The organism is Microbacterium sp. Z11_20 (assembly GCF_057197605.1).
This window is the reverse complement of record NZ_JBXVOQ010000001.1, coordinates 960,215-1,009,468: the sequence shown is the minus strand read 5'-3', so window position 1 is coordinate 1,009,468 and position 49,254 is coordinate 960,215. Positions and strand designations below refer to the sequence as shown.

Below are 49,254 nucleotides of genomic sequence, written 5' to 3'. Positions count from 1 at the left end.
GGGCCTCGACACCGGCGCCCTGCTGGGCGGGATCAACACTTCCTGGATGCAGGGCCTCGACACCGGCGCCCTGCTGGGCGGGATCAACACTTCCTGGATGCAGGGCCTCGACACCGGCGCCCTGCTGGACGGGATCAACACTTCCTGGATGCAGGGCCTCGACACCGGCGCCCTGCTGGACGGGATCAACACCTCCTGGATGCAGGGCCTTGCGGACCTCATCGGTAGACGGTTTCCTGGCCTCCCGTCGAACTGGTCGGGCGTCTCCGCGAGAGCCCATTTCGACGAGGATGAGTTGCGGTCGATCATCCTAATGGAAGGTATCCCTTTGGCATGGGTGCCCAGTTCGGCGCTCATCGACCGACTGCTGACAGCCGAGCACGCGAGGGCGCGGCGCGAGTTGATTCGGAATGGGTGGCGTGGGATTCTGCGCGACTGCGTGAGCGCCGCGGGCGAGCTGCCTAGCCAACAGGCTAGATCTCACGCGCGGTTCGTCAACTTGTCGGCGTCCGCGATTCGGGATGGCCACTACGAAGCAGCGCAGGCCCTCGCAGCCAACCTTGTGGACACGCTCGGTCGATCGTTCATTAAGGCTCAAGCAGTGGGGTACAACTGGTCGCTTGTCACTGCGAAGAATCAACGCCCGGAACTGTCGAAGCTCTCTTTGCGCGCTCTAATGGTGTTTGGGCCGCTGGCTGTTGGACATGCCGCCTACCACCCGGGCGATGCGATCCCGAGGGCCTTCTCTCGGCACGCCACCGCTCACGGTGTTTCGCCGCGACAGTACACGAGGGTCAATAGTCTGATCGCGTTGATGAACGCCACAGCGCTGCTGTGTTGGCTTGAACGGGACTCCGAGGTTTTCAGCGCGAAGTAGGTTTGCCATCTCGGGTCAGGCGGCCCGGGGAAATAGCGTTCGCGTCCGCGCAGCGCCGACACCAAATCTTGTTCGACCCTATACGGGTCCGTCAGCGCGCGAACGAAACGGAGAAGTCTGAGCAGTCGTTCGATGGCGGTTTCAGTACCCGACGTCAGACAGACCGAAGTCGATCTGATCGGGTGTGAATCCCTCGTGTTCCAATTGCTCGAACAAGCCTCGTCGAGAGAATGAAGATGTCCTCAGGTAGGCCGCTGCTGACCGGGCCGCCTGGCGGTTCCAATCAGCGTTGACAGCGTCGACGGCGGCGGTCGCTTCGTGGTCGGAGAACCCATCATGGCTAAGCTGCTCAATCAGGCTCCGCCTAGAGAACGAAGCGGAAGAAATGTAGCTCTTCGCCGAATTGATCGCTTGGCCTGACCAGTCTGGATCTGCTGCCTCTACCGCGATGCGTGCTTCGTCAGCGGAGAAGCCCTCGTGCTTCAGCTGGTCGATGAGGGCGGTACGCGAGAATCCGCTCATGCGCAGGTACTCCTTAGCCGACTTCACGGCGTTCTCCTGCCCCAGCGTCATCGCTGGCCTCGGCGTAGCTGACCTCTGGGGTGTCGGTGCCATACCCCGCGCCGGGGGTGCGGTCGTGGCCGCGGCAGGCTCATCCGCGGGCGCGCCGAGCTGTTGCGAAGTGCGCGCGTTGTCGGTTGGCCCGTCTTTTCTTGTACTGCTGCCTGCTCCGGCGGGCTCGGCAGCAGCGAGGGCACTCTGCGAAGTGCCGCTTGCAGGTGCGACGGGCTTGCGGGCAAGAGTGAGAACGGCGCCTGCAACGAAGAGGGCAACCGCGACAGCGCCGACGACCACGATGGGCCAGGTTGGTAGCAAGGTCACGAAGATGTTGGCGCGAGCCGCACCGGGGTCCGCTGAGTGATCGAACGTTGTAACGAGGGCACTGTACAACGCTCCCGCTCCAGCGGCGCCGAACCAAAGCGCCGATGCAATCTCCCTTCGACGCGACTTACTCATGGCGCCAGCGTATCGACGCACGATCAGCATCAAGCCTCAAAGCCGACGCAAGTCGATCAACCGGTGGCTATCGACGTCCTTCTTGATCCGGGATCGACTCCCCACTTAGCCTGGGACGCTGGTGAAACGAGGTGCGCCGACCTAGGTTCAGATGCGTGGGGAACTCGGGATTCAGTGATCTTGACGGCATGTTCGACGACATCCAAAGGCAGGCAGTCGCCGATGCGCATGAGCATTTCGCGCAAGACGTCGCCGCGACAGCTCGTGCAAATGGTATGAGGACGGCTGATCAGATCGAGATTGAAGTCGAGTCGGATCAGGCTGAGGCAGGCTGGGCGATTGACGCCGAACGCATCCGCCGACGTGCGAACGAGATCCTGGTTTCGGGCTAATCGCCGCAGGCGTCCCACATCCGATCGCAGCGATCGCAGGCGCCGTGCAGCGCTACATGCTGACGAGGTGCCCAAGTCGCTCAGTGCGCGGATGCCGGTCCTCGGGCGCGCGGCCCCTGTGACGGGCAAATCGGTATCGACGCCGCACCGCCAGCGCACGGATGACCCGCCCGCACGAATGCCCGATGATCGAGCGCTAACTACGACACCCGACGTCAGTCCAGGCCCAGGCAGTCACGATCCAGACCCAACGCGGCCAGCCGAGCAAGACGAACAGCGATGCACGCGCGCATCGGGGGATGAGGGCATCGGAACGCCTGCGAGGAACGGCAGGTTTCGGGATGTATCCATCGATGAGCGGCCTGTCGGGGTGAATCCCGATCCACGCATCATCTTGACGACTCGCTTGATCTTCTCCACGGGAGCAGCGACCGCGTCAGATACCCTGACGCAGTGCTCACGCCAGTAGCCACACAGGAAATCGCCCAGACGACGGTTGAGTTAATCGCGAGCGGGTCGGACCGGGCGCGTGAGGAACAAGCTCGACGCACCATTTTCTACGACCTGGCGCGCGCCGAGGCGCGCGGATCTGACGGTCGGCTCTTCGTCACCGTCCCTTACCGAGACACGAGTCCTGCCATCGTTGCCGCCGATGGCACATACGTCGCGCTGTACACCAACCCGGGCGATGTCACTACGGCTGTCTTCTACGGTGATGTGGCCGCGCTGACGGGTGACGAGTACGCGCGATACCTCAGCGGAGAGTTGCCCGGAGGGCTTGACGAAGACGAGCACGTCGGATGAGCGCGGACACCCCCGGCGTTGAGGCTGGCTCAGGGCCCTCACGGCGCGGCTTCATCATCGGAAGCGCCGTCGTATCCGCCGCGGCCCTCGGCGGGAGCTGGCTTTTCCCTGACCGCGCTCAGGCCGATGTCGTATGGGGCTTTCCGCTCGCCCGGTACATCACCCCGAGCTACGGGTTTGGGATGCGGAGCGGCCGCCTTCACGCGGGAATCGACTACCCGGATTCGTCGGGACCACCCGTGTACGCCGTGGCCGATGGTGTCATCAACAATGTTTCGACCCACGTCAACTACGGCCATTTCGTCGAGATCGAACACGACAACGGATGGTCTAGTTTTTACGCCCATCTCCGGGCTCAGTCGGTGTCGCGTGGCGTCCGCATCACCCGCGGAACGCAAGTCGGCCTCATGGGCAACACCGGAGCTTCGGAAGGCACTCACCTTCATCTCGAGATGCGCACGAGGCCCGGCGGGACCGCGTTTGACCCTGCTCCCTACGTCAATAACAACAGTCCGCTACCAGGCTCCAACCCCGCGCCGTCCCCTAGCCCAATGGAGGAAGTCGAAATGCAGACAGTGGTCTCTGCCCCTAACGGAACGGTTGTCCACATCAGCCCCGGTGCCAAGGTCAACTTCACCAACGTCGCTCAATACAACTCGTTCCGTGACCAGGTGAACTTCCTCCGGGCCCGTGGCGGTACGAACATGATGCCCATGCCGCCGCTAGAACAAGTCGCCACCGTCTCCTGGGAGACGTTCATCTTCCTCTGCAACATGCACGGAGTGAACCCGAACTGACGCCCACGTCACTGCGGAGCGTCGCGCGGAGGCGAGCGGACTGCTCCGGTCCAGCATTCGACAGGTGATGCACAAGGCGCTCGGGCCTGCGCTGGTGCAGCGGCGCTCGACGGGATAATGGATGAATGTCCTCCTCTGTCGAACGCCGCTCCAACCCGTCTGCCTGGGCCGCGTTCTGGGTCGCGCTGGCCGGCCTCGTGCTCATGCCCATTCCGCTGTTCATCGGGTTGATTCTCGGCGGCGGCCTCTCGATCATCGCCGCAATCCTCGCCGTGATCGCCCTTCTCAAGGGGCTCGCGCGCAGCGGCAAGGGCATCGCGCCCGTCGTGTTCGCCGGGATCTTCATCGCGCTCACCTGGGGCGGTATCTCGATCGGCGGCGGCACCGTCTGGTAGGCCGGCGAGCGGTGGCTACCGCGGGGCGGCCGATCGGCTCGAGGGCGGCGAGCTCGCCGGCGGTGTGCTCGCTCTGCGCCAACGCGGCCAGCAGTCGGCGACGCGTCGCGTCGTCGAGGGGCGTGGTCAGCGGGAGAGGAAGTTCTCGCGCGCGAGCGGCGCTACCTCCAGGTGCTCGGCATCGGCCGCCGACACCCACCGGAGCTCGGCGATCTCGGCTCCCACCTCCGGATGCTGCGACCCGATGTCGGCGCCGAACACCTCGGCGACCACGAGGAACCCCGGTTCGTTGGCCGCCGCGGCGGTGTAGGTGCCGAGTGCTCGCAGGTCATCCGGGCCCACCTGCACGCCGATCTCCTCCGCGAGTTCCCGGCGGAGGGTCTCGCTCGCCGACTCGCCCGGTTCGGGCTTCCCACCCGGCTGCATGAATGCGGAGGTGCCTTCCTTGCGCACGAGCAGCAGTCGGTCCTCGGTATCCACGATCACGGCCGCCGACACGTGGATGCGGCGGGGCTCCGGAGGAACGGGGGAGGAGTGCACCGTCGCACGGTAACAGCATCCACGCATCCCGTCGAAGTACCATCGGGTGTGCTTCCCGATACCTCTGCCCCTGCTCTGACCCCGAGCGGAATCGACCCGGCAGACCTGGAGACCACCCTCCGCGTCCTCGAGGGCATGGCGGGGCTGGACGCGACCCATCCCGACTTCATCGCCGTGCGGCAGGCGACCGCCCGGATGTTCAAGGCCGTGAAGAAGGAACGACGCCGCGAGATCCGCGAGGCCATCGCCCAGGCCGACCGCGAGGTCGTCGCCGCCACGGCGACGGGTGCCGCCGACCGGATCGACGACGAGACGCGTGGAATCCCGATCACCACCGCGACCACCGCGCCCACCGCCGGCACCCTGCTCAAGGCGCGCGGGTGCTACATCTGCAAGCAGCCGTACACGGTCGTCGACGCGTTCTACCACCAGCTGTGCCCCGCCTGCGCGGCGATGAGCCACCAGAAGCGCGAGGCGCGCACCGACCTCACCGGCAAGCGCGCGCTGCTCACCGGCGGCCGCGCGAAGATCGGCATGTACATCGCGCTGCGGCTTCTCCGCGACGGCGCGCACACCACCATCACGACGCGCTTCCCTCGCGACGCGGTGCGTCGCTTCAGCAGCCTCCCGGATGCGTCGGACTGGCTGCACCGCCTCAAGGTCGTCGGGATCGACCTGCGTGATCCGGCCCAGGTGATCGGGCTCGCCGACGACGTGGCGGCGGCCGGGACCCTCGACATCCTCATCAACAACGCAACCCAGACGGTTCGGCGCTCACCCGGCGCGTACCAGCCGCTCGTGGATGCGGAACTCGCTCCGCTCCCCGACGGGCCGCTCCCCGAACTCCTCACCTTCGGTCACACCAACGACCAGCACCCTCAGGCTCTCGAGCGCTCCGTCGCCGGGCATCCGATCCTCGCCGCCGCCGCAGCGCGCGCCGATGAGTTGACCGAGCAGGCGATGGCGGCCGGCTCCAGCTCGCTCGAGCGCCTCGCGGCGGGAACCGCGATCGATGCCGGCGGGCTGATCCCCGACCTCCACGATGCGAACTCGTGGACCCAGCGCGTCGAGGAAGTCGACCCCCTGGAGATGCTCGAGGTGCAGCTGGCGAACACGACGGCGCCGTTCCTCCTGGTGTCCAAGCTCCGCCCGTCGCTCGCGGCGAGCCCCGCCCGGCGCACCTACATCGTGAACGTCAGTGCGATGGAGGGTGTTTTCGGCCGCGGGTACAAGGGTCCGGGGCATCCGCACACCAACATGGCCAAGGCCGCCGTGAACATGCTGACGCGCACCAGCGCGCGCGAGATGTTCGAGACCGACGGCATCCTCATGACCAGCGTCGATACCGGCTGGATCACCGACGAGCGCCCGCACCCGACCAAGGTGCGCCTGGCCGAAGAGGGCTTCCACGCCCCGCTCGACCTCGTCGACGGTGCCGCGCGCGTGTACGACCCGATCGTGCGGGGAGAAGCCGGCGAAGACGTGTTCGGGGTGTTCCTCAAGGACTACGCACCCGGCGCCTGGTGAACCTCCCCGCGCCGGGTCGCCGCGTCGTCGTGCGCTATCTGCTGCCGTCGGGACAGGCGACGGATGCGCTGGGCGAACTGCTGAGCGCCGACGCGTCGGTGGTCGTGGTCGACGGAAAGCGCGGCATCGAGCGCATCGCCGTGTCGGACATCATCGCCGCGAAGGAAGTGCCGCCGCCACCGGAGCCGCGCTTGCGCCGCGCGCCGCAGTAGACGCCGCGCGCCTCGGCCCGCTCTCCTGGCCTTCCGGAGGGCCGCTCCCCGCGTCGGCGTCTGCGACCGCGCGGCGAGCCAGGTACTGCGCGTGATAGATCTCCAGCGGCGGGATCACGGGAGAACCACCCCTTTACCGCCGACCATTCCTGCTTCCATGTCCCGGTGCGCCTGCACGATATCGTCCAGGGCGTAGACGCGGCCGATCGGGATCGTCGCGCGGCCCTCGGCAACGGCATCCAGGAAGTCTTGGAGGGTCTTCGCCCGACAGATCGGCGGCCTCCCCGGAGTACGCGGTGAGGCGCACGCCGTTGGGCAGCCACTCCATCGGATAGAACTCGCCGATGGTCCACTGGTCCGAGAGCATGCCGGTGAAACAGACCGTGCCTCCGCTGCGAACCGAGCGGAGGGTGTCTTTCAGGACATCGACCCCCACGAGCTCCACGGCGCCGTCCACGCCGTCCGGCGCGATCCGGCGTACCTGCGCGGCGACGTCGCCGTCATCGAGGAGGACGTGGTCGACGCCCACGCTCTCGAGCTGTGCTCGAGCGGCCTCGCGCCGCGTCGTCGCGAACACCGTCGTTCCATGGAGCTTGGCGAGCACGGCCAGCGCCAGGCCGACCGACGACGTGCCGCCCCGGATGAGGATGCTGTCGCCCGGCCGCGCGTCGAGGCCCACAGTCAGCGAGCCGCTTGCCGTCTGCACCATCTCGGGCACGGCGCCCAGTGCATCCCACGGCAGGTCGCTCTGGAACGGGATGACCTGGGCGGCGGGGACGACGACGAATTCCGCGTAGCCGCCGTCGAACTCGCGGCCCATCCCACCCATCATCGTCATCACCCGGGTTCCGGGCTCGAACTCGCCGCCGGGCGCGTCGGCCACGACGCCGGTCGCTTCGATCCCCGGGATCCGTGGAAAGGAGCCGGTGTAGGCGATCCCCTGGCGGAAGTGCAGCTCGGAGCGGTTCAGGCCGAACGCGCGCACGCTGACCAGGACTTCGCCGGTGCGTGCCACGGGGCGCGGCACGGTGCGGACGTGCAGCACGTCGGGCGCTCCGGGCGCGTCTACGACCACGGCCCGCATCGTCGCGGTCATGCGTTCACCTCGTCCCGCGCGCGCTCGAGCCGGGCCTGCAGGATGAGGAGTGCTTCCCTGGCCGTCTCGGCGGCCTCTGGGTCGAGAAGCTCGCGGAGCGTGTGCTCGCGCACCCGAGTCGCGTTCTCGTACGCGGCATCGCCGGCGTCGGTGAGCACCACGAGCGATGACCGACGGTCGACGGGATTGGGGCGCCGGACGATCAGCCCGCCACGCTCGAGCCGGTCGACGAGTTTGCTCGCGGCGCCCACGGTGATGCCGATGCTCTCGCTCACGTCCGCCACGCGCGCAGCGCCCGCGTGGCGATGGATCACGGTGAGCGCCTGCATCTGGGCCGCGCTGATCTGTCCCTCGCGGCGGAGCGCGGCCTCCACCGCGTCCCAGAGGGTCACCTCGTAGCGCAGAAGGGTGTCGAAGAAGTCCATGGAGGGGGCAACTGGATGCAGCGGAACTATATTCCTGGGAAGTTAAATCCGGTTCGTCCGTCGTGCGGGAGCATGGGGAGAGCAACTCTCCGCCCGGCCCACCAGGAAGGTCGACCATGCCCGACCCGCGCAGGCGCACGATCAGCGTCGGTACTCTCTCCCTCCGGCCCGCGGAGGTTCCCGAGCGGTGGGAGGTCGGTGCGGGCGGAACTGTCGTCGAGGCGTCGTGGGGAGACTGGGTGCGCCTGGCCAGGCGCGTGCTCGATGCCGATGCCCTGTCGCGGGATCTCGAGGCCCGGGGCGACGCGTGGGACCAGGGCCACGCGGCCGGCGTCATGGACGCCGGCGACGGCAGCACGCAGAATCCCTTCCGCTGACTCCGCGCGTGTCGCGGCGTCCCGGTGGGGTCAGTTCTTCCGTGCCCGCGCGGGCTTGTCCTCGCCGGACTTCGGCGGCATCGCGCCCACGTCGAGCCGCTCCTGACCCCCGCGGGTGGCCCATTCGTGCGTCAGACCGGATGCGGCGTGGTGGGACGCCCGGACCGCGCGGTTGTCGGCCCAGGAGTTGAGCACATGCCCGGCGTGACCGCGCACGTGCTCGAGCGTGACCGGCGGGAGCCCCGCGGCCTGGCGGGCATCTCGCGCGGTGATCAGCAGCTCCAGGATCTCGCGGTTCTTCGTGGGCGCTCCGGTCGACGTCTTCCAGCCCCGGCGCCGGTGGCCGTCCATCCACGACGAGTAGGTGTCGATCGCGTACTTCGAGTCGGCCTGCACCCGCAGGTTCGGTACATCGGCGTGGTACTGCAACGCGCGGAGGAGCGCCAGCAGCTCGCCGATGTTGTTCGTGCCCTCGGGCACCGACCCGGCTGCCCACTCGCCATCCATGCCGACCCACGCCCACCCGGCCGGTCCAGGGTTGCCCTTGCAGGCTCCGTCGGTGGCGACGATGTACTCCGGATCTGGGGGTGTGGAACTCTGCGGCACGTCCAAAATCCTTTCACGCCCAGGATCATTCACGTCCCGGTGTGCGATTCGGCATCCGCCGCATCGACCGCGGGAGACGGATCGGGGTCGGCCTCGCCCTCCGCCGAGGGCAGGGAGGGTGGGGCCGACGCGTATGCCGCAGACAGTCGGCGGTACGGCCGGGAGACGAAGGCCAGGAGCACCACGACCAGCAGAACGGAGCTCGCGGCGACGAATGCCAGCGCGATGCCGCGCGCCTCGCCCGGTCCGAGAAGCCAGCCGAGCGAGTCGCGCCCGGGCTGCGTGTTCATGAACGGGATGAGCCAGAACTGCGCGAGCGGACCGATGATGAACGACGAGATCGGCGCGGCGGCCGACTCCATGCTCGCGGCGAACCCGAACACGCGCCCTTGCTTGTCGAAAGGGACCACGCGCTGGATGATCGTCTGCTCTGATGCCTCGGCGATCGGCATGAGACACATGAAGACGAGGATCCCGAGCGCGTAGACCCACCACCATTCCCGGATGGCGAACGTCATGCCCAGGACGGCGATCCCGACATTGACGAGGAGGAGGGTGCGCACCGGGTTCTTCCCGAGCCCGAATCGCGCCACGAGCCCGCCGCCCAGGATGAAGCCGACGCTCGAGATGCCGAGCACGATGCCCCACACCTCCACCGAGAACAGGGTGAGGCCGTAGGGGTCCATGAGCGCCATGAACACGCCGCCCACGAGGTTGTTGAAGGTCGAGAAGAGGATGAGCGCCAGGAGACCGGGCACCACCATCACGGCGGGGATGACCTCGCGGAAGCCGAAACCCTGGGGGGCCTCGCCCTCCACGTGCACGACGCCCCGCTCGGGGATGGGGACGAACAGGAGGTGGATGAGGGCGACTGCGGTGGCGACGACGGCGATGACGACGGTCCACCCCATGCCGAGGAGCCCGACCGAGAGTCCGGAGAAGACGCTCGTCACCATGAAGGCGATGCCCTGAACGGCGCCCACCAGCCCGTTCGCCCTGTCACGGCGGTCTGCCGGCACCAGGAGCGTCACGGTGGTCGACAGTGCGATGTTGCGGAGGTTCTCCACCACACCGCCGATGAGGATGACGCCGGCGAACACCCAGAACCAGGGCCCGCCCCAGTTCACCAGGACGCTCTCGGGGAACGACAGGTACAGCGCGCCGGCCAAGAGATAGGTCGACAGCGTCACGACGCTGGAGAGCACCATGACGGCCTTCTTCTTCAGGTGGTCGACGATGACTCCGAAGACCACGCCGAGCACGGCCACCAGAAGCATGTACGAGCCGCCGATGATGGCGGTCGCGAGCACCGAACGCGTCTCCAGGTACGCCCAGAAGGTCAGCGCCCACCACAGGTAGCTCGACGTGACGTTCGCGACGGCGGTGTTGGCGAGCACCTGGTAGAACGCGCGCACCGTGCGCGGTCCCGGATGGATCTGCGCAGGCTCGTCGACCTTCCTCGAGGGGGAGACCTCTTCGGCCATGCGGGCTTCCTTCCGCGCGGCGGCTTCGGGACGGGAGGGGTACGCTCCATGTGGACGCCGTGCACATCGACGATGTTCACACCGTACACACCGAGGTTGGGCGATGCAATGACGAGTTCCGACACGCGCACCTATCATCACGGCGACCTCCGACGCGCGCTGATCGAGGAAGGATTCCGGCGAGCGCGCACGGGCGGACCGGATGCGGTCACGCTCCGGGAGGTCACCCGCGCCGTCGGAGTCTCGCCCAACGCGGCGTATCGTCACTTCGCCGACCGGGGCGACCTGGTGCGAGCCGCTGCGGCGGAGGCGCAGTTCGCCCTGGCGGCGGCCATCACGGCACGGGTGGATGAGACGCCCCGCGGGATCGCGCCTGCCGAGTCGTCCATCGAACGACTCCGACGCATCGGATTGGCCTACATCGACTTCGCACGGTCCGAGCCGGGCTGGTTCGAACTCGCCTTCGCCGTGCACGACGAGAAGCCCAGCGACGCCATCGTGACCCTCGGCGGCGAGGTGGTGGAGCCCTTCCGGCTGCTGCTGGACGCACTCGATGCGATGGTGCAGGCCGGGACGCTCGCGGTGGAACGCCGCCCGCACGCCGAGTGGGCCTGCTGGTCAGCGGTCCACGGCTTCGCCGACATCGCCGTCCATGGGCCGTTGCAGTGGCAGCCGCCGGCGGTGATCGACGCGCTCGCCGCGGCCGTCGTCGAGGCCGCCATCACGGGCGTGCGCGGCGAAGCGTCACCGATACCGGGGGAGTCCGACCCTGCGGAGCGCTCGAGCGCGGCCGTGGCGCCGCTGTCGCCGGCTGGCTGAGCGGCCGTCAGCCGATCGGCCACTCCACGAGCACGAGAGTCTGCTTCGTGTCGGCGAGGGTCACCCAGCCGTCTCCGAAGAAGTAGGTGAGGCCGTAGCCGTTCTTATCGGGGGCGATGGCCGTTTCAGCGCTCTCGGTGACGTAGAAGCCCCCCTCGCCCTCTTCCCGGCGCCATCCCGACTGCACCAGCTCGCTCTGCGCCGCATCGGCTTCCGCGGGCTCGATCGGCGCCCATCCGTAGATCTGCACATGATCGGTGGCCACGGAGAAGTCGCCCCACCTGCACTCGATGCCGCCCGGCACCTCTTCGCCCCCGATGCGGAACACCTCGGCCTGGGCGGTCCATCCGGCCTCTTCGAAGTCGGCGACCGTCGCCGCCGGGATGATCGTCTCGCACGTCGGCTCGTTCGGGTCGGCCGCCTCGCCCGATGACGTCGGGGCGGGGGAGGGGGGCGCCGTCGAGACGGGTGGCGGAGTGGTGGGTGTCACCTCGGGCGTCTGGGGAGCCGAGCACGCGGCGAGGACCACGAGTGAGATGACGAGGGCGACGGAGGCCACCGGGCGCAGGATGTTCATTCGGCACTTTCAGCGGAGCGGGCGTCGGCGGCGTGCAGCACAGCGAGGAAGTCGGAGTGCAGAACGCCGTTGGTCGCCAAGGAGGAGCCCGCGGCGATGGAGTCGCTCCCATCGTACGAGCCGAACCGGCCTCCGGCCTCGATGACGATCGGGGCGAGCGCGGCGACGTCGTACTCCTTCACGTCGAACTCGGCCACCATCTCCAGCCGGCCCTCCGCCAGCCACATGTAGGGCAGCGCGTCGCCGTACCCCCGGTCGCGCCACACGGTTCGCGAGAGATCGAGCAGCGCGGGGAGGTGGCCCGCGTCATCCCACTGCTGGATGCTCTGGAAACTGATGCTCGCCCGGTCCAACGTCGCTACATCGGAGACGCGGATGCGGCGCTCACCGTCGGGGGAGTCGGTCCATGCTCCTGCGGCCTCGGCTGCCCACCACCGGCGACCCAGCGCCGGCTGGCTGACCACGCCCACGACCGGTTTCCCCTCGACCGCGAGAGCGATGAGGGTCGCCCACATGGGGATGCCGCGCAGGTAGTTGTGCGTGCCGTCGATCGGATCGATGATCCATCGCCGCGCGCCGGACCCCGCGGACCCGAACTCCTCACCGAAGACGCCGTCATCGGGGCGTTCGGCCGCCAGGATGGCGCGGATCTCCCGCTCCGTGGCGAGGTCTGCTTCCGTGACGAACGAGGCGTCCGGTTTGACCGAGACATCGAGGCCGGCCGCGTCGAAGCGCGCCATCGACACGGCATCGGCGGCATCCGCCAGCCGGAGTGCGAGGGCTAGGTCGTCGGCGTAGGGACCGGTCAGCGAAGACCGTGCAGCGTCGGCAGGGGACACGTCGTCCAGGGTACAGGCGCCCGGGCGGGCGATTGGCGGCGTGACGGATCGGGATGGTAATGTGATCCCTCGGCCCGCCCGGTTCATCACGCCCCGGCGCCGCGCGCACCTCTAGCTCAATCGGCAGAGCAACTGACTCTTAATCAGTGGGTTCAGGGTTCAAGTCCCTGGGGGTGCACGGATCAGCCCCGGTAACTCTCGCCAGTTACCGGGGCTGTTTCACTTTCCGCCTGTCGTCCCGCGCAGCCCCGCGATCAGGCGTGGTCGAGGTCCGGGGGATCGACGATCTGCTGCTCTTCGTAGACGTCGTCGTCGTGCCGGTCTCCGGTCGTGTCGGCCGGGTCGGACGCATTCGGCTCCGGCGCCTCGCTCTCGGCGCCCCTGTCCGCTGATCCGCTCATCGCTGTCGTCCTCTCGTCGGTGATCCGCCACGATACTGCGCCGTCCCCGTGCGAGCGGGAGCCTTGACGAGCGAGGTGGGTCACTGCCCGGGTGCGGCCTCGATCGCGGCGAGCCACGCCAGCATGACAGCCTTCGAGTTGCCGTCGTCCACGCCGTCGGCGGGCAGGGTCCCGAGGGCCTCCGTGGCGGCGGCGTGCGGGGCGGGACCGCCCAACGCCGAATACATCAGCACGTACTCGCCCAGCGGGCCGCTGAACGCCTGGGGGCCGGCGTCGGACACGTTCGCGGCGACGCGGTCGGGGTCCTGCCCCAGATAATCCAGCGTGACGGGGGTCAGCGGCAGTACCTGGATGCCGAGGATCGCCGACGGTTCGGGACTGAACCACGTGGCGTAGTCGCGCTTGCCGCCCCACGTCAGCGACACGATGGGATGGGAGAACCCGTCGGCGAGGGTGACGGGGTCGGGCTCGAGCCACAGGGCGCGCGCGGCGGCCACTTCCGCCGACAGCAGCCACGCGGCAGTCTGTGCCAGCTCATCGTCCCCGCGGGTCTCGGCCCACAGCGCCAGGCCGTTCCATGCCGCGACCGCTTCGGAGCTGGACTCCTGGTTGTTCCCGTCGGCGAAGGGAGACAGCCCCGACGCCCACGAGTGCCCGCGGTACGGGTCGAACACGCGGAGGGGCGGCAGTGCGTCCGCCGCCGCGCCGGCGGCGATGTCGGCGGCGAGAGCGTCCATCACCGGTGCCAGTGCGTCGGCCTTGTCCGGCTGGGCGGAGACCAGGGCGGCGGAGGCCGACAGGAAGTACCCGTAGTGGAAGTGGTGATCGTTGCCCTCCTCCGAGCCGAAGGAGGGTGTCATCCCGATGACGCTCCGCAACGCGTCGTCGTAGACGAAGCAGCGATTGTCACGTTCGCGGCACCCATCGGCCTCCGCCCACGGGGCGAGCTCTGTCCACAACCGTTCTGCGACGCGTTCGGTCAGTGCGGTGTCACCGAGGTCGCGCGCGAGGGTGAGGAGCGCGCCGAGCCGGGCGAGGGCCTTGCCGCCGTAGTAGGTGTCGGCGGGGAGCGCGGGGGTGGCATCCAGATCCGTGCTGACTTGCGCCACGATGGCGGCGCGGGTGTCGCCGTCGATCCCGTCGAGATCGAACGACGCGCGCGGCGAGATCTCGGGCACCGTCCACGCCAGCTCCGTGCCGCGACACGCCTCCGCCTCGCCATAGGCGGTAGAGAAAGTGCCCAGCTCGCAGTCCGAACCCGCGTCGGCATGAGTGGGGAACGGCACGAGCACGGTGCTTTCCGTCCCGGTGTAGGTCACGCGTGTCGACGAATCCGTGCCGGTCGTGCCGGACTCCACGTCCACCGCCTCGATGGGCGCGTCCAGGGCGTCGGCCCACTCGGTCACCTCAGCACCTTCCGGTAGGGCGAACCACTGCGCATGACCCCCCTCGGGGACGATCAGCTTCTCACCGTCCCAGCGCGCACCGGCCGCCACGACCCCGAAGCTCGTTCCGTCTGTGGCGGCCGTCCACACGCCATCGCCGGCCGAGCGCAGCGGCTCGGCGGGAACCAGCGCGCTCTCGCGTGCGGCGGTGAAGCCCACGACGGGCGACCCCTCGGCGATGGTGACGTCGCCGACCGGAGCGTCGCCATCCGACCAGCGCAGGGTGACCGACACCGGATCTGCCCGCACCGCCGCGAAGCGGTCGGCGTCCAGCCCGACACGCAGGCCGGCGCCGAAGGAGGCGCCGATGGTCTTCTCCGTCGCATTCACCGTGGGCAGGTCGATGGTGAACGCGTCGTCGTCGGCGGCGAAGGCGATGGGGAACGGGTAGACCGGTTGCGGTTCCGCGCCGAAGATCAGGCCGGAGTACCAGCGGTTGGTCGGCGGGATGAGATCCTCGGCCAGGCGAGCCTCGCCCATGTCGGCCATGTTCTCCACCGGCAGCGCGGCGATCGACGCCGACGGCTGGGCGGCGACCGGGCCCGCTGCGGCCCCCTCCTCGGGGGGTGTCGCGGCGGTGCATCCGGTGAAGACGAGCGCCGCGCCGAGCGCCAGCGCCGTCAGCAGCCGGCGGGCGGTCACAGCCCGACCTTCCGCAGGAGATCGCGCACAGCATCCCCGACCCCGGCCAGAGGCCCGTCCTCGCGCAGCTGCAGCGTCGCCTGCACGGGGGTCCCGGCCTGGAACATGCCGGTGGCTCGCTTGTCAGCCAGCTCCGCGCTCTCGATCCGCACGGCAGACAGCGCCTGCCCGTCGACGGTCGTCACCTCGATACCGACGACCTCGCCCGCCAGCTCCGCCTGATTGGGCAGCAGCAGCTCGACGTCGCTTCCCTCGGCGATGCGCGCGTAATCCCGCGCCGAAAGCTCGAACTCCGCTTCCACGAACAGCGAAGAGTTCTCATCGACGGTCGCCAGCATGCCCCCGGCCTGGGCGAAGCCGCCTTGCGGGACGGCGATCTCCCGCACCGTGCCGTCCACTGTCGCCGCGATGGTCGAGGTGCCGTCGGCTGAGACGCCTGCCGCCAACGCCGGGTCGGCGACCTGGCCGGTGGCGATGTCGCGCTGCAGGTGCAGGCTCCGCACGTCGAAGAGCGGCTGGCCCACCGACACCTCGTCGCCCACCTCGACGTACTGCCGGGTCACGATGCCGCCGTAATCGGTGCCCACGGGGTAGCTCTCCGCGACGATCGTGGCGCTCGTGGAGAGAACGCGCTGCTGCCGCTGGTTGAAGACGACCGTGAAGGCGGCCACGAGGACGACCACGATCAGGATGCCGCCGGCCATCTTGAGCCGGTTCGCCCACGTCATCGCGCACCTCCCGCGGACACGAGGGTGGGTTCTTCGGTGGTGGGCTCCGTGCCGAGGGCAGCGAGGGGGAGCGGTCGCGCGACGATCGTCAGCGGCGCCGTCACAACCGGCGCCGCGGCGGAGGCCGTGCGTTGCTGCGGACGAGCCAGCGCGTGCGCTTCGCGGAGCGCCGTCACCAGGAAGGCCCCGAGGATCACGGTGTTGGTGGCATTCCAGGCCGTGGCGAGAGTGAGGGCGCCGTTGTCGATGTCGCGCCAGGCGGCCACGAGTGTCGTCAGCGCGAGGAAGACGAAGAACAGGGTCTGCGGGATCACGAAGTTGAAGGGCGAGCGGCGCGAGGAAGACCCGGTGACGTGCCATCCCACGTCGCGCCCCAGCAGAACGTTCCACAGCGCCTTGGCGTAGATCGGGAACGAGACCGTCGCCAGGGTCAGCGTCTCCCACCGGAACGAGCCCACGGCGAACCAGGCCAGCAGAATCTGCATGGCGTAGAACCCGCCGTAGTACAGCGCCCAGGTGAAAACGGTGGTCTCGAGGGTCATCGGCCGAAGGTCGAAGTAGATCTCGAGCGGGGGCACGAGCAGGAGCAGGAGCGGACAGATACCGGTGAGGTAGAAGGTCGCCGTCACCAGGTACTGGATGCGCTGATCCATCGTCAGCCGGCGTCGCAGGCTCAGCGGGTTGTGGCGCATGAGGATCTCGAAGCCCCCGGTCGCCCAGCGCAGTTGCTGCTTGCTGTACGCCTCGATGGTCTCGGGCGCCTCCCCGACCGCCAGGGCGTCGGGGAGGAAGACCGAACGCCACCCCTTCTCGTGCAGGAGGAGGGACGTCCACACGTCTTCGGATTTCGAATCGGTGTACATGCCGCCGACCTCATCGATCGCAGACCGGCGGAAGACGACGTTCGTCCCCACGCAGATCGCCGCGTTGAACCGGTTGCGCCCGGGCTGGACGAATCGGTAGAAGACGGTCTGCATGTACGCGGCTCCGCGCGCCACGACGGTGTGCAGATTTCCGTACACCTGCGGGGTCTGGACGAACGCGACGTCGTCGTGGACGAACAGCGGCATGGTCTGCAGCAGGAACGTCGGCACCGGGACGAAGTCGGCGTCGAAGATGGCGAAGAAATCGCCTTTGGCCAGCGTCAGGGCGTGGTTGATGTTCCCGGCCTTGGCCCCGTGAGAGCTGAGCCTGCGTACGTAACGGGCGCCGGCGGCCTCGGCCAGGGCCCGCACGTCATCGGAGCGGCCGTCGTCGAGGACCCACGTGCGGTGCGCTCCCTGCAGCCCCACGGCGGCCGTGACCGTGCGCCGGACGGTGTCGAGGTCTTCGCCATACACCGTCACGAGCACGTCGATCAGGACGGGACGTCCACCCAGGTGGATCCGGTCGTCGTCGCGGGCCAGACGTGGCAGGAGGTGCGCGGCGGCGTCGTGTGCGGCGTAGTCCCGGGGGTTGCGGCCGCTGGAGAGGATCGTCCACATGGACAGCAGCGCCTGCACGACGAGGACGGACTCGGCGACGATGATCATGACATACGGGAGCAGATCGCCGCGGCTGCCCGGGGCGAGCAGGAACCCCGAGTACGCCAGTACCCCGATGGTCGCGATCACGACGAGCAGGATCATGACCGGTGTCGGCTCCCCACCCTTCTCCGGATGCTCCGGCGAGTGGCCGTGGCCGTGGCGGCGTTGGTGCGTGGATGAAATGCGTGCCATTGGGTTCCCTTCCCCATGGACGGCGGTGCCCCCACCCGCAGCGCCGTCGGCACGCATGGATCCCTACCCGGGTTTCGAGCCCCCAGAGCTCGAAACGGTTAGTCAATGCTGCGCGCCTCCTGCGTCGATTGGGTTCCCCACGTGTGAACGCTGCATGACGATCACCTGAATCCGGCGTCCGCGGGCAGGGAGGCGCGTCGGTGGACGCAGCATGCTCGGCGCCCCCGCGCATGGGTCGTTGCTGAGCCCCGGTAAGGGATGAAACAAGCCCCGCAAACTCTCGCGAGTTTGCGGGGCTTGTTTCGTCCCGTCGGGCGGGTGCGTTGCGTCAGCTCCGATCGAGGACCACGTGCTCGTTCGGCACGACGTGGGTCATCGTGAGACCGGAAACATCGCGAGGGCCGTTGTGGCCGAGGTTCTGCAGGCGCTGCAGCTCCTCCTCGTTCAGCGTCTGCGACTGCAGCGGCGGAAGGCCCTTCACGTCGTCCACGGTGATGCCGAGCCCTTCGCCGACGCGGAGGCCCAGCTCGTCGTCGACCAGGAGGAAGTGCCACACCATCCGCTGCTGGACCTGTGGGGTCGCCTCGCTGATCAGCGTGACGAAGTTGCCCACGAGGTCGTCCTTCTCCCACTGCTCCATGAGCTGGTAGCGCTGACCCGCCTGCATGTAGTCGTTCGTGCGGGGGATGCGCGCACGGGTCAGGCGTCCGCTGATGACCGGACCCTGTTCGTCCTTGGTGGGGTACTGCGCCTCGCGCAGCCCGCCCATCGTCGACGGCTCGTAGTTGACGTGCGGGTTCTGGCCTTCGCCGAGGTCGACGCCGTACGACATCTGCCCGCCGCGCTGGTTGGTGGCCACCCGCGCATTCTTCGGGCTGTTCACCGGGACCTGCAGGTAGTTCGGACCGACACGGTACCGCTGGGTGTCGGAGTACGAGAACGTCCGCCCGACGAGCATCTTGTCGTCGGAGAAGTCCAGGCCGTCCACCAGGACGCCGGTGCCGAAGGCGATCTGCTCGTTCTGGTTGTGGTGGTCGGAGACGTTGCTGGTGAGGGTCATGGTTCCCACCAGCTTCGGCTCGAACTGGTTCTCCGGCCACACCTTGGTGTCATCGAGGGGGTCGAAGTCGAGCTCGGGGTGCTCGTCGTCACTCATGAGCTGGACATACAGGTCCCACTGCGGGTAGTCGCCGGACTCGATGGCTTCGTACAGGTCCTTCGACGCGTGGCCGAGGTCGGTCGCCTGGATGTTGGCGGCGTCGGCCTCGGTGAGGCTCTTCACTCCGGCACGCGGCATCCAGTGGTACTTCACCAGCTGCGTTTCGCCGGCGGCGTTGACCCACTTGTACGTATTGACGCCGAAGCCCTGCATCGTGCGGTAGTTGGCCGGGATGCCGCGCGGGCTGAACAGGTTCACCAGCATGTGCATCGACTCCGGAGTCTGCGACATGAAGTCGAAGATCCGCGCCGGCTCCTGGCGGAAGGTGACCGGGTCGGGCTTGAGCGAATGGATGACGTCGGGGAACTTGATGGCGTCGCGGATGAAGAACACCGCGAGGTTGTTGCCCACGAGGTCCCAGTTGCCGTCCTCTGTGTACATCTTCACGGCGAACCCACGCGGGTCGCGCGCGGCCTCGGAGGAGTCCCGACCGCCGATGACGGTCGAGAGGCGGATCGCGAGGTCGGTCTTCTTCCCGGGGGTGTTGAAGACCTTCGCGCGCGTGTACTTCTCGATCGGCTCGTCGCCCCATTTGCCGGTGGCCTCGAAGTGGCCGAACGCGACGGCGCCCCGGGCGTGCACGACGCGCTCGGGGATGCGCTCCCGGTCGAAGTGACTGATCTTCTCCAGGAACTGGTAGTTCTCCAGCGTGGCCGGGCCGCGGTCCCCGACGGTGCGGGAGTTCTGGTTGTCGTAGACGGGGTGACCCTGTCGGTTGGTCAGGATCGGGCGGTCCTCTTCGCTGGGCGCAGGAGGTTCGTTCGCGACATCGCTCATTGGGGCGGTCCTCTCGTTGGTTCCCTACCAGCCTCCGCCGCGACGGACGCGAAATCAAGCTGGGCCGAACGCGACCACCCGTACGCTACCGCGTGGTGCGGGACGGGGGAGCGGTGCACGGCCAAGGCCGCTTGCGCCCCGTCAGCACGCCTTCCTCCGCGGGGTCGGCCCCCCGCCGATCGGGGCGCGCAACGACCGCCGATGTCGGCGGCTGCGGCCCTCCGGCACGTGATCGTATGGACGGCGGGCAAGGGAGCATGGCGTACGCCGTCGTTGCCTGGTTGCATCCAGAGGCGCACACAACCAGTGCGCCGTTTCCTGGAGGAACTCAGTGGCTTACACCGAAACCGACCCGACCGCCAACGTCATGAGATTGCTGACGGGACTGGCCGACCCCCTGCTCCGCCCCGTGGAGGGCCTGCCGAAGGGTGCTCACGTGGTGCAGCTGGCCTCCGGCACCGGCGGCCTGAGCCTGACGTTGGCCCGTCGACGCCCGGATCTGCGGATCACGGCTATCGACATCGATCCGGCCGTACTGACCGCCGGACGTGCCGAGGCGGACCGGGACGGCCTCGGCGTCGACTTCCGCCTCATGTCCATGGCGGCGCTGGAGTTCGAGGACGCTAGCGTCGACGCGGTCATCTCCCGGATGGGTCTGTTCCTGCCGGGAACGGCCCCGTTCGCTGTGGCGGCGCAGGAGGCCGCGCGGATTCTGCGCTCTGGCGGGTCGTTGAGCATCGCCACGTGGAGCACCCTGGACGGCAGCCCCTACACCCGGATCGGTATCTCCGTGCTGCGCCGGATCCTCCCGGAAGGATCGGTTCCCGACATGGACGCGCCGTTCCGCGAGGTGGGCGAACCCGGCGTCTTCGAGGGGTTCCTCTCCGCAGCGGGCTTCCAGGATATCGAGGCCTCCTGGTCGCACTGGGACACGACGTATCCGGACTTCCGGTCGTGGTGGGAGTTCGATACCGGGTTCGGGCCACTCGCCGGGTTCTTCGGTGCCCTCGACGAGGACCAGCGCACCGCGGCGCGCCACCTCATGCTCAGTGAGATGGAGGAGCACCGGACCGCCTCGGGCGGCTACGCCCTGCCGTCGACGGCACGCTTCATCAGCGCTCGACGATGACGACCGCTCAGCTGCCGATAGTCCGGAAGCGGCCGGGCGGGATGCCGTACTCGCGCCGGAACGCGTGGCTGAGAGCGAATTCGGTGGAATAGCCGGTCCGGTGCGCGATCACGGCCAGCGGAGCGTCGGTTTCGCGGAGCAGACGGGCGGCGTAGGACAGTCGCCACGCGGTGAGATATCGCCTCGGCGGCTCACCGACGGCGGTCGTGAAGCGTTCGAGGAAGGTCGTCTTCGACAGGCGGGCGATGGCGCTGAGCTCCGGAACCGTCCAGGCGTGATCGGGGGCCGCATGAATGCGTTCGAGCACGTCCACTATCGCCGGGTCGGAGACACCCGCGACCTCGGCGCTGCGGTTGTCCGCCAGCCATTGGCGCAACAGGTGCGTCAAGACCAGGTCGAGCAGTGCCGGGCGGGTGACCCGCGCCCCGGGACCGGTATCGGCAAGGGTCGCCCGCACCAGCGTCAACAGCGGGCTCAGCTCCGGATAACGGTCATGGTCGGGGGAGATCGCGATCACCTCGGGGAGAGAACGCAAGAAGTGCGGCACCGGGCCATGCTGAAGCCGGTACGCGCCGCACAGGAAGGCGACGTCGGCCTCGGCCGGACCCGGAAAATCCTGCTTGGCCGCCGAGGGCGTCAATTCGCGCAGCGCGCGTGGCGCGTGGCTCAGGCCGTGTTCGGCTCCCGAGGGGGTGAAGACGACGTCACCGGGAGAGAGTCGCCGCGGCGCTGCGTCGGAGACGGCCAACCACGCATCGCCCTCCAGGACGAGGTGGAAACCGCTGCCAGGAAAGGCGGGGTAGCGCCACCCCCACGCACCCGACTCCCGCACGGAGCATGCCTCCGCACGCCCGATCCGAACGCCGCGGAGCGCCTCGCTAACCATGTCCACGCGCCAACGCTAACCCCGGTGGCGCGAGCCACGGGCGGCCGCGGGGGACGGGCGCCGGCTTGCGGCTAGGAGCGGAGGCGCTTCTTCAGGAGCTTCTGCTCCTTGCCCGAAACGGGGGAGTCGGAGGGGACGATGCCGCCTCGCCGTGCCCGGCGGGTGTCGACGACGGACCCGATGGCCAGGGCGAGCGAGATACCCCAGCTCACGAGGGCCAGCGCGGTGCGCCACGTGAAGACCTCGTTGCTGCGGAGGCTCCGCAGCAACGTCAGACCACCCGTGATCGCGGTCATGAGTCCGGTGCCGAAGAGGTACTTGCGCATAAGCCAACGCTAGCGGTGCGCGCGGGGCGCCACGGGCGGGCTTGACACGCGGGGCGCCACGGGCGGGCTTGACACGCGGGGCACCCGGGCGGCGAGCATCCCGCTGTTAGCCTGGGGTGACCCCCCACCGAGGAGCCCGCGTGACCCAGGCAGAGTTCGTCGTCGTCGCCAACCGACTTCCCGTGGACCGCATCGCGGACGCGGATGCCGCCGACGAAGACGCCTGGCGTCGGTCGCCCGGAGGCCTGGTCACCGCGCTCGAGCCGGTCATGCGCAAGGCCGAGGGGGCATGGGTGGGCTGGGCCGGCCAACCGGACCTGGACCTGGAGCCGTTCGAATTCGAGGGCACGCACCTCGTGCCCGTCACCCTGTCGGCCGACGACGTCGAGAACTACTACGAGGGGTTCTCCAACGAGACCATCTGGCCGCTCTATCACGACGTCATCGCCGCCCCGCGGTTCAAGCGGCAGTGGTGGGAGGCGTACGTCGCGGTGAACCAGCGGTTCGCGGATGCCGCAGCCGCCGTCGCCGCGGAGAACGCCATCGTGTGGGTGCAGGACTATCAACTCCAGCTGGTCCCGCGGATGCTGCGCGAGTCGCGGCCCGATCTGACCATCGGGTACTTCCACCACATCCCGTTCCCCGCCTACGGCCTCTATTCGCAGCTGCCGTGGCGGCGCCAGGTCCTGGAAGGACTTCTCGGCGCCGACGTGATCGGATTCCAGCGGGTGGCCGATGCGGGGAACTTCGCCCGCGCGGTCCGCCGACAGCTGCGGTACGAGACGAAGGCGTCGGGCATCTCGGTACCCGACAAAGCCGGCGGCACCCGCACCGCCCTGGCGAAGGCCTTCCCGATCTCCATCGACGCCGACTCCTATATCGAGCTCGCTCATCGTCCCGACATCCGTGCTCGGGCGGCGGAGATCCGGGAGAGCCTGGGGAACCCGAAGAAGATCCTCCTCGGCGTCGATCGGCTCGACTACACCAAGGGCATCCGGCACCGTCTCAAAGCGTTCGGGGAGCTGCTCGAGGACGGGCAGGTGAGCGTGGACGATGTCACCCTCGTCCAGGTCGCGAGCCCGAGTCGTGAGCGCGTCGAGGCGTACATCCAGCTGCGCGATGAGATCGAGCTGACCGTCGGGCGCATCAACGGCGACTACGACACGATGGGCCACACCGCGATCCGGTACCTCCACCAGGCGTACCCGCGCGAGGAGATGGTGGCCCTGTTCCTGGCCGCCGACGTGATGCTCGTCACGGCGCTCCGCGACGGGATGAACCTCGTGGCCAAGGAGTACGTCGCCAGCCGGGTGGACAACCGCGGCGTTCTTCTGCTCAGCGAGTTCGCGGGGGCTGCGGATGAGCTCGGCAGCGCCATCCTCATCAACCCGCATGACATCGACGGCTTGAAAGACGCGATCATGCGCGCGATCGCGATGCCGGGAGCCGAGCAGGGACGCAGGATGCGGGCACTGCGCCGGCGCGTGCGCGAGCACGACGTCGAGGACTGGTCGCAGGACTTCCTCGAGGCCCTCGCGGCGTTCCACCACGGCCCCTCTCCGGTGACGTCATGACCACCGTCGCCGAGGACACCCTGGCCCCCCTCGCCGCCACGCCACGCCTGCTGGTGGCCCTGGATTTCGACGGCACCCTCTCCCCGCTGGCCGACGAGCCGATGGACGCCCGGATGCTGCCGGCAGCGCGCCGCGCCGTCGAGAGGCTGGCCGCACTGCCCGACACGGTGGTGGCGCTGGTTTCCGGCCGCAGTCTCCGTGATCTGCGCATCATCGCGGAGCATGACGACACGTCGCGGTTGTGGCTCGCCGGCTCCCACGGCGCGGAGTACTGGCAGCCCGGCGTCGGCACGATCGAGTCGGCGGAGGACGCCGACGAGGTGGCGCGGCGTGATCGGCTGCGCGCCCTGGCCGAAGAGGCGACGCAGGGCCTCACCGGCGTCTGGATCGAACCGAAGACGTTCGGTGTCGGCGTCCACACGCGCCGGGCCGACGCGGCCACGGCGGCAGAGGCGAACAGGCTCGTCGACGAGATCGTCCGCGCCGAGGCGCCCGCCTGGCGCCGGCGCTCCGGCCACAACATCGTCGAGTACGCGTTCCGGCACGAGGGCAAGGACACCGCCGTGCGGACGCTGCGCGAGCGCACGGACTCCACCGCCGTGCTCTTCGCCGGCGACGACGTGACCGACGAGGACGCGCTGCGCTCGCTCGGACACGGTGACCTCGGCGTCCGCGTGGGCGCGGGGGAGACGGCGGCGACGGTGACCGTCGCGGACATCCCCGCCTTCGCCGATCTGCTCGACGTGCTCGCGGAGGCGAGAGCGGCGCGGCGGCAATAGACTTCGAGAATGCCCGACAGCACCATCGACATCAAGCCGCGCAGCCGCGTCGTGACCCATGGCATCGAAGCCACGACCTCCCGCGGAATGCTCCGCGGCGTGGGTATGGGCGACGAGGACTGGGACAAGCCCCAGATCGGCATCGCGTCCAGCTGGAACGAGATCACCCCCTGCAACCTGAGCCTCGACCGGCTCGCGCAGGGTGCCAAAGAGGGCGTCCACTCCGGCGGGGGATACCCGCTGCAGTTCGGGACGATCTCGGTCTCCGACGGCATCTCCATGGGCCACGAGGGCATGCATTTCTCTCTCGTGTCGCGCGAGGTGATCGCCGACTCGGTTGAGACCGTGATGATGGCCGAGCGCCTCGACGGCTCGGTGCTCCTCGCCGGCTGCGACAAGTCCATTCCCGGGATGCTGATGGCCAGCGCCCGCCTCGACCTGTCGAGCGTGTTCCTGTACGCGGGCTCGATCGCCCCGGGCTGGGTCAAGCTCTCGGACGGCACCGAGAAGGAGATCACGATCATCGACTCCTTCGAAGGAGTCGGTGCGTGCCTTGCGGGCCGGATGAGCGAGGCGGACCTCAAGCGCATCGAGTGCTCCTTCGCCCCCGGCGAGGGAGCGTGCGGCGGCATGTACACGGCCAACACGATGGCCTCCGTCGCCGAGGCGCTCGGGCTGAGCCTCCCCGGTTCCGCCGCGCCGCCGTCGGCCGACCGCCGACGCGACTACTTCGCGCACCGCTCCGGCGAAGCCGTCGTCAACCTCCTGCGCCTGGGCATCACGACGCGCGACATCCTCACGAAGGAGGCGTTCGAGAACGCCATCGCGCTGGCGATGGCCCTCGGCGGGTCGACCAACGTCGTCCTCCACCTCCTCGCCATCGCGCGGGAGGCCGAGGTGGAGCTGAACCTCCACGACTTCAACCGCATCGGTGACAAGGTGCCGCACGTGGCCGACATGAAGCCGTTCGGACAGTACGTCATGAACGATGTCGACCGGCACGGCGGCATCCCCGTCGTCATGAAGGCGATGCTCGACGAGGGGCTCCTGCACGGCGACGCGCTCACTGTCACCGGCAAGACGCTCGCCGAGAACCTCCGCGACCTCGACCCCGACCCGATCGACGGCACGGTCATCCACACCTTCGACAACCCCATCCACGCCACCGGCGGCATCACGATCCTCCACGGGTCGTTCGCCCCCGAGGGCGCCGTCGTCAAGACCGCCGGGTTCGACGCCGCCGTGTTCGAGGGCCCCGCGCGTGTCTTCGAGCGCGAACGGGCCGCGATGGACGCGCTCGAGGCCGGACAGATCGCCGCCGGCGATGTCGTCGTCATCCGCTACGAGGGGCCCAAGGGCGGTCCCGGCATGCGCGAGATGCTCGCCATCACCGCCGCCATCAAGGGCGCAGGCCTCGGAAAAGATGTACTACTGTTGACGGACGGTCGATTCTCCGGCGGCACAACCGGCCTCTGCATCGGCCACATAGCACCCGAAGCGGTGGACGCAGGTCCCATCGCCTTCGTGCGCGATGGTGATCTGATACGGGTCGATATCGCGGCTCGCACTCTCGACCTACTCGTCGACGAGGCCGAGCTGAGCTCCCGCCGTTCTGGCTGGGAGCCGCTTCCCCCGCGCTATACCCGTGGCGTCCTGGCCAAGTACTCCAAGCTCGTGCACTCCGCTGCGGAGGGCGCGGTCACGGGGTAACCGGCGTTCCCGTCATCCATCCCCGTCCCGAGGAATCACCATGCCCGCCGAATCCGCTCCGGCCGTTCCCCGACCACCCGCTCGCACCGCCGCAGCGCCCGTGCTCACGGGCGCGCAGGCGGTCGTCCGCTCCCTCGAGATGCTGGGGGTCACCGACGTGTTCGGCCTGCCCGGCGGCGCGATCATCGAGGTCTACGACCCGCTCATGGACACCTCCGAGGTGCGCCACATCCTGGTGCGCCACGAGCAGGGCGCCGGCCACGCGGCCGAAGGGTACGCCGCCGCCTCCGGGCGCGTGGGTGTGGCGATCGCCACGTCGGGACCGGGCGCGACCAACCTCGTGACCGCGATCGCCGACGCCTACATGGACTCCGTGCCGATCGTGTGCATCACCGGTCAGGTCTTCTCCACGCTGATGGGAACGGATGCGTTCCAGGAGGCCGACATCGTGGGCATCACGATGCCGATCACCAAGCATTCGATCCTCGTCAAGCGGGCCGAGGAGATCCCCTCGGCCATCGCGGCCGCCTTCGAGATCGCCGGCACGGGCCGTCCCGGCCCCGTCCTCGTGGACATCACCAAGGACGCCCAGCAGGCCAAGGCGCCCTTCATCTGGCCGCCCAAGATCGACCTGCCCGGCTACCGGCCGGTGACGAAGGCTCATGGCAAGCAGATCCAGGCCGCAGCTCAGCTTCTCGCCGGCGCGAAGAAGCCGGTGCTGTACGTCGGTGGCGGCGTCATCCGCTCGAAGGCGTCGCAGGAGTTGCTCACCTTCGCTGAGACCACCGGTACACCGGTCGTGACCACGCTGATGGCTCGGGGCGCGTTCCCCGATTCGCATCAGCAGCACCTCGGGATGCCCGGCATGCACGGCACCGTCCCGGCGGTGCTCGCCCTCCAGGAGTCCGACCTGCTGGTGTCGCTCGGGGCGCGGTTCGATGACCGGGTGACGGGCAAGGCGGCGCTTTTCGCCCCGAACGCCAAGGTTGTGCACGTCGACATCGACCCGGCCGAGATCTCCAAGATCCGCTCCGCCGACGTTCCGATCGTGGGGGATCTTCGCGATGTGCTCGTCGACCTGGATGCGGCGTACCGGGAGGCGCTGGGCACAGCGACTCCCGACACCGAGGAGTGGTGGGCCTACCTCGACGGGCTGCGGGCGGAGTTCCCGCTGGGGTACACCCAGCCGACCGACGGGCACATGTCGCCGCAGTACGTGATCCAGCGCATCGGAGAGCTCACCGGACCCGAGGCCGTCTACGCGGCCGGGGTCGGCCAGCACCAGATGTGGGCTGCCCAGTTCATCAAGTACGAGCGGCCGAACTCGTGGCTGAACTCCGGGGGAGCGGGGACCATGGGCTACGCCGTGCCCGCCGCGATGGGCGCCAAGGTCGCCGAACCCGACCGGGTGGTGTGGGCGATCGACGGCGACGGGTGCTTCCAGATGACCAACCAGGAGCTCGCCACCTGCGTCATCAACAACATTCCGATCAAGGTCGCCATCATCAACAACTCCTCCCTCGGCATGGTGCGTCAGTGGCAGACGCTGCTCTACAACGGCCGGCACTCCCACACCGACCTCAACACCGGCCACGGCACCGTCCGCATCCCCGACTTCGTCAAGCTCGCCGAGGCCTACGGCTGCCTCGCGCTGCGCGTGGAGAAGGAGGAGGACGTCGACGCGGCCATCCGGACGGCGCTGGAGACGAACGACCGCCCCGTCGTCATCGACTTCGTCGTGAGCGCCGACGCCATGGTGTGGCCCATGGTCCAGCAGGGGAAGAGCAACAGCCTCATCCAGTACGCCCGCGATCACGCGCCGACCTTCGACCAGGAGGGCTGAGAACATGCCGCACCATGTGCTGAGCCTCCTCGTGGAGGACAAACCCGGTCTGCTCACCCGCGTGGCGGGCTTGTTCGCCCGCCGCGGCTTCAATATCACCTCGCTCGCCGTGGGCGTCACCGAGATCCCCGGGCTGTCCCGGATCACGGTCGCCGTCGACGTCGAGGATCTTCCGCTGGAGCAGGTGACCAAGCAGCTGAACAAACTGATCAACGTCATCAAGATCGTCGAGCTCGACCCGGTGTCATCCGTGCAGCGCGAGCATATGCTGGTGAAAGTGCGCGCCGACAATGCCTCCCGATCACACGTGCTCGAGGTCGTGAACCTCTTCCGCGCGTCGGTGGTCGACTATGCGCCTGACGCCCTCGTGGTTGAGATCACCGGTGACCACGGCAAGGTGGAGGCCTTCCTCCGGGCGGTCGAACCGTTCGGGATCAAGGAGCTCGCACAGTCCGGCCTCGTGGCGATCGGCCGCGGGGGTAAGAGCATCACCGAGCGCGTACTGCGTAACTAGCCCCCCGTTCGACCCCCCATCAAGGAGAACAACCCCATGGCAGAGATCTTCTACGACGACGACGCCGACCTCTCGATCATCCAGGGCAAGAAAGTCGCGATCGTCGGCTACGGCTCGCAGGGTCACGCGCACGCGCAGAACCTTCGCGATTCCGGCGTCGAGGTCGCCATCGCGCTGAAGGACGGCTCGAAGTCGGCGGCGAAGGCGCAGGAGGACGGGTTCGAGGTTCGCTCGGTCGCCGACGCCACCGCGTGGGCCGACCTCATCATGATCCTCGCGCCCGACCAGCATCAGCGGCACATCTACACCGAGAGCATCCGCGACAACCTGGCCCCCGGGAAGACCCTCGCCTTCGCGCACGGGTTCAACATCCGCTTCGGCTACATCGACGCGCCCGAGGGTGTCGACGTCATCCTCGTCGCTCCCAAGGCCCCCGGTCACACCGTGCGCCGCGAGTTCGTCGCCGGCCGCGGCATCCCCGACATCATCGCCGTCGAGCGCGACGCGTCGGGTACCGCGTGGGACACCGCGCTGTCGTACGCCAAGGCCATCGGCGGCACGCGCGCCGGTGTCATCCGTACGACCTTCACCGAGGAGACCGAGACCGACCTGTTCGGTGAGCAGGCCGTCCTCTGCGGCGGTGTCAGCCACCTGGTGCAGGCCGGATTCGAGACCCTCACCGAGGCCGGATACCAGCCCGAGATCGCGTACTTCGAGGTGCTGCACGAGCTGAAGCTCATCGTCGACCTCATGTGGGAGGGGGGCATCGCCAAGCAGCGCTGGTCGATCTCCGACACCGCCGAGTACGGCGACTACGTCTCCGGCCCGCGCGTCATCTCGCCGGCGGTGAAGGAGAGCATGCAGGGCATCCTCGCCGACATCCAGTCCGGCGCGTTCGCCAAGCGCTTCATCGCCGACCAGGACGCCGGGGCGCCCGAATTCCTCGCGCTGCGCGAGAAGGAGCAGAACCACCCCATCGAGGCCACCGGCAAGGAGCTGCGGTCGCTGTTCGCGTGGAAGCAGGCCGATTCGGATTACGTGGAGGGCTCGGCCGCGCGCTGACCTCTCCTGCATGGATGCCCCGGACCGTCACGGTCCGGGGCATCCGTCGTTCTCCGTCGCTATCGTGGGCGCATGCAGACCGACCCCGATGTACCCGCCTCGCTCGCACTGGACGAGTGGCTGGACCGCCTGGCCGAACCCACCGGGGCGCCCGGCGGAGGGTCGGCGGCCGGGGTGATGATGGCGCTGGCCGCCGCGCTCCTGCACATGGTGTGCGGGTACACGCGGGACGACCCGGAGGCGGATCGCGCGGCGGAGCGCGTTCGCGTGCTCCGCGCACAGTGCCTGGACGCCGCGTACCAGGACGGCATCCGCTCGGTCGCCCTGGGGGAGGCCCTGGCGGCCGAGGGCGCGGACCGGAGCGCCAACCTGCACGCGGCAGCCATTGCTGCGGCCGAATCCTCGGCGCGGCTCGCCGAGATCGGCATCGCTCTCGGTGGTGAACTCCGCGCGGTCGCCGTCGTGGGAAACCGCAATCTCGTGGCCGACACGGGCGTGGCGGGGGAGGCGTTGCGCGCGGGCCTGGGCGCGGCACTGATCAACCTCCGCGCCAATGTCCGCCTCGCCGAGGCCCATGCGGACGGCGATGCCGCCGACGGTCTCGACGCGCTCACGGGCGTGAGCGACCGCGGCGAGGCAGCCCGCGGTGAGGTGGATGCGGTGCTGGCGAGCCTTCCCCTGTCCTGACGTCGTCGGGCATTGGCGGAGGCCCCCGCGCGGATGCCGGCCCGCCGATACGCTGGGGGAGTGAGCAACGGACGCGACGACGACGCGCTGAGCTGGGATGGCGACGACGACCCGACGCTCGAGGCCCGCGCCCAGACCGCTGCAACTCCCGAACGGCGAAGCGATGAGCCTGACCTTCCGCCGGGGTTCACCCCCGTCGGACGGGGGAGCCGGCCGAGGCCCGCGCGGGGGTCGCGGCCGAAGAACCCGCCCCCCGCGGCGGCGCCGGCCCCGCTCGGCAACGCGGGGCTCGTGGGCGTCGGGATGGTCGCCGCCGCGTTCATCCTGTTCTCCGTGGGCTGGCTCATCGTCAGCTTCCGCCTGCGGGGAGTTGCGGGACTGCCCGTGCCGGAGGCGGCTCTCGTGGTCATCACCCTGGCCGCCGCTGCCGCGCCCCTGATCTGGTTCGCGGCCGTGTTCGCCCTCACCCGCCGCGCGAAGACCTGGGTGCGGTTCGCCTGGCTCCTCGCCGGGGTCGTGCTGCTCGTACCCTGGCCCTTCCTCGCCACCGGAGCCCTCGGATGACCGCCGACACCACACGCCCGGCCCGCGCACAGCCCGCGTGGGGCACGGTGGCGATCGCCGGGCTGTTCGGGCTGTTCTACGCCTACCTGGTGTGGAGCGCCGTCGACCTCCTCGTCCGCCAGGCAACCGGACCCCTGGGCCTCAACGGCTGGGGCTGGTTCGTCCAGATCCTCCCCATCGTGTTCCCGCTGGTCGCGTTCGGCGTCGCCTTCGCCCTGGGCTGGCGGCGCAGGGCGTGGGAGTTCGCACTGACCCTCCTGGCGGGGCTGGCCGTGGCGGCGGCGTTCTGGGTGAACATCCTCGCCTACGCGGTGACCTCCTTCGCGCTCTATGGCGGCTGACCCGCGGGCCGTCACACGGTCTCGGGCACTTCGGCGCCCGCGCTAGGCTGGCTGAGGCCTCGCCACGCCTCCCGAGGCGGGGGATCCCGGCGGCGCGGCTCCTCTGCCCGCGCGCCCGAAGGAATTGCCCTGTGACGAAGCCCGTCGTGCTCATCGCCGAAGAACTCTCGCCCGCGACCCTCGACGCACTCGGTCCCGACTTCGACGTGCGACACGTCGACGGCACCGACCGCTCGGCGCTGCTCGCCGCGCTCGTCGACGCGAACGCCATCCTCGTCCGCTCGGCGACGAAGGTGGATGCCGAAGCGATCGCCGCAGCTCCCGTGCTCAAGGTCGTGGCCCGCGCCGGCGTCGGACTCGACAACGTCGACATCAAGGCCGCGACGACCGCCGGTGTCATGGTGGTCAACGCTCCCACCTCGAACATCGTCTCGGCCGCCGAGCTCACGATCGGCCACATCCTGAGCCTTGCCCGCCGCATCCCGGCCGCCCACGCATCGCTGGCGGAGGGGAAATGGAAGCGCAGCGCCTTCACGGGCACCGAGCTGTTCGAGAAGACCGTCGGAATCGTGGGCCTCGGCCGCATCGGAGCGCTCATCGCCGCGCGCCTGCAGGCGTTCGACATGCGCGTGATCGCGTACGACCCCTACGTCACGAGCGCCCGCGCCCAGCAGCTGGGTGTGCAGCTGGTCACGCTCGACGAGCTGCTCGAGCAGGTCGACTTCCTCACCATCCACATGCCCAAGACCCCCGAGACCACCGGCATGATCGGCATCGATGAGATGCGCCGGATGAAGCGGAGCGCCTTCGTCGTGAACGTCGCCCGTGGTGGCCTGATCGACGAGGACGCGCTCTACAAGGCGCTCACGACCCACGAGATCGCCGGCGCCGGGCTGGATGTGTTCAGCACCGAGCCGCCCGCCGAAGACGGCCCCGCGCGCCGGCTGCTCGACCTCCCCAACGTCGTCGTCACCCCGCACCTGGGGGCCAGCACCGAGGAGGCGCAGGAGAAGGCCGGCGTCTCGGTCGCCCGGTCGGTGCGGCTGGCGCTCGGCGGGGAACTCGTCCCCGACGCGGTGAACGTCGCCGGTGGCGTGATCGACCCCTACGTGCGCCCCGGCATCGCGCTGGTGGAGAAGCTCGGCCAGATCTTCGCCTCCCTCGCCCACAGCCCGCTGACGAGCCTCGACGTCGAGGTGCACGGCGAACTCAGCCAGTACGACGTGAGCGTGCTCAAGCTCGCCGCGCTCAAGGGCGTGTTCACCAACATCGTCAGCGAGACCGTGTCCTACGTGAACGCGCCGCTGCTGGCCGAGCAGCGCGGCGTCGACGCGCGCCTCCTGGTGGACGAGGTCAGCGACGAGTACCGCAACGTCATCACGCTCCGGGGCGCTCTGGCCGACGGATCGCAGCTGTCGGTGTCGGGAACGCTCACCGGCACGAAGCAGATCGAGAAGCTCGTCGGCATCAACGGGTACGCCGTCGAGCTGCCGATCGAGAAGCACCACATCGTGATGCTGTACACCGACCGCCCCGGCATCGTCGCGGTGTACGGGCAGCGCTTCGGCGAGGCCGGGATCAACATCGCCGGGATGCAGATCGCCCGGCAGGCCGCGGGCGGCCAGGCGTTGTCGGTGGTCACCGTGGACTCGCCGGTGCCCGACGACCTGCTCGAGCGCGTCCGCGCCGACATCGACGCCGCACTCTTCCGTCAGATCGAGATCACCGAGTCCTGACGCCGGTCACGCGTCGGGCCGCGTCGCGTCGCGCACGAGGTCGATGAGCGCGTCCAGCGCGGCGCCGGAGGGCACCGGCCCCGGGACGGACCCCACGGCGAGGGCGTTGTTGAAGTAGAGCCCGTCGCTGACGAGCAGCACCAGCTGCAATGCGGTCTCGTCGCGGGTGTCGGGTCGGATCGCGTCCTCCCACAGCTCGCGGACGCGGCGGAGCGCCGCGATCGCGGGCGCGCTGCCGTTCTGCGCGAGGCGCGAGGCGGCGACGATCGCGTTGTCGAGCGGCGTGCCGGTGTGCAGCGACGTGCGCATGAAGGCCGCGGCTGCACCTTCCGGCGACTCCTTGATGCGGCCGATGTCGTCGGCGGCCAGCGCCTCCAGTCGTTCGAGCAGTCCCGCTTCCAGTGCCTCCTTGGAGGCGAAGTGATAGAGGAGCCCACCCTTGGACACCCCCGCTGCGCGCGCGGTGGCATCCATCGTCGCGGCGCGCTCGCCGTCGTCGGCAAGGATGCCCGCGAACGCGTCGAGGACGCTTTCGCGGGCGCGGGGTGGGCGGCTCATGGTCCGATCGTATCCGGGGGTGAGGAGCAGGGACACGTGTTACTATACCGGCTGGACGGTTTAGTTAGGCCCCGCGCACCCATGCTTCAGATGACACATCCCACCTCGAACGTACCCATCGTCCGCGCCGATTGGCGCGGGTGGGTGTCGCTGGTGGTCCTGATGCTGCCCGTGCTCCTGGTGTCGGTCGACAACACCGTGCTGAGCTTCGCACTGCCGGCGATCGCCCTCGACCTCGCGCCCACCAGCATCGAGCAGCTGTGGATCATCGACGCCTACCCGCTCGTGCTCGCCGGCCTGCTCGTGACGATGGGAACCCTCGGCGACCGGTTCGGGCGTCGGCGGATGCTGCTGCTGGGAGCCACCGGGTTCGGAGTCGTCTCCGCGCTGGCCGCCTTCGCCCCCACGGCCGCGCTCCTCATCACGGCACGGGCGCTCCTGGGCGTCTTCGGGGCGATGCTGATGCCCTCGACGCTGTCGCTTCTGCGGACGATCTTCCGCGACCGCGATCAGCGGCGGATCGCCATCGCCATCTGGGCGACGGGGTTCTCGGCAGGCTCGGCGCTCGGCCCCATCGTCGGCGGGCTCCTGCTCGAGCACTTCACGTGGGGGTCGGTGTTCCTGCTGGCCGTCCCCGTGCTCATCCCTCTTCTCATCCTCGCTCCGCTGCTCGTTCCCGAGAGCCGCGACCCCAGCCCCGGCCGCATCGACCCGGTCAGCATCCTGCTGTCGCTGGGAACGATGGTCCCGATCGTCTACGGCATCAAGGAACTCGCCGTGCACGGACCGGTGAGCCTCGCGCCGTGGATGTTCGCGCTCGGCGCGGTCTTCGGGGTCCTCTTCGTCCGCCGGCAGCTGCGCCTGGAGACGCCGATGCTGGATATGAGCCTGTTCCGGCAGGGCAGCTTCTCGGGCGCCATCCTCGCCAATCTCCTGAGCGTCGTGGGCCTGGTCGGCTTCCTGTACTTCGTCGCCCAGCACCTGCAGCTGGTCGTCGGGCTCTCGCCCCTGGACGCGGGACTCGCGCTCGTCCCGGGGCTCGCCGCGATGATCGTGTCGGGTCTCCTCGTCGTTCCGATCGCCAAGCGCTACCCACCACGCATCGTGGTGCCCGTCGCCCTCCTGTTCGCGGTGGCCGCCTACCTCGTGGTGGCCTTCGCCACGGGCCACCTGCCGGCCCTCATCGGCGCTTTCGTGGCGCTGGGCATCGGGATCGGTGCGGCCGAGACCGTATCGAACGAGCTCATCCTCTCCAGCGCTCCCTCGGCGAAGGCCGGTGCCGCCAGCGCGGTGTCCGAGACGGCGTACGAACTCGGCGCGGTGCTCGGCACCGCGGTGCTCGGCGGCATCCTCACCGCGATGTACCGCGTGCAGCTCGTCATCCCGGAGGGCGTCCCGGAGGCAGCGGCGGATGCGGCGCGCGAGACACTTGCCGGTGCCGTTGCGGCGGCCGGATCGCTGCCGCCGGAACTCGGTGCGGCGCTGCACGACGCGGCGTCCCACGCATTCGACTCCGGAGTGGTCGTCACGGCCCTCATCGGCGCGGGGCTCATCGTCGTGGCCGGGGTGATCGCGGCCGCTAGCCTGGGGGGAACCCGAGGCGCGAAGACCTGACGCGCCCTTCCTTGCAAGGAGAAGCATGTCGCGCGTCGTGAAGCTCGCCGTCATCCCTGGTGACGGCATCGGCCCCGAGGTCATACACGAGGCCGTGAAGGTGCTCGACGCCGTCACCGCCGGCGGCGACGTCACCTTCGAGCGCACGCCGTTCTGGCTCGGCGCCGGTCGCTACCTCGAGACCGGTGACACCCTGACCGACGACGACCTCGCCGCCATCCGCGCGCATGACGCGATCCTCCTCGGCGCGGTCGGCGGCGTGCCGGGTGACCCGCGGCTCAAGGACGCCAACATCGAGCGCGGTCTGCTTCTCACGCTGCGCTTCGAGCTCGACCACTACGTGAATCTGCGTCCCTCCACGCTCTACCCCGGTGCGCCCGGCCCCCTCGCCGAGCCGGGCGACATCGACTTCGTCGTCGTCCGTGAGGGCACCGAAGGGCCCTACGTCGGCAATGGCGGATCCATCCGCCGCGGCACCCCGCACGAGATCGCCAACGAGACATCCGTCAACACCGCCTTCGGGGTGGAGCGCGTCGTGCGCTACGCGTTCGACCTCGCCGAGCGGCGCCGGCAGAAGCTCACGCTCGTGCACAAGACCAACGTGCTCGTCCACGCCGGTGGCATCTGGAAACGCATCGTGGATGCCGTCGCGGCGGAGCATCCCGGCGTGGCCGTGGACTACCTGCACGTCGACGCGGCGACGATCTTCCTGGTCACGAACCCGGGCCGCTTCGACGTGATCGTCACCGACAACCTCTTCGGCGACATCCTCACCGACTTGGCCGGCGCGGTGACCGGTGGCATCGGCCTCGCCGCCTCGGGCAACATCAACCCCGATGGCGACTTCCCGTCGATGTTCGAGCCCGTCCACGGGTCGGCGCCCGACATCGCCGGGCAGCAGAAGGCCGACCCCACCGCCGCCATCCTGTCCGTCTCGCTCCTGCTCGATCACCTCGGGCTGCGTGCGGAGGCCGACCGCATCACCTCCGCGGTCGAGGAGGACATCGCCTCCCGGGGTGGCACCGCCCGCACCACCACCCAGATCGGGGACGCGATCCTCGCCCGGCTCCAGGCGTAGTCTGGATCCGCGCGAGCACTGCCGCCCTGCTCCCCGACCCGCCAGGACCAACATGACTCTCATCGACAGCGACCCCGACACCGGACTCGAGCCCCTCGACTTCGCCGTCACCCGAAACCTTGCCGCGAAATCTCCGGCCCAGCGCGAGGAGATCCTCGCAAGCCCCGGCTTCGGCACGTACTTCACCGACCACATGGTCGACATCTGCTGGTCGGTGCGCGGCGGATGGCACCGCCCCCGCGTCTCGCCGTACGGGCCGATCTCCCTCGACCCCGCCGCGGCCGTGCTGCACTACGGGCAGGAGGTCTTCGAGGGCATCAAGGCCTACCGTCACGCCGACGGATCGATCCACACCTTCCGGCCCGACCAGAACGCGCGGCGGATGCAGCGCAGTGCCCGGCGCCTCGCGCTCCCGGAGCTGCCGGCGACGTATTTCCTGCAGTCGCTGCGAGAGCTCGTCGCCGTGGACGGGTCGTGGGTGCCCTCCGGCGAGGACCAGAGCCTGTACCTGCGGCCCTTCATGTTCGCCAAGGAGGCGTTCCTGGGCGTCCGACCGGCGAACAAGGTGGCGTACTACCTGATCGCGAGCCCCGCGGGCGCCTACTTCAAGGGCGGCGTGAAGCCCGTGTCGATCTGGTTGAGCGAGGACTACGCGCGCGCCGGCCGCGGCGGCACGGGGGCGGCCAAGACCGGCGGCAACTACGCCTCGAGCCTGCTGCCGCAGTCCGAGGCGTATGAGCACGAGTGCGACCAGGTGGTCTTCCTCGACGAGAAGCGCAACGTCGAAGAACTCGGCGGGATGAACGTGGTCTTCGTCTTCAAGGACGGCACGATCGTCACCCCCGAGTCGCCCAGCATCCTCGAGGGCATCACGCGCGACTCGCTCCTCCAGCTCGCGAAGGACCGCGGGCACAAGGTGCAGGGTCGGTCGGTCTCACTCGACGAGTGGCGTGAGGGCGTCGCATCCGGTGACATCACCGAGGTGTTCGCGTGCGGCACCGCCGCCGTGGTGACGCCGATCGGCGTGCTCAAGGGCCGGGACTTCATCGACGTGCAGCCCACCGGCACCCTCGCGCTGGAGCTGCGCCAGGAGCTGACGGACATCCAGTACGGCCGCATCGAAGACCGCCACGGCTGGCTCACGCGCCTCGACGCCTGACCCCTCGCCCCCGCCGAACCGCGAGAATCCGTGGGCGCTGGGCCGGACGGGCAGGGGGAAGGCGAGGTCGGTAGGCTGGGCGGGTGAAGATCGCGCGGTTCAGCCACCAGGACGCCATCCGCTACGGCATCGTCGATGACGACGACCTGGTGGTGCTCGCCGGTGATCCGATGTTCGCGGGGTTCGAGCCGACGGGGGAGCGGGTGCCGATCGGCGACACCGCGCTGCTGGCGCCGGTCATCCCGCGCTCCAAGGTCGTCTGCGTGGGTCGCAACTACGCCGACCACGCCGCCGAGCTCGGTAACGACGTGCCCGCCGAGCCGCTGCTGTTCCTCAAGCCCAACACGGCCGTCATCGGGACCGGCGATGTCATCGTGCGCCCCCCGCAGTCGCAGAACACGCACTTCGAGGGCGAGCTTGCCGCCGTCATCGGCCGCATCGCCAAGAACGTCCCGGCCGAGCGCGCCCTCGACTACGTCTTCGGGTACACCGTCGCCAACGACGTCACCGCTCGCGACCTGCAGCGCAGCGACGGTCAGTGGTCGCGGGCGAAGGGCTTCGACACGTTCTGCCCGCTGGGGCCCGTGATCGAAACCGAGTTCGACGCCGCATCCGCCACCGTCACGACCCGCCTCAACGGTGACGTGAAGCAGCAGGCGCCGCTGACCGACATGATCTTCTCGGTCGCCGACATCATCGCCTACGCCTCGGCCGCCTTCACGCTCCTCCCGGGCGACGTCATCCTCACCGGCACGCCGGCCGGCGTCGGCCCGTTCACCGCCGGCGACACCGTCGAGGTCGAGATCTCGGGCATCGGCGTGCTGCGCAATGCGGCACGCGATGCCTGAGACGGCGGTCCCCTCCACCGCCGACCTTCCCCGCATCCAACGCCGCACCGTCGCGGTGCTCGCCGCCGCGCAGGTTCTCGGGGGCGTGGCCTTCGGCGCAACGCTGTCGATCGGCGTCCTGCTGGCCGCCGACGTCTCGGGCGACGAGTCCCTCGCGGGTCTGGCCACCGCGGCCATCACCTTCGGTACCGCGCTCGTCGCGATTCCCCTGGCAGCTCTCGCACGGCGTCGGGGACGACGCCTGAGTCTGACGACAGGGATGCTGGTGGCCCTGGCCGGCGTCCTGCTGGTGTTCGCCGCCACGGCGGCCCGGGTCTTCCCGCTCCTGCTCGTCGCGTTCGCCCTCGTGGGGGCAGGCCAAGCGACGAACCTGCAGTCGCGGTTCGCCGCCACCGACCTCGCCCCCGACGCCTCCCGCGGGCGGGCGCTCTCGCTCGTGGTGTGGGCGACCACGATCGGGGTGGTGCTCGGGCCCAACCTGGTCGGACCGGGAGAGGAGCTGGGGGCCCTGCTCGGCCTGCCCCGACTCACGGGCCCCTACGTGTTCACGGTCGTCGCGCAGATCCTCGCCGTCGCGGTCTATCTGGTGGGGCTGCGGCCGGATCCGCTCCTCCTCGCCCAGAGGATCGCGGGCCGGGTCGCGGACGGTTCGCTTCCTGTCGCCGTCGCCCACCCCGACCGTCCGCGAGCAGCCCGGTTCGCGATCTTCGCGGTGGCCGCCGCCCACGCCGCGATGGTGGCGGTGATGGCCATGACGCCCGTGCACCTGATGCACCACGGAGCCACCCTGGCGATCATCGGACTCACCATCAGCCTGCACGTGGCCGGGATGTACGCGCTCTCCCCGGTGTTCGGCGTCCTCTCCGACCGCGTGGGCCGCGGAGCCACCATCCTCGTGGGCCAAGCCCTCCTGGCCGCGTCGCTGATCCTCGCCGCCCTGTCGCCGGACAGCATGACGGCCGTCACCGTGGCGCTGGTGCTCCTCGGGCTCGGGTGGAGCGCGACGACCGTTGCCGGTTCGGCCCTGCTGACCGAGGCGTCCGCCGAGGACGTGCGCACGCGGCGTCAGGGTGTCAGCGACTTCACGATGAGCCTCGTGGGCGCGGCCGGCGCCGTGCTCGCCGGCCTCGTCCTCGGGTGGATCGGATACGGCGGGCTGGCGCTGGCCGCACTGGTCGTCGTCGTGGCGGTGTGCGTCGGGTTGCCGCTCTCCCGGACCGCGCGAACGGCCGTCAACGACCCAGCGCGCTGATCGCCCGCTCCACGTCATCCGTGTCGTTGAAGAGGCGGAAGGCCACCCGGGCCCGGCCGCGGCGCCCCGAGGCGATGATCCGGGCGGTGGAGAGGCGAGCAAGGTCCGCGCCGTCGGCATCGGGCCACGTCACGATCGCGGACTCCCGGGCCGGCGCGGGAAGGTCGAGGCCGCTCCGGAACACCGCCGCCAGTCCCACGGTGTGACCCGCACAGGATGTCCGCGCCGTCGGGCACGGAGGCGGCGACCATCGACACCGCGACCGAGGTCTGCGACGCGAGGGCCACGTCGTCCGGGCGCACCCGCACGACCCGGACGTAGGCGGCCCGGGCACGCTCTGTCGCTGCGGATGCGGCGGCCACGTCGGGGTGCCCGGACGCCCCCCGCTCGAGGTCGGACCGCACGGCCTCGACGGTGCCTCGCGGGGGGAGGCCCGTCGTGCACGCGGCGAGGTAGTCCCGTCCTCCGGCGAACTCGGCCTGCGCGCGGGCGAGGGGGTGCCACTCTGAAGCTCATAGCGGAGGTCCTGGCGGCCCGGGGCGCCGGACTCGGCGGCGACTAGGATCGGTGGGATGCCTGCCACACCCGATCCCCGTACCTCCACCGCCTCCGGCGCCGACGTCCGCGTCCGCTTCTGCCCGTCCCCCACGGGGCTGCCGCACGTCGGACTCATCCGCACGGCCCTGTTCAACTGGGCGTACGCGCGGCACAACGGCGGCAAGCTCATCTTCCGGATCGAGGACACCGATGCGGCGCGCGACAGCGAGGAGAGCTATCAGCAGCTCCTCGATGCGCTGCGCTGGCTGCGCATCGACTGGGACGAGGGAGTCGAGGTCGGCGGTCCGCACGCCCCGTACCGGCAGTCGCAGCGGCACGACATCTACCGCGACGTGCTGGCGAAGCTCGTGGCATCCGGCGCGGTGTACGAGAGCTACTCCACCGCCGAGGAGATCGACGCGCGCAACGAGGCGAACGGCCGGGCCAAGCAGCTGGGCTACGACAACTACGACCGGACGCTCACCGACGAGCAGAAGGCCGCGTTCCGGGCCGAGGGCCGCGAGCCGGCCTGGCGCCTCCGGGTGCCCGACGAAGACCTCACCTATGTCGACCTCATCCGGGGCGAGGTGACGTTCCCCGCCGGCACGTTCCCCGACTTCGTGATCGTGCGGGCCGGGGGAGTGCCGCTCTACACCTTCGTGAATCCGGTGGATGACGCGCTCATGGGCATCACGCACGTGATCCGCGGTGAAGACCTCATGCCCTCGACCGCGCGCCAGCTCGCGCTGTACGGCGCGCTCATCGACGCGGGTGTCACCCAGGTCATCCCGCGGTTCGGCCACATGCCGCTCGTGCTGGGGGAGACCGGCAACAAGAAGCTGTCCAAGCGCGACCCCAAGGCCGACCTGTTCCTTCAGCGCGAGAAGGGCTTCGTCCACGAGGGGCTGCTGAACTACCTCGCCCTCCTGGGCTGGTCGATCGCGCCGGACCGCGACGTCTTCTCGCTCGAAGAGCTCGTCGCCGCCTTCGACATCGCCGACGTCAACCCGAACCCGGCGCGGTTCGACCAGACCAAGGCCGAGTCGATCAACGGCGACCACATCCGGATGCTGGAGCCCGCTGATTTCGCGGAGCGCATCGTGCACTACCTGGCTGAGGCGGGTCTCGTGCAGGTTCCGCCCACGCCCGACCAGCAGGCGCTCATCGACGCCGCCGCGCCCCTCGTGCAGGAGCGCGTCCAGCTGCTCGGACAGGTGCCCGGCATGCTGGGATTCCTCTTCGTCGACGACGTCTCCTACGAAGAGGACGCCCTCAAGTCGCTGCCCGCGAACGCTGCAGAGGTGCTCGTCGCCTCCGTCGGTGCACTCGAGCTCGTTCCCGAGGCGGAGTTCACCGCCGCCGCCGTGCAGCAGGCACTGTCCACCGCGCTAGTCGAGGAACTGGGGCTCAAGCCGCGCGTCGCCTTCGGCCCGCCGCGGGTGGCGCTCACCGGCCGTCGCGTGTCGCCGCCCCTGTTCGAGTCGATGGAACTCCTCGGCAAGGCGGCCAGCATCCGGCGCCTGGACGCCCTGGTCCGGCACCTCGGGAGGTAGCCGCCGGTTTGGCGAGGGTCCCGCGGTCGTCTAGACTGGATCGTCGGCACGGCTTCGGTTGTGACCCGGTGGGGTATGGTGTAATTGGCAACACGGCGGTTTCTGGTACCGTTGTTCTTGGTTCGAGTCCAGGTACCCCAGCAAGATTCTCTGTGCGAGCGGCGCTCCTCTGAACCCGCCCCGGCGAATCAGTCGAGGAACCACACGGTCCGGTCGGTACTGGCATGTGCTTCTCCGCGCCGCTGCCCCCGGTTGGCAGCTCTCGTCACCGACGAGTAGAGCGGCCACAGGTGCTCAGCCGTCGCCTGCCGCGCGGCGCGCACGTCCCGCGATGCGACGGCGCGGACGATGTCTTCGTGCGTGGCGCGGGAGCGCTCGGCGGAGGCGGGGATCGCCAGTGACATGCGGCGGAAGTCCCGTAGACCGGGCACGAGCATCGCGTAGAGCTTCGCGATGAGCGCATTGCGGCCACTGTCGATCAAAGCGACGTGGAACGCCTCGTCGGTCGTGATGAGGGTGTCGATACTGCGCGCCGCGATGTGCCGTGCCGACGCTTTTCGAAGCCGTGCGAGGTCGCCCGCGCTCGCCCGTTCGGCGGCGAGCCCGGCCGCCGTCGTCTCCAGGGACATGCGGGCCTCCAGCAGCTCCGTCACCTCGAACTCGTTCTCGATCGACCAGTGGACGAAGGCATGCACGGGTTCGAGACGGGTGCTTTCAACGACGAAGGTGCCCCGGCCCTTGCGGACTTCGAGCACACCCATCGCCCGCAATTTCTGAATGGCCTCTCGCAGAGAGGTGCGACCGACGCCCATCTGACGCGCCAGTTCGGTCTCCATCGGCAACTGCTCGCCGGGCTTCAGCTGGCCGTCCGCCACCGCCTCGAGCAGGCGATCGGCGATCATCTCCGGGAGGGCACGTCCGTCTCGCAACTGCCCGGTGGAGATCACGCGGCACATGCTACACCGGCCATCCGAAAGACCCGCATGACGTGGAATGCGCGAGCTGGCGGGGTGACGGCCGCCGCGTTACGACTGTGTAAAACCAACGGTGCCGACTTGCCAGATGTCTGACAACAGACCTATCTTCTGAGAGTCGGTGCGTGCCGGCGCTGCCCGGAGAGAGGCGAGACGTGCGATTCGGAATCTTCATGCCGACGACGAACGACGGCTACATCCTCTCCAGCGCCTCGCCGACCTTCCAGCCGACGTATGGGCTGAACCGATCGGTCGCCGTCGACGCGGAGGAGCGCGGATTCTCGTTCGTGCTCGCCATGACGAAGTTCCGCGGCTACGGCGATGGAAGCGGCTTCTGGGATTACAGCGTCGATCCGATCGGGCTGGTCGCGGGCTTGGTCGAAGCCACCACGACGCTCGAGCTGTGGGGCTCGATCGCCGCCCCCACGGTCCACCCGGCGATGGCCGCGCGGATGGCCGCCACGCTCGACGATGCCAGCGGCGGCAGGTTCTCCCTGAACATCGTGGCCGGGTGGAATCAGGCCGAGTACGCGCAGATGGGGCTGTGGCCGGAGAACTACCACCACGACCGCTACCGGTACGCCCGGGAGTACATCACCGTGCTCCGCGGTCTGTGGTCCGACGGCAGGATGACCTTGGACGGCGAATTCTTCCGTCTCGACGACTGCCTCGTCCAGCCCACCCCGGCGCACGGAGTGAAGGTGATCGTGCCGGGGCAGTCACGCAACTCACTGGACCTGTCGGCCCACCTGGCCGACATGAACTTCATCATGGGCGACCTCACCGCCGTCGGCGCTGCGCGCCGCGACCTCCTCGCCGCGGCGGCGGTCGCCGGCCGCACGGTAGACAGCGCCTCGCTGTACGGCGTGATCACCGCCGCGACGGATGACGAGGCTCTCGCGGAGGCCCACGAGTACATGCGGTACACCGATCATCACGCCGCCGGCGGGCTCAAGAACGCCGCCGCGACCGATAAGCAGGGCCATGCGGTCGGCCGCTTCGCGACGCAGCAGGAGATCGAGCAGATCGAGTTCGACCATCGCACCCGCGCGGCCGTCGTGCAGCGTCCGTGCTTCTTCCACCCGCACCTCGTGGGATCGTACGACCGTGTCGCGGCCTATCTGGACGCGCTCGAGGACGAGGCAGGGGTCTCCAACGCGGTGCTGTCGTTCCCCGACTTCCGCACCGGACCTGCCACGTTCATGAATCACGTCGTGCCCCGGATGGCGAATGCCCGGGCTGCCGCGCGGGTGGGGGGCTGACATGGATCGTTCGCTCATCATCGTCACGGAGCAGCTCACCGCGCTCGCGCTGCCGATCGTGGTCACCCACGGCGGGGTCGACATGGAGCCCTCCGACCCGACCTACCGTGCCCTGGAGAGCGCCGGCGCCGCGGCCCAGGATCAGCGATTCGACGGCGGCATCGAAGCAGCCCTCGCCGCCGTCGACGTGCTCGAAGACGACGCAGCCTTCAACTGCGGCTACGGGTCCGTGCTGACGCGCGCCGGCACCGTGGAGACCGATGGCGCCGTGTCATGCGGTGCGTCGGGAGCGGCCGTCGGCGTCGGCGCCGTGCCGGGGCTCCGTCATCCCGCCCGCCTCGCCTACCGCCTGATGCGTGAGGAGAACGCGGTCCTGCTGGTGGGTGGCCAGGCGGCCGAGTACGCGGCCGCGCTGGGGATGCCGGCGGACGATCTCGTGACGCAAGAGCAGCGCCTCGCGCTCGAGGCCTACACAGCCGATCCGACCCGCAGCGTCTTCACCGGCCGCGTCCCCAGCGAGACCGTCGGCTGCATCACGGTCGACGACGCAGGCCGGATCGCCAGCGCCTCCAGCACGGGTGGGTTGCTCGGGAAGCTCCCGGGACGGGTCGGTGACGCCTGCGTTGCCGGCGCGGGTTTCTGGACCGATGACCGGTTCGGCGTCCTCTGCTCGGGTTCGGGCGAGGCGGCGCTGGGCCGTGGCCTCGCACGGTCGGTGGCGGCGCAAGCGCGTGAGGTGGGACTCGCCGCCGCCGTGCAGCAGCAACTGGAGGCGATGATGACTTCTGGAACAACGACCTGCGCCATCGTCGCCGTCGACGCGGTCGACGGGCAGGTCGTCACCGCCCACAACGGCGCAAGCTTCCCGGTCGTGGTGCGCAGCGCCGGGGTCTCCGCCCGGCTCGGCAGAGCCGGGCGTCCCTCCGGAGGCGATCGATGAGCGCCACACGGACAGCCCCGTCAGTGGCTGAGCGACTGGCCCCCGTGCGGCGCGGTGTCGAGGCGGCGCTGTCCGGCAAGGGGATCTTCATCGCGCTGGCGCTGATCTTGATCGTCGCGGCGATTCTTGCGCCCAACTTCTTCGCACCGGTGAACATCGGCAGCACGCTCCGGCGGGCCGCCATCCTCGGACTCCTCACGGTGGGCCAGATGCTCGTGCTGATGGTGCGCGGGGTCGACCTGTCGGTCGCAGCGATGGTGGGGATCACCGGTGTCGCCCTGACCAACACGCCCGACATCGGCACCGGGATCGCGTTCGCGCTGGGCATCGCGATCGTGGTCGGCAGCGCCAACTCCTGGCTCGTCGTGCGGCGGGGGGTTCCTGCGTTCGTGGCGACATTCGGCATGGTCATGGTTCTCGAGGGCGCGAAGCTGCTGTGGACGCGAGGGGCGCTGAGCGGAGAATCCCCTCAGGGGCTGATCGATTTCGCCCGCGGTTCGCTCGGCCCGGTGCCGATGATCTTCCTCATCTGGATCATCGTGTCCGTCCTCGCGGCCTTCTGGACGAGCAGGACGGCATCCGGCCGCGACCTCGTCTTCTCCGGGGCGAGCCCCCGGATGGCGGCCCTCTCCGGAGTCGCTGTCGGCAGGCTGCAGTGGCTGGCCTTCACGTTGGCGGCCGTTCTGGCGGTCGTCGCCGGCGCCCTGCAGACCGGGTTCAGCGGGTACATCGACCGCAACATCGGCGTGGGGATGGAGCTGGACTCCATCACCGCCGCTCTCCTCGGCGGAGCGAGGTTCAAGGGGGGCGAAGGGTCATTCGTCGCAGCGCTGGGCGGCGTGCTGGTGCTCAGCGCGCTGTTCACCCTCATCGTCGTGCTCGGCCTCCCGCCCGCACTCCAGAACGTCCTCAAGGGCGTAGTGCTGATCCTCGCCCTCACGCTCCACCTCCCCGAGCGCCGCCGATGAAACGGCGCTCTGCGAGCCGGCGACCTCGTTGCCCCTTCCCCCTGCACCACTCGGAGAGTCGCCCGGCTCTCTTGATCACGAGGAGATACTCATGACAGACATGCGATGGACGGCCGCTCGAAAGTGGCTGGCGATAACCGCGATCGGGGCGACGGCTCTGGGACTGGGGGGCTGCAACGCCCAGCAGGCACCGGCCGAACCCGCCGACGCCGTGGAGTTCGAGATGGACGAGAACGGTCGTCCCGTGCTCGAGGACGCCTACTCGGCGCAGGTGACTGCGGCTGCGGGGGTCACGGTGGACACGAGCGCCTTCGTCGCGGATGCTCCCTATGACATCGCCGCGGTGGTTCAGGGACCGACCAACGGTTGGGGCACCACCTTCGACGCCGTGATGAGAGACGCGTTCGAGAAGTCCGGCAAGGTCGGCAACCTGATGTACGTCCCGTGGGACTTCGTCACCGAGAACCAGGTGAAGGGCGTCGAGGACGCGATCGCCGCGGACGTCGACGCCATTCTGCTCACCTCGCTCTCCCGGGCGGGACTTGTCTCCGCCGTCGAGAGGGCGACTGAAGCAGGCATCCCCGTCGTCACGTGCCTCGCGGGTGTGCAGAGCGAGGCGTACACCGCCGAGGTCAGTCGCGACATCCCCATGATGGGATTCAGCACCGCCGACGAGATGGCCAAGCGGCTGGACGGCGAAGGCAAGGTCGTGATGCTGCACGGCATCGCCGGGGCCGACGCCGCCGAGTTCTGGAAGTCGGGGGCAGAAGCCGCGTTCTCGCAGTATCCCGGGATCGACATCGTGAGCGAGCAGTACGCCAACTGGTCGGCTGCCGAGGCGATGGACGTGATGCGCACGGTCATCGCGCAGACGCCGGACGTGGACGCGGTGTGGGTCGGTGGCCTGGAGATGGGACCCGCCGTGATCGAGGCCTATCAGGAGGCCGGTGTCGAGCTGCCGCTCATCGGCGGCACCAACCCGACCAACGGCTTCCTCCGGCTCGCCATCGAGGAGGACCTGGAGTTCTTCGTCGCGCCCTTCCCGGCCGCTGCCGCGCAGGAGTGCGTGAACACCGTATTCCAGGTTCTCGCGGGTGAGCCCGTGGCCAAGTACACCGACGTGATCGACGTCATGGAGGGCACGGCGCCGTACGACGAGTCGGAGGCGAAGACCTGGTACGAGCCGGACTTCAACGATGACTTCGTCGGCCCGAAGGTCGCCGACGACAGCGTCTACCTGGACGCCGGATTCGGCAAGTGATTCGTGGCGACCGGCGGGAGACCACCGTCTCCCGCCGGTCGCTCGGGAACGAGAGAACATGACCGGGACTGGACACGCCATCGAGTTGCGAGGCATCTCGAAGGCTTACGGCACTGTCCGCGCGCTGGACGACGTCTCGCTGCGGGTCGCGCCGGGTGAGGTGGCCGCCCTGATGGGTGAGAACGGGGCGGGGAAATCCACGCTCTTGAAAATCCTCACCGGCGTCGTTCGGCCGGACGCGGGCGAGATCCGCGTCTTCGGTCAGGAAGTGGACCCTCGCCGGCACTCGCCGAAGAACGCCCGCGACCTGGGCATCGCCATCGTCCACCAGGAGTTCTCCCTGATTCCCTCGCTGACGGTCGCCGAGAACATCTTCCTGGGGAGCGAGCGGCATCGGATGGGGGTTCTGGGGCGCGCGGAGATGAACGCCCGAAGTGCGGAACTCCTGGAGCGGGTGCACGCGAAGGTCTCGCCTCGTGCCCTGGTCGAGACGCTCGGCGTGGCAGAGGCCCAGCTGGTGGAGATCGCGAAGGCGTTGGCCAGTGACGTCACCGTGCTGGCGCTGGATGAACCGTCCGCCGTGCTCTCCGGCGAGGAGCTGGCCTCGCTCCTCCGTGTCATCCGCAAACTGGCCTCCGAGGGCGTCGCGGTGTTGTACGTGAGTCACCGCATCGAGGAGGTCTTCTCGCTCTGCACGACGTACGCGGTGCTGAAGGACGGCCGAAACAGCGGTGAGGGTGAACTCGCGGAAACGACCGCCGACGATCTGATCTCCATGATGGTCGGGCGCGAGATCACCCAGCTGTTCCCGACGGCGACGGTGTCGCCCGGCGCGCCCATCCTCGAGGCGCGGGGGCTGGAGATCGCGGGGCTGGCCGCACCGGTGGATCTGACCTTGCGCGCGGGCGAGATCGTCGGCGTCGCCGGGCTGCAGGGGTCGGGTCGGTCCCGTCTCGCACGGGGCCTCTTCGGCGACGTCCCCCTCGTCGGCGGCGACCTGCGGATCGGCGGAAAGCCGGTGTCGCTGCGCGGCGCGCGTGATGCGATGCGCGCCCGGGTGGCGTACCTCCCGGAAGACCGCAAGGGTGCGGGCCTGGCTCTCGGCAAGTCGGTCGCGCACAACGTGTCCATGCTTTCCTGGCGCCGGCTGCGCAACAGGTTCGGTGCGATCAGCAGGAAGCAGGAGGCCGTCCTCGTCGCGGCGGCCATCGAGCGCCTCTCGATCCGTACGGCCACGGACGGCCGTGCCGCGGTGGGTGAGCTCTCGGGCGGGAACCAGCAGAAGGTCGTGATCGCGAAGTGGTTGGAGCTGCTTCCCGACGTGATCCTCTTCGACGAACCCACCCGCGGCGTCGATGTGGGGGCGAAGGAGCAGATCTACAGCATCCTGCGAACGCTCGCGGACAGTGGGAAGGCGATCCTGCTCATCTCGTCGGAGCTCATCGAGGTGCTCGGGCTCTCCGATCGCATCCTGGTGATGGCCGATGGGGAGATCGTCGGTGAACTGTCCGCCGAAGGCACCGGAGAGGAAGACATCATGCGGCTGATCTCGGCCCACGGACCCGGTACGCAGGTGGCGTCATGAGGCGCTCGACACTGTCCGAACGGCTCGGCCGCGCCGCGGGCAACGGCGCCGTCGTGTGGGTGGTGGTGCTCGCGCTGGGCGTCGTCGCTCTCGTCTTCGCCGACCGCTTCGGCACGCCGAACAACCTCAACAGCGTGGCGCGGCAGGGTGCGGGGCTGAGCCTGGTGGCGCTGGCCCAGTTCCTCGCCGTCCTGATCGGGCGTGTGGACCTCTCGATCGCGGCCAACGCCAAACTCGCGTCCATCCTGGCGGCGATGGTCATGGGCGGCTCGGATGGGAACGTCGCTGCCGGAGTGGCCGTGGCGCTCCTCGCCGGGCTCGGTGTCGGCGCGCTGAACGCCCTGCTCGTGGTGCGGTTCAACGTGGAATCGTTCATCGCGACCCTCGCAACCGGGACGGTGCTGCAGGGTGTGGTGCTGTTCATCGCTCCCACCCCCACCGGCCAGGCGTCACCTGCGCTGACCGGCTTCTACAACGCGACGGTGGGCGGGGTCTACCTCATCGTCCTCCTCGTGATCCTGGTATGGGTCGCCGCGTGGTTCCTGCTGCGGCGAACCGTCTGGGGCGCCCGCGTGTACGCGGTCGGCGGCGACCCCACCGTCGCCGCGCTCAGTGGCGTGCGGGTGCGCACGGTGCAGACGTCCGCGCTGGTCGGCTCTGGTCTGCTCGGCGGGCTCGCCGGCCTGGTCTTCCTCGGGAGTACGGGAGTGGGCGACCCCAACGCGGCGAACGGACTGGAATTCATCACCCTCGCCATCGTCGTCATCGGCGGGGCGAGCCTGGCGGGCGGGCGCGGTCGC

General features: G+C 69.2%; 50 protein-coding genes, 2 tRNA genes and 1 pseudogene (1 of these 53 running past the window's edge). 34 read left to right on the top strand and 19 right to left on the bottom strand.

Going from position 1 to position 49,254, the window contains the following annotated elements; genetic code table 11:
- A partial coding sequence (locus AC2DFQ_RS04920; protein WP_484533113.1) for a hypothetical protein occupies nt 1-877 on the top strand: 877 nt, incomplete at its 5' end.
- Nucleotides 878-1,018: 141 nt separating this feature from the next.
- Here the strand turns inward: AC2DFQ_RS04920 and AC2DFQ_RS04915 are convergent.
- Complete coding sequence (locus tag AC2DFQ_RS04915; protein WP_484533112.1) at nt 1,019-1,450, bottom strand: Ltp family lipoprotein; 432 nt, start codon at nt 1,448-1,450, stop codon at nt 1,019-1,021.
- A gap of 632 nt (nt 1,451-2,082) precedes the next feature.
- Between AC2DFQ_RS04915 and AC2DFQ_RS04910 the strand changes: the two genes are divergently transcribed.
- From AC2DFQ_RS04910 to AC2DFQ_RS04895, 4 genes are all read left to right on the top strand, one after another.
- Nucleotides 2,083-2,286 (top strand): hypothetical protein, encoded by a 204-nt coding sequence (locus AC2DFQ_RS04910; RefSeq protein ID WP_484533111.1) that lies wholly within the window; start codon nt 2,083-2,085, stop codon nt 2,284-2,286.
- 453 nt (nt 2,287-2,739) lie between these two features.
- Complete coding sequence (locus tag AC2DFQ_RS04905; RefSeq protein ID WP_484533110.1) at nt 2,740-3,090, top strand: hypothetical protein; 351 nt, start codon at nt 2,740-2,742, stop codon at nt 3,088-3,090.
- Nucleotides 3,087-3,887 carry a M23 family metallopeptidase gene (locus AC2DFQ_RS04900; RefSeq protein WP_484533109.1) on the top strand — a complete coding sequence of 267 codons (801 nt, stop codon included), beginning with the start codon at nt 3,087-3,089 and terminating at the stop codon, nt 3,885-3,887. Before AC2DFQ_RS04905 ends, AC2DFQ_RS04900 begins: the two co-directional genes overlap by 4 nt.
- Nucleotides 3,888-4,012: 125 nt before the next feature.
- The gene (locus AC2DFQ_RS04895) at nt 4,013-4,282 is read left to right on the top strand and encodes a hypothetical protein (protein WP_484508959.1); all 270 of its coding nucleotides are present in this window, start codon (nt 4,013-4,015) and stop codon (nt 4,280-4,282) included.
- Nucleotides 4,283-4,408: 126 nt separating this feature from the next.
- Here AC2DFQ_RS04895 and AC2DFQ_RS04890 read toward each other — a convergent pair whose 3' ends face one another.
- Entirely contained in the window at nt 4,409-4,822 is a 414-nt protein-coding gene (locus tag AC2DFQ_RS04890; protein WP_484533108.1) for an NUDIX hydrolase, read from the bottom strand.
- 48 nt (nt 4,823-4,870) lie between these two features.
- Between AC2DFQ_RS04890 and AC2DFQ_RS04885 the strand changes: the two genes are divergently transcribed.
- On the top strand, nt 4,871-6,349 hold the full coding sequence (locus AC2DFQ_RS04885; protein WP_484508961.1) for an SDR family NAD(P)-dependent oxidoreductase: 1,479 nt from the start codon (nt 4,871-4,873) through the stop codon (nt 6,347-6,349).
- Nucleotides 6,346-6,561: a putative acetyltransferase gene (locus AC2DFQ_RS04880; RefSeq protein WP_484508962.1), complete on the top strand. Its 216-nt coding sequence runs from the start codon at nt 6,346-6,348 to the stop codon at nt 6,559-6,561. Before AC2DFQ_RS04885 ends, AC2DFQ_RS04880 begins: the two co-directional genes overlap by 4 nt.
- A gap of 114 nt (nt 6,562-6,675) precedes the next feature.
- On the opposite strand, the gene AC2DFQ_RS04875 is transcribed toward AC2DFQ_RS04880, so the two are convergent.
- The 3 genes and pseudogenes from AC2DFQ_RS04875 to AC2DFQ_RS04865 form a co-directional block, all read right to left on the bottom strand.
- Entirely contained in the window at nt 6,676-6,768 is a 93-nt protein-coding gene (locus AC2DFQ_RS04875; RefSeq protein WP_484533133.1) for a hypothetical protein, read from the bottom strand.
- Nucleotides 6,769-6,973: 205 nt separating this feature from the next.
- Nucleotides 6,974-7,645: pseudogene (locus tag AC2DFQ_RS04870) on the bottom strand (alcohol dehydrogenase catalytic domain-containing protein); the annotation flags it as partial.
- An 8-nt stretch (nt 7,646-7,653) separates the two neighbouring features.
- Nucleotides 7,654-8,082 (bottom strand): MarR family transcriptional regulator, encoded by a 429-nt coding sequence (locus AC2DFQ_RS04865; protein WP_484533107.1) that lies wholly within the window; start codon nt 8,080-8,082, stop codon nt 7,654-7,656.
- A 116-nt stretch (nt 8,083-8,198) separates the two neighbouring features.
- Here AC2DFQ_RS04865 and AC2DFQ_RS04860 point away from each other — a divergent pair, with 116 nt between their 5' ends.
- Nucleotides 8,199-8,459: a hypothetical protein gene (locus AC2DFQ_RS04860; RefSeq protein WP_484533106.1), complete on the top strand. Its 261-nt coding sequence runs from the start codon at nt 8,199-8,201 to the stop codon at nt 8,457-8,459.
- Between the two features lie 30 nt (nt 8,460-8,489).
- On the opposite strand, the gene AC2DFQ_RS04855 is transcribed toward AC2DFQ_RS04860, so the two are convergent.
- Both AC2DFQ_RS04855 and AC2DFQ_RS04850 read right to left on the bottom strand, forming a co-directional pair.
- The gene (locus tag AC2DFQ_RS04855) at nt 8,490-9,065 is read right to left on the bottom strand and encodes a ribonuclease H family protein (RefSeq protein ID WP_484508966.1); all 576 of its coding nucleotides are present in this window, start codon (nt 9,063-9,065) and stop codon (nt 8,490-8,492) included.
- Nucleotides 9,066-9,094: 29 nt separating this feature from the next.
- A complete protein-coding gene (locus AC2DFQ_RS04850) occupies nt 9,095-10,549 on the bottom strand; it encodes an MFS transporter (protein ID WP_484533105.1) in 1,455 nt (484 codons plus the stop codon).
- Nucleotides 10,550-10,657: 108 nt separating this feature from the next.
- On the opposite strand from AC2DFQ_RS04850, the gene AC2DFQ_RS04845 reads away from it, so the two are divergent.
- The gene (locus tag AC2DFQ_RS04845; protein ID WP_484533104.1) at nt 10,658-11,368 is read left to right on the top strand and encodes a TetR/AcrR family transcriptional regulator; all 711 of its coding nucleotides are present in this window, start codon (nt 10,658-10,660) and stop codon (nt 11,366-11,368) included.
- 7 nt (nt 11,369-11,375) lie between these two features.
- On the opposite strand, the gene AC2DFQ_RS04840 is transcribed toward AC2DFQ_RS04845, so the two are convergent.
- Both AC2DFQ_RS04840 and AC2DFQ_RS04835 read right to left on the bottom strand, forming a co-directional pair.
- The gene (locus AC2DFQ_RS04840) at nt 11,376-11,945 is read right to left on the bottom strand and encodes a hypothetical protein (protein WP_484533103.1); all 570 of its coding nucleotides are present in this window, start codon (nt 11,943-11,945) and stop codon (nt 11,376-11,378) included.
- Nucleotides 11,942-12,784, bottom strand: a complete 843-nt coding sequence (locus AC2DFQ_RS04835) for an inositol monophosphatase family protein (protein WP_484533102.1) — start codon at nt 12,782-12,784, stop codon at nt 11,942-11,944. Before AC2DFQ_RS04835 ends, AC2DFQ_RS04840 begins: the two co-directional genes overlap by 4 nt.
- 105 nt (nt 12,785-12,889) lie before the next feature.
- Here AC2DFQ_RS04835 and AC2DFQ_RS04830 point away from each other — a divergent pair.
- A tRNA-Lys gene (locus tag AC2DFQ_RS04830) sits at nt 12,890-12,962 on the top strand.
- Nucleotides 12,963-13,038: 76 nt separating this feature from the next.
- On the opposite strand, the gene AC2DFQ_RS04825 is transcribed toward AC2DFQ_RS04830, so the two are convergent.
- The 5 genes from AC2DFQ_RS04825 to AC2DFQ_RS04805 all read right to left on the bottom strand — a co-directional run bounded on the left by AC2DFQ_RS04825 (nt 13,039) and on the right by AC2DFQ_RS04805 (nt 19,714).
- Nucleotides 13,039-13,185, bottom strand: a complete 147-nt coding sequence (locus tag AC2DFQ_RS04825) for a hypothetical protein (protein WP_484508971.1) — start codon at nt 13,183-13,185, stop codon at nt 13,039-13,041.
- An 80-nt stretch (nt 13,186-13,265) separates the two neighbouring features.
- Entirely contained in the window at nt 13,266-15,272 is a 2,007-nt protein-coding gene (locus AC2DFQ_RS04820; protein WP_484533101.1) for a glycosyl hydrolase, read from the bottom strand.
- Nucleotides 15,269-16,000, bottom strand: coding sequence for an HlyD family efflux transporter periplasmic adaptor subunit (locus AC2DFQ_RS04815; protein WP_484533100.1), 732 nt, complete (start codon nt 15,998-16,000; stop codon nt 15,269-15,271). Before AC2DFQ_RS04815 ends, AC2DFQ_RS04820 begins: the two co-directional genes overlap by 4 nt.
- Entirely contained in the window at nt 15,997-17,718 is a 1,722-nt protein-coding gene (locus AC2DFQ_RS04810) for a glycosyltransferase family 2 protein (RefSeq protein ID WP_484533099.1), read from the bottom strand. Before AC2DFQ_RS04810 ends, AC2DFQ_RS04815 begins: the two co-directional genes overlap by 4 nt.
- 328 nt (nt 17,719-18,046) lie before the next feature.
- Complete coding sequence (locus AC2DFQ_RS04805; protein ID WP_484533098.1) at nt 18,047-19,714, bottom strand: catalase; 1,668 nt, start codon at nt 19,712-19,714, stop codon at nt 18,047-18,049.
- A gap of 331 nt (nt 19,715-20,045) precedes the next feature.
- Between AC2DFQ_RS04805 and AC2DFQ_RS04800 the strand changes: the two genes are divergently transcribed.
- A complete protein-coding gene (locus tag AC2DFQ_RS04800; RefSeq protein WP_484533097.1) occupies nt 20,046-20,843 on the top strand; it encodes a class I SAM-dependent methyltransferase in 798 nt (265 codons plus the stop codon).
- Nucleotides 20,844-20,850: 7 nt separating this feature from the next.
- Here AC2DFQ_RS04800 and AC2DFQ_RS04795 read toward each other — a convergent pair whose 3' ends face one another.
- Both AC2DFQ_RS04795 and AC2DFQ_RS04790 read right to left on the bottom strand, forming a co-directional pair.
- Entirely contained in the window at nt 20,851-21,729 is an 879-nt protein-coding gene (locus AC2DFQ_RS04795) for an AraC family transcriptional regulator (RefSeq protein ID WP_484509984.1), read from the bottom strand.
- A 71-nt stretch (nt 21,730-21,800) separates the two neighbouring features.
- A complete protein-coding gene (locus AC2DFQ_RS04790) occupies nt 21,801-22,055 on the bottom strand; it encodes a hypothetical protein (protein ID WP_484508977.1) in 255 nt (84 codons plus the stop codon).
- A 140-nt stretch (nt 22,056-22,195) separates the two neighbouring features.
- On the opposite strand from AC2DFQ_RS04790, the gene AC2DFQ_RS04785 reads away from it, so the two are divergent.
- From AC2DFQ_RS04785 to serA, 10 genes are all read left to right on the top strand, one after another.
- Nucleotides 22,196-23,629 (top strand): alpha,alpha-trehalose-phosphate synthase (UDP-forming), encoded by a 1,434-nt coding sequence (locus tag AC2DFQ_RS04785; protein WP_484508978.1) that lies wholly within the window; start codon nt 22,196-22,198, stop codon nt 23,627-23,629.
- Complete coding sequence (otsB, locus tag AC2DFQ_RS04780) at nt 23,626-24,408, top strand: trehalose-phosphatase (RefSeq protein WP_484508979.1); 783 nt, start codon at nt 23,626-23,628, stop codon at nt 24,406-24,408. The genes AC2DFQ_RS04785 and otsB overlap by 4 nt, the downstream gene beginning before the upstream one ends.
- Before the next feature lie 9 nt (nt 24,409-24,417).
- Complete coding sequence (gene ilvD / locus AC2DFQ_RS04775; protein ID WP_484508980.1) at nt 24,418-26,118, top strand: dihydroxy-acid dehydratase; 1,701 nt, start codon at nt 24,418-24,420, stop codon at nt 26,116-26,118.
- Nucleotides 26,119-26,158: 40 nt separating this feature from the next.
- On the top strand, nt 26,159-27,961 hold the full coding sequence (locus tag AC2DFQ_RS04770) for an acetolactate synthase large subunit (protein ID WP_484508981.1): 1,803 nt from the start codon (nt 26,159-26,161) through the stop codon (nt 27,959-27,961).
- A 4-nt stretch (nt 27,962-27,965) separates the two neighbouring features.
- The gene (gene ilvN / locus AC2DFQ_RS04765; protein WP_484508982.1) at nt 27,966-28,475 is read left to right on the top strand and encodes an acetolactate synthase small subunit; all 510 of its coding nucleotides are present in this window, start codon (nt 27,966-27,968) and stop codon (nt 28,473-28,475) included.
- A 36-nt stretch (nt 28,476-28,511) separates the two neighbouring features.
- Nucleotides 28,512-29,537 carry a ketol-acid reductoisomerase gene (gene ilvC / locus AC2DFQ_RS04760; protein WP_484508983.1) on the top strand — a complete coding sequence of 342 codons (1,026 nt, stop codon included), beginning with the start codon at nt 28,512-28,514 and terminating at the stop codon, nt 29,535-29,537.
- A 72-nt stretch (nt 29,538-29,609) separates the two neighbouring features.
- A complete protein-coding gene (locus tag AC2DFQ_RS04755) occupies nt 29,610-30,224 on the top strand; it encodes a cyclodeaminase/cyclohydrolase family protein (protein WP_484508984.1) in 615 nt (204 codons plus the stop codon).
- Between the two features lie 60 nt (nt 30,225-30,284).
- Complete coding sequence (locus tag AC2DFQ_RS04750; protein WP_484508985.1) at nt 30,285-30,788, top strand: DNA polymerase III subunit gamma/tau; 504 nt, start codon at nt 30,285-30,287, stop codon at nt 30,786-30,788.
- Complete coding sequence (locus AC2DFQ_RS04745; RefSeq protein WP_484533096.1) at nt 30,785-31,129, top strand: bacitracin resistance protein; 345 nt, start codon at nt 30,785-30,787, stop codon at nt 31,127-31,129. Before AC2DFQ_RS04750 ends, AC2DFQ_RS04745 begins: the two co-directional genes overlap by 4 nt.
- Before the next feature lie 131 nt (nt 31,130-31,260).
- Nucleotides 31,261-32,865 (top strand): phosphoglycerate dehydrogenase, encoded by a 1,605-nt coding sequence (serA, locus tag AC2DFQ_RS04740; protein WP_484508987.1) that lies wholly within the window; start codon nt 31,261-31,263, stop codon nt 32,863-32,865.
- Between the two features lie 6 nt (nt 32,866-32,871).
- Here serA and AC2DFQ_RS04735 read toward each other — a convergent pair whose 3' ends face one another.
- Nucleotides 32,872-33,423 (bottom strand): TetR/AcrR family transcriptional regulator, encoded by a 552-nt coding sequence (locus AC2DFQ_RS04735; protein ID WP_484533095.1) that lies wholly within the window; start codon nt 33,421-33,423, stop codon nt 32,872-32,874.
- Nucleotides 33,424-33,513: 90 nt separating this feature from the next.
- On the opposite strand from AC2DFQ_RS04735, the gene AC2DFQ_RS04730 reads away from it, so the two are divergent.
- The 5 genes from AC2DFQ_RS04730 to AC2DFQ_RS04710 all read left to right on the top strand — a co-directional run bounded on the left by AC2DFQ_RS04730 (nt 33,514) and on the right by AC2DFQ_RS04710 (nt 39,374).
- Nucleotides 33,514-35,037 carry an MFS transporter gene (locus tag AC2DFQ_RS04730; protein WP_484508989.1) on the top strand — a complete coding sequence of 508 codons (1,524 nt, stop codon included), beginning with the start codon at nt 33,514-33,516 and terminating at the stop codon, nt 35,035-35,037.
- Nucleotides 35,038-35,062: 25 nt separating this feature from the next.
- Nucleotides 35,063-36,115 carry a 3-isopropylmalate dehydrogenase gene (locus tag AC2DFQ_RS04725; protein WP_484533094.1) on the top strand — a complete coding sequence of 351 codons (1,053 nt, stop codon included), beginning with the start codon at nt 35,063-35,065 and terminating at the stop codon, nt 36,113-36,115.
- Between the two features lie 52 nt (nt 36,116-36,167).
- Entirely contained in the window at nt 36,168-37,274 is a 1,107-nt protein-coding gene (locus AC2DFQ_RS04720) for a branched-chain amino acid aminotransferase (protein WP_484533093.1), read from the top strand.
- 83 nt (nt 37,275-37,357) lie between these two features.
- The gene (locus AC2DFQ_RS04715; protein ID WP_484508992.1) at nt 37,358-38,122 is read left to right on the top strand and encodes a fumarylacetoacetate hydrolase family protein; all 765 of its coding nucleotides are present in this window, start codon (nt 37,358-37,360) and stop codon (nt 38,120-38,122) included.
- Nucleotides 38,115-39,374 (top strand): MFS transporter, encoded by a 1,260-nt coding sequence (locus AC2DFQ_RS04710; protein WP_484533092.1) that lies wholly within the window; start codon nt 38,115-38,117, stop codon nt 39,372-39,374. The genes AC2DFQ_RS04715 and AC2DFQ_RS04710 overlap by 8 nt, the downstream gene beginning before the upstream one ends.
- Here the strand turns inward: AC2DFQ_RS04710 and AC2DFQ_RS04705 are convergent.
- Complete coding sequence (locus tag AC2DFQ_RS04705) at nt 39,355-39,573, bottom strand: hypothetical protein (protein WP_484533091.1); 219 nt, start codon at nt 39,571-39,573, stop codon at nt 39,355-39,357. The two genes, AC2DFQ_RS04710 and AC2DFQ_RS04705, sit on opposite strands and share 20 nt — an antisense overlap.
- 373 nt (nt 39,574-39,946) lie before the next feature.
- Between AC2DFQ_RS04705 and gltX the strand changes: the two genes are divergently transcribed.
- Together gltX and AC2DFQ_RS04695 are read left to right on the top strand one after the other, a co-directional pair.
- Entirely contained in the window at nt 39,947-41,464 is a 1,518-nt protein-coding gene (gltX, locus tag AC2DFQ_RS04700; RefSeq protein ID WP_484533090.1) for a glutamate--tRNA ligase, read from the top strand.
- A 69-nt stretch (nt 41,465-41,533) separates the two neighbouring features.
- Nucleotides 41,534-41,605 (top strand) — tRNA-Gln (locus tag AC2DFQ_RS04695).
- Between the two features lie 47 nt (nt 41,606-41,652).
- Here the strand turns inward: AC2DFQ_RS04695 and AC2DFQ_RS04690 are convergent.
- Complete coding sequence (locus tag AC2DFQ_RS04690; RefSeq protein WP_484508995.1) at nt 41,653-42,411, bottom strand: FadR/GntR family transcriptional regulator; 759 nt, start codon at nt 42,409-42,411, stop codon at nt 41,653-41,655.
- 182 nt (nt 42,412-42,593) lie between these two features.
- Between AC2DFQ_RS04690 and AC2DFQ_RS04685 the strand changes: the two genes are divergently transcribed.
- The 6 genes from AC2DFQ_RS04685 to AC2DFQ_RS04660 form a co-directional block, all read left to right on the top strand.
- Nucleotides 42,594-43,700, top strand: coding sequence for an LLM class flavin-dependent oxidoreductase (locus AC2DFQ_RS04685; protein ID WP_484533089.1), 1,107 nt, complete (start codon nt 42,594-42,596; stop codon nt 43,698-43,700).
- A 1-nt stretch (nt 43,701) separates the two neighbouring features.
- Nucleotides 43,702-44,640, top strand: coding sequence for an isoaspartyl peptidase/L-asparaginase (locus AC2DFQ_RS04680; RefSeq protein ID WP_484533088.1), 939 nt, complete (start codon nt 43,702-43,704; stop codon nt 44,638-44,640).
- Nucleotides 44,637-45,608 (top strand): ABC transporter permease, encoded by a 972-nt coding sequence (locus tag AC2DFQ_RS04675; protein ID WP_484533087.1) that lies wholly within the window; start codon nt 44,637-44,639, stop codon nt 45,606-45,608. The genes AC2DFQ_RS04680 and AC2DFQ_RS04675 overlap by 4 nt, the downstream gene beginning before the upstream one ends.
- Nucleotides 45,609-45,699: 91 nt before the next feature.
- The gene (locus tag AC2DFQ_RS04670; protein WP_484533086.1) at nt 45,700-46,869 is read left to right on the top strand and encodes a substrate-binding domain-containing protein; all 1,170 of its coding nucleotides are present in this window, start codon (nt 45,700-45,702) and stop codon (nt 46,867-46,869) included.
- A 58-nt stretch (nt 46,870-46,927) separates the two neighbouring features.
- Nucleotides 46,928-48,454: a sugar ABC transporter ATP-binding protein gene (locus AC2DFQ_RS04665; protein WP_484533085.1), complete on the top strand. Its 1,527-nt coding sequence runs from the start codon at nt 46,928-46,930 to the stop codon at nt 48,452-48,454.
- On the top strand, nt 48,451-49,254 hold the 5' portion of the coding sequence (locus AC2DFQ_RS04660) for an ABC transporter permease (protein ID WP_484509001.1). 201 nt of this gene lie beyond the right edge of the window; 804 of the gene's 1,005 nt are visible here — the first part of the coding sequence; its start codon is at nt 48,451-48,453; the stop codon falls past the right edge of the window. The genes AC2DFQ_RS04665 and AC2DFQ_RS04660 overlap by 4 nt, the downstream gene beginning before the upstream one ends.

Excerpts from the sequence above, each read along its gene's own strand:
- AC2DFQ_RS04815 (WP_484533100.1), bottom strand. The coding sequence starts at position 16,000 with ATGACGTGGGCGAACCGGCTCAAGATGGCCGGCGGCATCCTGATCGTG.
- AC2DFQ_RS04680 (WP_484533088.1), top strand. The coding sequence starts at position 43,702 with ATGGATCGTTCGCTCATCATCGTCACGGAGCAGCTCACCGCGCTCGCG.
- AC2DFQ_RS04810 (WP_484533099.1), bottom strand. The coding sequence starts at position 17,718 with ATGGCACGCATTTCATCCACGCACCAACGCCGCCACGGCCACGGCCAC.
- AC2DFQ_RS04860 (WP_484533106.1), top strand. The coding sequence starts at position 8,199 with ATGCCCGACCCGCGCAGGCGCACGATCAGCGTCGGTACTCTCTCCCTC.
- AC2DFQ_RS04825 (WP_484508971.1), bottom strand. The coding sequence starts at position 13,185 with ATGAGCGGATCAGCGGACAGGGGCGCCGAGAGCGAGGCGCCGGAGCCG.
- otsB (WP_484508979.1), top strand. The coding sequence starts at position 23,626 with ATGACCACCGTCGCCGAGGACACCCTGGCCCCCCTCGCCGCCACGCCA.
- AC2DFQ_RS04910 (WP_484533111.1), top strand. The coding sequence starts at position 2,083 with ATGTTCGACGACATCCAAAGGCAGGCAGTCGCCGATGCGCATGAGCAT.
- AC2DFQ_RS04850 (WP_484533105.1), bottom strand. The coding sequence starts at position 10,549 with ATGGCCGAAGAGGTCTCCCCCTCGAGGAAGGTCGACGAGCCTGCGCAG.
- AC2DFQ_RS04730 (WP_484508989.1), top strand. The coding sequence starts at position 33,514 with ATGACACATCCCACCTCGAACGTACCCATCGTCCGCGCCGATTGGCGC.
- AC2DFQ_RS04795 (WP_484509984.1), bottom strand. The coding sequence starts at position 21,729 with ATGGTTAGCGAGGCGCTCCGCGGCGTTCGGATCGGGCGTGCGGAGGCA.
- AC2DFQ_RS04735 (WP_484533095.1), bottom strand. The coding sequence starts at position 33,423 with ATGAGCCGCCCACCCCGCGCCCGCGAAAGCGTCCTCGACGCGTTCGCG.
- ilvD (WP_484508980.1), top strand. The coding sequence starts at position 24,418 with ATGCCCGACAGCACCATCGACATCAAGCCGCGCAGCCGCGTCGTGACC.
- AC2DFQ_RS04725 (WP_484533094.1), top strand. The coding sequence starts at position 35,063 with ATGTCGCGCGTCGTGAAGCTCGCCGTCATCCCTGGTGACGGCATCGGC.
- AC2DFQ_RS04845 (WP_484533104.1), top strand. The coding sequence starts at position 10,658 with ATGACGAGTTCCGACACGCGCACCTATCATCACGGCGACCTCCGACGC.
- AC2DFQ_RS04770 (WP_484508981.1), top strand. The coding sequence starts at position 26,159 with ATGCCCGCCGAATCCGCTCCGGCCGTTCCCCGACCACCCGCTCGCACC.
- AC2DFQ_RS04915 (WP_484533112.1), bottom strand. The coding sequence starts at position 1,450 with ATGACGCTGGGGCAGGAGAACGCCGTGAAGTCGGCTAAGGAGTACCTG.
- AC2DFQ_RS04745 (WP_484533096.1), top strand. The coding sequence starts at position 30,785 with ATGACCGCCGACACCACACGCCCGGCCCGCGCACAGCCCGCGTGGGGC.
- AC2DFQ_RS04720 (WP_484533093.1), top strand. The coding sequence starts at position 36,168 with ATGACTCTCATCGACAGCGACCCCGACACCGGACTCGAGCCCCTCGAC.
- AC2DFQ_RS04790 (WP_484508977.1), bottom strand. The coding sequence starts at position 22,055 with ATGCGCAAGTACCTCTTCGGCACCGGACTCATGACCGCGATCACGGGT.
- ilvN (WP_484508982.1), top strand. The coding sequence starts at position 27,966 with ATGCCGCACCATGTGCTGAGCCTCCTCGTGGAGGACAAACCCGGTCTG.
- AC2DFQ_RS04675 (WP_484533087.1), top strand. The coding sequence starts at position 44,637 with ATGAGCGCCACACGGACAGCCCCGTCAGTGGCTGAGCGACTGGCCCCC.
- AC2DFQ_RS04805 (WP_484533098.1), bottom strand. The coding sequence starts at position 19,714 with ATGAGCGATGTCGCGAACGAACCTCCTGCGCCCAGCGAAGAGGACCGC.
- AC2DFQ_RS04665 (WP_484533085.1), top strand. The coding sequence starts at position 46,928 with ATGACCGGGACTGGACACGCCATCGAGTTGCGAGGCATCTCGAAGGCT.
- gltX (WP_484533090.1), top strand. The coding sequence starts at position 39,947 with ATGCCTGCCACACCCGATCCCCGTACCTCCACCGCCTCCGGCGCCGAC.
- AC2DFQ_RS04755 (WP_484508984.1), top strand. The coding sequence starts at position 29,610 with ATGCAGACCGACCCCGATGTACCCGCCTCGCTCGCACTGGACGAGTGG.
- ilvC (WP_484508983.1), top strand. The coding sequence starts at position 28,512 with ATGGCAGAGATCTTCTACGACGACGACGCCGACCTCTCGATCATCCAG.
- AC2DFQ_RS04670 (WP_484533086.1), top strand. The coding sequence starts at position 45,700 with ATGACAGACATGCGATGGACGGCCGCTCGAAAGTGGCTGGCGATAACC.
- AC2DFQ_RS04865 (WP_484533107.1), bottom strand. The coding sequence starts at position 8,082 with ATGGACTTCTTCGACACCCTTCTGCGCTACGAGGTGACCCTCTGGGAC.
- AC2DFQ_RS04900 (WP_484533109.1), top strand. The coding sequence starts at position 3,087 with ATGAGCGCGGACACCCCCGGCGTTGAGGCTGGCTCAGGGCCCTCACGG.
- AC2DFQ_RS04710 (WP_484533092.1), top strand. The coding sequence starts at position 38,115 with ATGCCTGAGACGGCGGTCCCCTCCACCGCCGACCTTCCCCGCATCCAA.
- AC2DFQ_RS04895 (WP_484508959.1), top strand. The coding sequence starts at position 4,013 with ATGTCCTCCTCTGTCGAACGCCGCTCCAACCCGTCTGCCTGGGCCGCG.
- AC2DFQ_RS04840 (WP_484533103.1), bottom strand. The coding sequence starts at position 11,945 with ATGAACATCCTGCGCCCGGTGGCCTCCGTCGCCCTCGTCATCTCACTC.